The sequence below is a fragment of the Polaromonas sp. P1_E12 genome (assembly GCF_056405975.1).
This window is the reverse complement of record NZ_JBFUBB010000002.1, coordinates 792,205-849,875: the sequence shown is the minus strand read 5'-3', so window position 1 is coordinate 849,875 and position 57,671 is coordinate 792,205. Positions and strand designations below refer to the sequence as shown.

34 protein-coding genes and 1 pseudogene (1 of these 35 running past the window's edge) are annotated in these 57,671 nt (G+C 64.4%); 8 read left to right on the top strand and 27 right to left on the bottom strand.

The window, feature by feature from the left end:
* Positions 1-16 precede the first annotated feature (16 nt).
* Together AC1D13_RS09695 and AC1D13_RS09690 are read left to right on the top strand one after the other, a co-directional pair.
* Entirely contained in the window at positions 17-808 is a 792-nt protein-coding gene (locus AC1D13_RS09695) for a molybdopterin-dependent oxidoreductase (protein WP_477669224.1), read from the top strand.
* A gap of 92 nt (positions 809-900) precedes the next feature.
* The gene (locus tag AC1D13_RS09690) at positions 901-1,209 is read left to right on the top strand and encodes a pentapeptide MXKDX repeat protein (RefSeq protein ID WP_457280520.1); all 309 of its coding nucleotides are present in this window, start codon (positions 901-903) and stop codon (positions 1,207-1,209) included.
* A gap of 35 nt (positions 1,210-1,244) precedes the next feature.
* Here AC1D13_RS09690 and AC1D13_RS09685 read toward each other — a convergent pair whose 3' ends face one another.
* The 4 genes from AC1D13_RS09685 to AC1D13_RS09670 all read right to left on the bottom strand — a co-directional run bounded on the left by AC1D13_RS09685 (position 1,245) and on the right by AC1D13_RS09670 (position 9,700).
* Positions 1,245-1,442, bottom strand: a complete 198-nt coding sequence (locus AC1D13_RS09685; protein WP_457280519.1) for a hypothetical protein — start codon at positions 1,440-1,442, stop codon at positions 1,245-1,247.
* Between the two features lie 494 nt (positions 1,443-1,936).
* Positions 1,937-3,622, bottom strand: a complete 1,686-nt coding sequence (locus tag AC1D13_RS09680) for a ShlB/FhaC/HecB family hemolysin secretion/activation protein (protein ID WP_477689428.1) — start codon at positions 3,620-3,622, stop codon at positions 1,937-1,939.
* 531 nt (positions 3,623-4,153) lie between these two features.
* Entirely contained in the window at positions 4,154-4,435 is a 282-nt protein-coding gene (locus AC1D13_RS09675) for a hypothetical protein (protein ID WP_477689427.1), read from the bottom strand.
* Positions 4,436-4,549: 114 nt separating this feature from the next.
* The gene (locus AC1D13_RS09670) at positions 4,550-9,700 is read right to left on the bottom strand and encodes a two-partner secretion domain-containing protein (RefSeq protein ID WP_477689426.1); all 5,151 of its coding nucleotides are present in this window, start codon (positions 9,698-9,700) and stop codon (positions 4,550-4,552) included.
* A gap of 395 nt (positions 9,701-10,095) precedes the next feature.
* Between AC1D13_RS09670 and AC1D13_RS09665 the strand changes: the two genes are divergently transcribed.
* Both AC1D13_RS09665 and AC1D13_RS09660 read left to right on the top strand, forming a co-directional pair.
* The gene (locus tag AC1D13_RS09665; protein ID WP_457280515.1) at positions 10,096-10,791 is read left to right on the top strand and encodes a response regulator; all 696 of its coding nucleotides are present in this window, start codon (positions 10,096-10,098) and stop codon (positions 10,789-10,791) included.
* A 12-nt stretch (positions 10,792-10,803) separates the two neighbouring features.
* Positions 10,804-12,795 (top strand): sensor histidine kinase, encoded by a 1,992-nt coding sequence (locus AC1D13_RS09660; RefSeq protein WP_457280514.1) that lies wholly within the window; start codon positions 10,804-10,806, stop codon positions 12,793-12,795.
* Between the two features lie 175 nt (positions 12,796-12,970).
* Here AC1D13_RS09660 and AC1D13_RS09655 read toward each other — a convergent pair whose 3' ends face one another.
* The 3 genes from AC1D13_RS09655 to AC1D13_RS09645 all read right to left on the bottom strand — a co-directional run bounded on the left by AC1D13_RS09655 (position 12,971) and on the right by AC1D13_RS09645 (position 32,416).
* Positions 12,971-20,212, bottom strand: a complete 7,242-nt coding sequence (locus AC1D13_RS09655) for a two-partner secretion domain-containing protein (RefSeq protein WP_477689425.1) — start codon at positions 20,210-20,212, stop codon at positions 12,971-12,973.
* A gap of 503 nt (positions 20,213-20,715) precedes the next feature.
* Complete coding sequence (locus AC1D13_RS09650; RefSeq protein WP_477689424.1) at positions 20,716-23,265, bottom strand: two-partner secretion domain-containing protein; 2,550 nt, start codon at positions 23,263-23,265, stop codon at positions 20,716-20,718.
* Positions 23,266-23,686: 421 nt separating this feature from the next.
* The gene (locus AC1D13_RS09645; protein ID WP_477689423.1) at positions 23,687-32,416 is read right to left on the bottom strand and encodes a YDG domain-containing protein; all 8,730 of its coding nucleotides are present in this window, start codon (positions 32,414-32,416) and stop codon (positions 23,687-23,689) included.
* Between the two features lie 542 nt (positions 32,417-32,958).
* On the opposite strand from AC1D13_RS09645, the gene AC1D13_RS09640 reads away from it, so the two are divergent.
* The 4 genes from AC1D13_RS09640 (at position 32,959) to AC1D13_RS09625 (ending at position 36,566) form a co-directional block, all read left to right on the top strand.
* Positions 32,959-33,093, top strand: coding sequence for a hypothetical protein (locus AC1D13_RS09640; protein WP_477665820.1), 135 nt, complete (start codon positions 32,959-32,961; stop codon positions 33,091-33,093).
* Positions 33,094-33,325: 232 nt separating this feature from the next.
* The gene (locus tag AC1D13_RS09635) at positions 33,326-34,021 is read left to right on the top strand and encodes a response regulator (protein ID WP_477665819.1); all 696 of its coding nucleotides are present in this window, start codon (positions 33,326-33,328) and stop codon (positions 34,019-34,021) included.
* Positions 33,987-35,915: a sensor histidine kinase gene (locus tag AC1D13_RS09630; RefSeq protein WP_477689422.1), complete on the top strand. Its 1,929-nt coding sequence runs from the start codon at positions 33,987-33,989 to the stop codon at positions 35,913-35,915. Before AC1D13_RS09635 ends, AC1D13_RS09630 begins: the two co-directional genes overlap by 35 nt.
* A 156-nt stretch (positions 35,916-36,071) precedes the next feature.
* The gene (locus AC1D13_RS09625; RefSeq protein ID WP_477689421.1) at positions 36,072-36,566 is read left to right on the top strand and encodes a hypothetical protein; all 495 of its coding nucleotides are present in this window, start codon (positions 36,072-36,074) and stop codon (positions 36,564-36,566) included.
* Positions 36,567-36,581: 15 nt separating this feature from the next.
* On the opposite strand, the gene AC1D13_RS09620 is transcribed toward AC1D13_RS09625, so the two are convergent.
* From AC1D13_RS09620 to AC1D13_RS09525, 20 genes and pseudogenes are all read right to left on the bottom strand, one after another.
* The gene (locus tag AC1D13_RS09620; protein ID WP_477689420.1) at positions 36,582-38,036 is read right to left on the bottom strand and encodes a cobyric acid synthase; all 1,455 of its coding nucleotides are present in this window, start codon (positions 38,034-38,036) and stop codon (positions 36,582-36,584) included.
* Positions 38,033-39,064 (bottom strand): aminotransferase class I/II-fold pyridoxal phosphate-dependent enzyme, encoded by a 1,032-nt coding sequence (locus AC1D13_RS09615; protein WP_477689419.1) that lies wholly within the window; start codon positions 39,062-39,064, stop codon positions 38,033-38,035. The genes AC1D13_RS09620 and AC1D13_RS09615 overlap by 4 nt, the downstream gene beginning before the upstream one ends.
* Positions 39,061-40,050, bottom strand: coding sequence for an adenosylcobinamide-phosphate synthase CbiB (cbiB, locus tag AC1D13_RS09610; RefSeq protein ID WP_477689444.1), 990 nt, complete (start codon positions 40,048-40,050; stop codon positions 39,061-39,063). Before cbiB ends, AC1D13_RS09615 begins: the two co-directional genes overlap by 4 nt.
* Before the next feature lie 49 nt (positions 40,051-40,099).
* Complete coding sequence (gene bluB, locus AC1D13_RS09605; protein WP_457280509.1) at positions 40,100-40,804, bottom strand: 5,6-dimethylbenzimidazole synthase; 705 nt, start codon at positions 40,802-40,804, stop codon at positions 40,100-40,102.
* A gap of 5 nt (positions 40,805-40,809) precedes the next feature.
* The gene (locus AC1D13_RS09600; protein WP_477689418.1) at positions 40,810-41,649 is read right to left on the bottom strand and encodes a CbtA family protein; all 840 of its coding nucleotides are present in this window, start codon (positions 41,647-41,649) and stop codon (positions 40,810-40,812) included.
* A gap of 25 nt (positions 41,650-41,674) precedes the next feature.
* Positions 41,675-41,866 (bottom strand): CbtB domain-containing protein, encoded by a 192-nt coding sequence (locus AC1D13_RS09595; RefSeq protein WP_457280507.1) that lies wholly within the window; start codon positions 41,864-41,866, stop codon positions 41,675-41,677.
* Positions 41,867-41,934: 68 nt separating this feature from the next.
* On the bottom strand, positions 41,935-42,339 hold the full coding sequence (locus AC1D13_RS09590) for a DUF1636 family protein (RefSeq protein WP_477689417.1): 405 nt from the start codon (positions 42,337-42,339) through the stop codon (positions 41,935-41,937).
* 9 nt (positions 42,340-42,348) lie between these two features.
* Positions 42,349-42,900 (bottom strand): vWA domain-containing protein, encoded by a 552-nt coding sequence (locus tag AC1D13_RS09585; protein ID WP_477689416.1) that lies wholly within the window; start codon positions 42,898-42,900, stop codon positions 42,349-42,351.
* 131 nt (positions 42,901-43,031) lie between these two features.
* Positions 43,032-44,120, bottom strand: coding sequence for a magnesium chelatase ATPase subunit I (locus AC1D13_RS09580; protein WP_477689415.1), 1,089 nt, complete (start codon positions 44,118-44,120; stop codon positions 43,032-43,034).
* A complete protein-coding gene (cobN, locus tag AC1D13_RS09575) occupies positions 44,117-47,935 on the bottom strand; it encodes a cobaltochelatase subunit CobN (protein WP_477689414.1) in 3,819 nt (1,272 codons plus the stop codon). Before cobN ends, AC1D13_RS09580 begins: the two co-directional genes overlap by 4 nt.
* A gap of 168 nt (positions 47,936-48,103) precedes the next feature.
* On the bottom strand, positions 48,104-49,165 hold the full coding sequence (gene cobW, locus AC1D13_RS09570) for a cobalamin biosynthesis protein CobW (RefSeq protein ID WP_457280502.1): 1,062 nt from the start codon (positions 49,163-49,165) through the stop codon (positions 48,104-48,106).
* Between the two features lie 23 nt (positions 49,166-49,188).
* The gene (locus AC1D13_RS09565) at positions 49,189-50,019 is read right to left on the bottom strand and encodes an ABC transporter substrate-binding protein (protein WP_477689413.1); all 831 of its coding nucleotides are present in this window, start codon (positions 50,017-50,019) and stop codon (positions 49,189-49,191) included.
* Positions 50,020-50,176: 157 nt separating this feature from the next.
* A complete protein-coding gene (gene cobO, locus AC1D13_RS09560) occupies positions 50,177-50,746 on the bottom strand; it encodes a cob(I)yrinic acid a,c-diamide adenosyltransferase (protein WP_477689443.1) in 570 nt (189 codons plus the stop codon).
* A gap of 294 nt (positions 50,747-51,040) precedes the next feature.
* Positions 51,041-51,463: pseudogene (locus AC1D13_RS09555) on the bottom strand (ABC transporter ATP-binding protein); the annotation flags it as partial.
* Positions 51,464-51,555: 92 nt separating this feature from the next.
* Positions 51,556-52,635: a FecCD family ABC transporter permease gene (locus tag AC1D13_RS09550; RefSeq protein WP_477689412.1), complete on the bottom strand. Its 1,080-nt coding sequence runs from the start codon at positions 52,633-52,635 to the stop codon at positions 51,556-51,558.
* Positions 52,632-53,501 (bottom strand): ABC transporter substrate-binding protein, encoded by an 870-nt coding sequence (locus tag AC1D13_RS09545; protein WP_477689411.1) that lies wholly within the window; start codon positions 53,499-53,501, stop codon positions 52,632-52,634. Before AC1D13_RS09545 ends, AC1D13_RS09550 begins: the two co-directional genes overlap by 4 nt.
* Positions 53,502-53,641: 140 nt before the next feature.
* Entirely contained in the window at positions 53,642-54,226 is a 585-nt protein-coding gene (gene cobU, locus AC1D13_RS09540) for a bifunctional adenosylcobinamide kinase/adenosylcobinamide-phosphate guanylyltransferase (RefSeq protein ID WP_477689410.1), read from the bottom strand.
* A complete protein-coding gene (locus tag AC1D13_RS09535; protein ID WP_457280498.1) occupies positions 54,223-55,071 on the bottom strand; it encodes an ABC transporter substrate-binding protein in 849 nt (282 codons plus the stop codon). Before AC1D13_RS09535 ends, cobU begins: the two co-directional genes overlap by 4 nt.
* A complete protein-coding gene (locus AC1D13_RS09530; protein ID WP_477689409.1) occupies positions 55,068-56,408 on the bottom strand; it encodes a cobyrinate a,c-diamide synthase in 1,341 nt (446 codons plus the stop codon). The genes AC1D13_RS09535 and AC1D13_RS09530 overlap by 4 nt, the downstream gene beginning before the upstream one ends.
* Positions 56,409-56,426: 18 nt before the next feature.
* Positions 56,427-57,671, bottom strand: the 3' portion of a protein-coding gene (locus AC1D13_RS09525; RefSeq protein WP_477689408.1) for a TonB-dependent receptor domain-containing protein. It continues 666 nt past the right edge of the window; only the last 1,245 of its 1,911 coding nucleotides appear in the window; its start codon lies off the right edge, out of view; the stop codon is at positions 56,427-56,429.

Sequence of the window (57,671 nt, the reverse complement as noted above, 5' to 3'; positions counted from 1 at the left end):
GCCGCAAGGATTACCCATGATCATCAAGCCCCCTCCCCGTATGGACATCGACAGCGCCGCCGTGCTGGATGAAGCCGTTGCGCGCATTGCCCACACCCGCAAGCTCGGTACGGCACGCCGCAATTTTTTACGCACCTCGCTCACGCTGGGCGGTCTTTCCATGCTGACCGGCTGCATGCTGGACGACAGCGAAAGCGTCAACACCGCTCTCGGCAAGATCTCGCGCATCAACGACGAAGTGCAGGGCTTGCTGTTTGACCCCAATCGACTGGCGCCGACCTACCCCGAATCAATGATCACCCGGCCTTTCCCCTTTAACGCCTACTACGGCGAGGACGAAATCCGGGAAATCGAGGAAAGCAGCTACCGGCTGGAAGTCACGGGCATGGTGTCCGACAGGCGCAAATGGGCGTTGCCCGAGTTGCGCGCCATGGCACAAGTGGACCAGGTCACCCGCCACATCTGCGTGGAAGGCTGGAGCGCGATCGGCAAATGGGGCGGCGTGCACTTCGGCAGTTTCCTGCGTCATGTGGGCGCCGACCTGAGCGCGAAGTACGTCGGCTTCAAATGCGCCGACGACTACTTCACCAGCATCGATATGCCCACCGCGCTGCACCCGCAAACCCTGCTGGCGCTGACTTACGACGGGCAGCCGCTGCCACCCAAATACGGCTTCCCGATGAAGCTGCGCATGCCCACCAAGCTGGGCTACAAGAACCCCAAACACATCCAGGCGATTTTTGTCACCAACACCTACCCTGGAGGCTACTGGGAAGACCAGGGCTACAACTGGTTCGGAGGTAGCTGAGCGCGGCTCAGAGACCCTGCAACGCGGGCAATCATTTAACGATTGCCTTTTTCATTCAATCCATTCATTCACTACCACTCAAGGACAACACCATGAACAAATTGACTGCAACCCTCCTGTCTGCCTGCATGCTCTTCGCCGGCGGCAGTGCCATGGCGCAAGACGCGATGAAAAAGGACGCCATGGGCAAAGACGCCATGGCCAAAGACGGCATGAAGAAGGATGCGATGAAAAAAGATGCCATGGCCAAGGACCCGATGGCGAAAGATGCCATGGGTAAAGACGCCATGGCGAAGGACGGCATGAAGAAGGACGACAAGATGGCCATGGCCAAAAAAGACAAGATGAAAAAAGACCCCATGGCCAAGGACGCCATGGGCAAGGACGAAATGAAAAAGTAAGGCCGCTGCGCGCTGCGCCGCTTGCGGCCGGCCCGCTATGCCCCGTCTGGGGCTGGCACAACCGGCTTGAGCCATAGCGCCGCGGCGTCAGCGGGCGCCATGCGCCGCAGGTTCACGTCCTGCCAGATGACTGCGGCGACCTCTTCAAGCTGGTCAGGCCCGACGGTGTGCCATCGCTGGTGCAGCCTTTCAGCGCAGCGGGCAATCCATTCGGGTGGGGTGTTTGTGTCCATGGGTAAATCATAGTTGAAGACTGTATGTATGTACAGTACCATTGTTCTTCAAAAGTGATTTCCATAGAACAACCAACCCAGAGACTGACATGCAGCTTCTACATGACCCTCCCACCAGGCCACCCTTCACCCCTGTCACCCTGGCCACGCCAGTCATTCCGTTCACCCGGCCACAACAGGGCCGCACCTCTGCCAACTGGCCGTTTTACGTGCAAGCCCCTAAGCAGCTCTCAAGCGATGTCAGGGCAAACGCTTTGCGCGTCCTGGAAACCTCGGCGCGCTATTTTTTCAGCGCGCCTAGCGCGCGATAGTGCCGCCCCTTTATCGCCCTGCTCCAAATCACCAGGCCGAAAAAACTTTTACACGGCAACCCGCAAGGCAGTGCTCGAAGTCGCTATGTTTTTGATAGCTGCTTGCGCCCGTCCTTATTAGCCAAACACCCGATTTACTTCGGGAATTTGAGAGCCGCCGGCAAGCCTCAGATACCAGGCCCTTCAGAAGGCCATGGACGCCTGCAGCCACAGCGTGGGCCGTTTGGCCGATGAGGCCGGGATGGAAGTCGGCAGGCCGCCGTCGGTGCGCCAGGCCAGCGAAGAACGCAGCTGCACACCCGCCAGGCTGGCATTCAGGCCAAAGCCCGCGCCGGCCAGCTGGCGGCTGTTGGAAGCCGCCGCGCCGAAAGGGTTGCGGTTGATGGTGACCTTGCCCCAGTCATAGAACACGGTAGCCTGCACATTGGCCATCACGTTGTGGCGCAACTCAACCGTGCCGCGGTAGCCTTCGTCGCCGCCAGCCTCACCCTGCGGATAGGCGCGCACGCCGTTGACACCGCCCAATGAGAACTTCTCGGACGAATCCAGGTTTTTGCTGGCCAGCTGGCCCGTCACTGACACGGCCAGGAAGGTGCTGTCGGTAAAGCGCTGCAGACGGTTGGCGCCATAAGAAACACGGGTGTAGCTGCCGTTGGACTGGGCCGAGGCCGCATCAATCGCCAAGGCGGTGGGCGAGTTGATGCGCAGGTTGCCCATTGCCACCGACAAATCCAGGCCGGTGATGCCCCCGCCGCCCAGGGCGTCCTGCAGGTTGCCTGAAAGGCCGAAGGTGGTGACCAGGATTTTCTTGGGTGTGAAGGTAGAGGTCGCGTCTACATAGTCTTTGAGCTGCTTGTCTTCCACCGACACCGTGCCGTTCAGGTTTTTAAGCTGGCTGCGGATGAAGGGGTAAGCGGCAAACAGGCTGGCAGAGGTGGCCGTGCCGTGGGCCTGCAAGGTTTCAAACTCCTGGCCCAGCTTGTAGCGCGTATCGAAGTAGGCGGCGCCTACCTTGAGGCCGTCGCTGCCCACAGGCAACTGGTAGGCCAGCCGCGTGAAGTTCAGGTTGCGGCCGCTGGTCAGCGCGTTGACGGTGAGCTGGTCGCCGATCTTCAGCGGACTGACGAGGTTGAACGTACCGGCCACGCGGTATTCGCCGGTGTAGCGGCTGCCGTAGTTGTCGACCACGACATTGCCGCTGTAGGGCTTGGCCGGGCTGACCTCAATCAGCAGCTCGGACGTGCCCACGCTGGCGCCGGGCTGCAGCGTGGCGCGCGAGGTGCTGACGCCGGGGGTGTCCTGCAGCAGCAGCAGGCCGCGGTCAATCTGGTCGGACTTGATGACGTCGCCGTCCTTGACCTGGCCCAGGTAGGCCTGCGCGCGTTCGTCACTCAGCAGCGACTGGTTGTTGATCTTGTGGCTGGAAATGCGCCCTTCAATCACGCTGATGGTGACAGCGCCGTCGGTGATGTCCTGCGCGGGCAAATAAGCGCGGGCCACGGCAAACCCCTTGCTGCGGTAGTAGGCCGTGATGCGGCGCGCGGCGGCACTGAGCTGGCTCAGCGAGCGCTCCGCGCCTATGAGGCCGGCCACCAGGGGCTGAAGTTCGCTGGACGGGATTTCCTGGTTGCCGCTGATGGTGATGGATTTGACGAGCACCCTCGCCTCGCCCTTCTGGCTGGGGTCGGCTGACTCTTCGATGCGCTGCAGCGGAACGCTCTGTGGCGGCGGCAAGGCGGGCGCCTGCTGCAGGTCGCGCAGCACCTGGCCGGCGTCGGGGGCTGGGGCAGTCTGCGCCCAGGCGCCGGTATGCAAGGCCAGCATCAGGGCTGAAGCCAGCGCGGAAAGGGGTAACGAATTCTGTTTCATTGTTTCGCTCTACTTTTCTTAATGCTCATCCAACACAAGCCACTGCTCCTTCATGGCAGCTGACCATCCATACACCCCATCGCCCCCCCAGGGCCATGGCTTCGATGCCCCGGGCGACATCCTGCAATTGTGTGTACCCGACTCTCATGCAGCCATACTGCGGATGCAGTACGTCCAGCGTGACCGCTCCGGCAATGTCGCAGAGACAGCTCATCCTGTATGTCCCCATTTTTAGGGACATGAAACCAATCGTAACTATATCTGCCGGTTTTGCCTGTAGCACAAATGCGCTATGAGGCCCACCCTAATCCGTCGCCCAACGTCGCCCAACGGCGCCCCAATTGATGTAAGCGCTCAGCCCAACCAGGGATTCCCTGCAGGCTCCGAAATGGCCAGGCCGCGCGTCCAGCTTGCCATCGTTGGGGGACGACTTGGCTTTCGCGGAGTCATTGCTACATTTTTAATAGCTGCTTGCGCCCGCCCATAAATGGCTACAGCCCGACTGAGCTAATGAAGAGCCATGAAAATGGTTTATTCACAAGTGGCGTGGCTAACGCTTTTGGGCATCAATAAACCGCAGCTGACGATACTGACCAGCGAGTTCAACAGCCTGGCGTTGCCGCTGTCACCGCTGTTGCCGTTACTGCCGTTGCCATTCCCGCCCGCCTCATCGTCGCGGTTGTCGGGCTCAATGAAGCTGGCGGGGCCGCTGTTGACCGTCTCGCGGCTGGTTTGGTAGACGGTTTGCAGCGCGATCCTGTACTGCACTGTGTCTGGCGTGCCGGGCGTAGTACTGCCTGTACTGGCAGTCACCAAAGGCAAGCCAGTGGCCAGCAAGGTCACCACACCCGTGCAGGCTGCCTGCGCAGAGTCTCACCGCAGGCCCACCAGGGCCTCGCCTACCCCGCCTCCTCCCCAAGCTGCCGCCTATTCGCCTCTGTCCTGGCGGGCTGCCTCTGCGGCGGCATTCAACGCCTTCATGCGCGCGCCATCATCCAGTATGTTGAACGGATCGTCGTCCACCGCGCTCGATATGCTGCCTGTGCCATCTCCATTGGCGCTATCGGCGCCACCCGTGACGCCACCCATGGCATTGCCCGTGCCGGCAATGGTGTTGAGCGCGGTCACATAAGGCCCATCCAGCGCTGCCGTCACGCCGAAAAGGGATGCAGGCAAAGGCGGCGTACCGGTCATCGTCAGCGTGCCGTTGGTATAGACGACGTTGTAACCCAGGGCCGATGCCAGCGTGCCCTGCGTGATGGCATGTGTGGGGCTGGTCGTGGCGGCGCCTGTGGGCGCCGACAGCGCACCGTTCAGCGCGCTGGCCGCGGTGTCGCCCGCCACCAGGCCGCTGTTGACGGCGTAGGTGAGAGCCGGGTCGGCGCCGCCGTAAGCCTTGCTCTGGTTGTCGCCGCTGACGTTGAGCGTCGGCACAACGCTGTAGACAAAGCGGTTGCCGGTGATCGAGGTCATCGACGCATCGCTGGGCGCATTGGCGGCGTAACTGCGGCCAAAGGCATTGCCGGTGGAAGCCATGCCGCCCAGGGTGCTGGCAGCCGGATCGGTCGAATACACGAGGAAACGGCCGCCCGCGCCTGGGTTGAGCGCGCCAGCCCCGGCGTTGTTCACAAAGTTGCGCCCAGCGGCCAGCACCAGCGAATCGTTGGCTGCGCTGCCGGACGTGACGCTGTTGGCCAGCGTGAGGTCGCTGGCCGCGCCCGTGGTCCGCACCAGCACCTTTCCGGTGCCCGTCAGGCCTGCCGTGTTGACGGTGCCCACCGTCAACGCACCGGCCTGCGCGTAGGCCACATCGCCTGTGTTGCCGGCCAGCGTCGTGACCGCATTGCCTGCATTGTTGAGGATGTGCGTGCCCGTGCCCAGCAGCTCCAGGCCGGTGGCCGTGATGCCCGCGGTTTGTGTGCTGGTACCGGCGGTGCTCAGCGTGAGTTCGCTGGCCGTCAGCGCGCCGTTGATGGCGATGTTGCCACCGGTCGTGATCAGCTTGAACTTGTCCTGCGCATTGCCGAAGGCGTTGTCGACCGTGATGCCGGCCGCGGATGACACGCTGACTGTCTGCGCAGACCCGGCGTTAGTGCTGATGGCGAGATTGCTGGTACTCAGCGCATTGGCGGCAGTGAGGCTGATGTCGCCCGCAGCGCCAGGTTCTGTGGTCGCCAGCGTTTGCAGGCCGGTCACATTGGTGCCCAGCGTGATGCTTTCCCGTGCGGTCGCGTTAAGCGTGGTGCTGGTGATGTTGTTGGCCGCGCCATTGGCGTCAAGGATGGCTCCGAGCGAGGAGCTGAGAGTGACCGAGCTGCCGGACACCGTCTTGACCGCCAGGGCGAAGGCAGCGGTGACGTTCACCGCGCCCGTTGCACTGACGTTTTCCAGGGTGCCGCCGTTGGCCAGGTCCAGGTTGACCTGTGAACCGGCGCCGCTCGCCACCGCAACGACCGGGCCGGTCGTGTAAATGGTGATGGGGCGGGCGGTGCTGGCGCCTATGCTGCCGTTGCCCGCCTCCAGGTAGACCGAGCCACCCGAGAGGGGATTGATGTTGGTCTGGACAGTTTGCGTACTGATGCCGCCCGTGGCCACCATGCTGAAGCCGGCGGTGCCCGCAGTCGTACCCGTGGCGTTGCTCAAAAAAGGCATGTAGGAGCCCACCATCAAGATATTGCCCGTGTTGGCGATATCGACGCGGCCGGCGCTGTTGAAGCTGCCCTGGAAGCTGGCGGTGGCGGCGGTGTTGCGAAGGGTGATGTCGCCCGATGTACTGTTGTTAAGTCTGCCGAAATTCTGGATCTGGTTGCCTGCGTTGGCCAGCGTCATGCCCCCGAAACTGGTGGCCTGCAAGGTGTTCGCGACGATGGCCTGGGTTTGCGACAGCGCGCCGCGGCTTAGCAGCGCAACAAGACCGGTGCCGGACTGGGTGATGCCGGCCGTTCCGTCCACCGTCCCCACCGACAATGCAGAGTAGGAGCTAACCTCGAAATTGTTCGTTCCGTAGGCGCGACCGCTGACCTGGCTGATCTGGTTGAGTGAGTTGGCCAGGATGACGGTTTGTGCATCGGCCTTCAGGTTGGCAACCGTGAATGCCGCTGTTTGCGAGATGCCCGAACCTGCAGCGTTGCTGTTTATCAGGCTCAAGCTGGGTGCGCTGGCCAGGTTGATCGCGCCGCCGGTGTTGCCGATGACTATGCCGCCTGTATTGGAAGTGCTGCCGATCGCGATCACCGACGCGGTGATCCGGTTAAGCTCGGCGTTGCTCAGGTTCATGGCGGCGGTTTCTGATGCGCCGCCGAGTGTGATCGGCTGGTTGGCGCTGAAGATGTCCGTGTTGACCAGCACCTTGCCCGCGCCCGCGTTGACGGCGGAGCCGATGTTGATGCGGTCGCCCAGCAGCGTGATCGCACCGCCTCCGCTGGTGATGCTGGTGCCGTCGATGTTCAGGGCGTAGCTGCCGGCCGGCGCAATTGCACCCGCTGGAAAATTCATTCCGCGCAGCGTCATGGCCGCCGTGTTGGAGTTGATGCTGCCGCCGGTCAGGCTCACGGCATGCCCCCCGCCCATAGAACTTGTCCCACCGAGGTTGCCGATCATGGTGATCTCGCCGGTCGAGTTGATGCTGCCGCCCACCATGGAGATGCCGGTAATATTCGCCGTTCCCCCGTTTGAACTACTGAACAAACCCGTACTGTTAAAACCAAGCCTGCCCGCGATGATGTCTGCGCCTGCATCGATGAGGACGCCGGAGCCGCTGATCCCGGCAGCATTTAACGAGGACGAACCGTCGAGCGTGATGCTGCGCAAGGTGCCGGACTGCACTTTTCCTCTTGCTATAAGGCCCTTGACCTCGGTGGCGGCACTACTGACACCGGCCCGGCCGGTAGCGGTGATATAGCCGCCGGTGCTGGATACCTCCGAGCCGGTGCCGAGTTCCACGCCGGCAGTGCCTGCCAGGGAAAACAACCCTGTACGCCCGGTGATGTCGATGTTGCCCGCACCCGTGATCTTGGCCAGAGAATCCAGCCGTACCCCGCGGGCCACCTGAGCAATGACCCCGGTCGTGCCTACGTCACCGGCGATGGTGACGGCGCCGGTGCGGCCGGTCACGCTGGAATTGGTGACAACCACACCGCCCGAAGAGCCGCCCGTGGCGCTGCCGCCGCCGTTCACCAGTCTGCCGGTGATGTTTATCGTTCCGCCCCCGCTGACGCCGACGTTGGTTTGCGTGACGCCTTCATTGACGAGCTCGAGCGCGTGGTGGCTCGTCCTGGCACCCGACGCTTCGACGGTAATGTTTCCGGTGCTTGCCACGCTGGTGCCCGCCAGCTTCACGGCGCTATCGGCGCTGTTGATGTTGGCATTGCCGCTGGTAAGCGTGGAGCGGTCCAGCAGCACGCCATACTGCGACTGGTCTGTCGTGGTGCCGTTGATGGTGAGGGCGCCGGTGCCGGCGTTCACGGTGCTCTGGGACACCAGAACGCCCGAGCTCCCGGCCTGGCCCGCCCCGGACAGCGTGATCGCGCCTCCGCTGGTCTGCAGGACCGTGTTGCTGATATCCAGCGCGCCGGCGGAGTTGATATTGATCGTTCCGGCGCCGCCGGTCACGGAAATTGCGGAGGTCTTGATGGCCTGGCTGGCCGCGGCTGTGGTCACGCTCGCCGAGCCCCCGCCGGAAACCTTGAACGTCAGGCCGGCGCCATGCGTGCTGCCCGTGAGGTCGATGCCGGTACCGGTGGGGCCTGTGGTTCTGATGGTGAGATTGCGGCCACTGAGGAGCTCCACATCGCCATTGCCGAAAGTGCCCGTGACGTTGATCGAATCCGTGGCCTCAATAACCACGTCGGAACCCATCGCTTCAATCGTGTCCTCGTAAATGGTGTCGGCGGCCCCGCCTGTGCCGCCCGCGATGGTCATCGTGGCCGGGTCCAGCAGCCAGGTGCCGGTCTTGCCTCGCGGCGCCAGCGTGTTCACCCTGAAGCCCGGCAGGATTTTGAAGTGCGCGGCGCTTGTCTCGATAAAGCCGCCGTCACCGCCATCCGGGGCGCTGGCATCCAGCGTACCGCCCATGTTGACCATGCCGTGCTCCATGTCGCCGATCAGCATGATGCGGCCGGCCTTGTTGGCAATCGTCTTCGCTTCAATGACGCCGGTGTTGTTGACGGTTCCCATGGTGAGGCTGTCCAGCGCTTTGGCGCCGAGCAGCACCTGGCCGCCGTCGGCCTTGATGAGCTGTTTGTTCTCGGCCAGTGCGTTGATCGCGCCCTGATCGATGCTGTAACCGAGCAGGCTCCCGTTGTCCAGATTCAGGGTGATCTTGTTGCCGGCTGCCAGAAGCGCCGTGCCAAGGCTCGCGGTCATGACGCCTTCGTTGCGCACCTCGGGCGCCAGCAGTGCCAGATAGCCGCCCTGCCCTGCGTTCAGCGTGCCCTGATTCACCACCGAGCCACCGGAACCCGTGAACACGTTGTTGCCGGCCATGAAGTCGGCATTGCTCATGGAAAGGGTAGAAGCCACCAGGCCGCCAACGTTGACCTGAGAACCCGCACCAAACAACACACCGTTGGGATTGAGAATGAAGACCTGGCCGTTGGCCGTGAGGCTACCCAGCAGCTCGCTCGGGCTGCTGCCGGTGATGCGGTTCAGCGCAATCGCCTGCGCATTGGGCTGGTTGAATCTCAGCGCTTCGTTCGCTGCGGTAGACAGGGATGTCCAGTCGATGGCTACCCGCTGGGAGCTTTGGTTGATCGTGGTGGTGTTGCCGACCGTGGTGATGCCAGCCGCACCCGCGGTCACGCTGGCATTGGCCGCATCGGCAGCACGCGCCTGGTGCGTGACCACGGCAAGAGAAGTGAGCAATACCAGCGCTGCGCGGCAGGCGGTATTGAGCCTGAAGCCCGCGCCTTCGCCACCCCCTTCAGCCGATTCGGCCGGTGCCGAGCCGAACAGCACGCTGCTACGCGCAGAGCCGCCCTTGCTTTTGCCTCTGGCGTTCTCAGCCACAGCCACCCACAACCCTAAAGCCGCGTTCCAGACGAGGCGGTAAATACGGTTCATGCTGGCGTGGCTTTTCATGGAAGACTTTCGTTGAAGGGCGGAGCTTGCAGCGGACCAGGCGGTTCGCCAATCAGCCGGGCCCGCGCCCCGGCTGTTATGGAACGCTCTGGCCGACTGGCCGTCATCGTACGAATCACGAAAGCCGCTGTCTGTAGCGCATATGCGCTACGCCAGATACCTTCAGGTGCCCCGTTCTAGAGACGAGATCGGGCTGCAGACCAACAGCAATGGGCGCAGACAGCTATCAAAAATATAGCGATCCGGTCGGCCGGATGGCATGATGATCGGCACCGACGGGGCAGTGAACAGGCCCTGCCGGTGACAAGACACCCGTTACCGGCTTGCACGTAGAACAAACGATCTACACAAATAGCGAGTCGTGTACCCGAAAACCGTCGCAAAATGTCTGCCTGATGAATGCACCTCCCGCTGAACAAGACCTGCCCATGATCCATGTCGCCATCGTCGAGGACGATCCGGGCTTTCGCGGAGCGCTGAGCCGCGTGGTGCAAGGCGCTTCTGACATGCGCCTGGTGGGCGCGGCAGGTACCCGTGCCGAAGGCTTGCAGATGCTGATGCAGCCGCCGGCCGATGTGCTGCTGGTTGATTTAGGCCTGCCCGATGGCTCTGGCATCGACGTGATCCGCGCGGCTTCCCGACAGTGGCCGGCATGCAGCATCATGGTGAGCACCAATTTTGGCGACGAGACGCATGTGATGCAGTCGATTGAGTCCGGCGCTGCCGGCTACCTGCTGAAAGACAGCTCACCGCTGAAGATGGCGGCAGAGATCCGCAGCCTGGCCAGCGGCGGCAGCCCGATCAGCCCCATCATCGCCCGGCAGGTGCTGGCGCGCTTTCGCCGCAGCACCGCAGCCGGCGCCGGCACGACGCCCGCCGATATCGACGCGTCATCGCTGCTGTCGGCACGTGAAAAAGAAGTGCTGGACTACATCACCAAAGGCTTCACTGCGGTGGAAATCGCCAGGTTGATGGAGTTGTCGCACTTCACGGTGCGCACTTTTGTGCGGCGCATCTACAGCAAACTCAAGGTGACCTCCAAGGCTGAAGCAATCTACGAAGCCAGGAACCAGGGCATTTTGGCGCAGTAGTTGCCCGCGCGAATGCCCTTTCATCACCACCGCCTCTCGCGCCTCTTGCGCCCCTTGCGCTTTTCGCCCCGTGCGGCCGTAGCGCTGCTGGCAGCAGCTGCGGTGCTGACGGGTCTTGTCGCCTGTGACTCTGCAGGCACCCGCGAGGGTGGTTCCCCCAACGCAGCGGCCCTGCATCTCACCCAGGCTGACTGGCAGGTGCAAACCGATGCGGGCTTCACCTCGCCACCGCTCACCCTCGACGGCCAAATCCTGCTGGACCGCTGGCAACCCGTTACGCTGCCGCATGCCCTGCCCATAGCGTTGCTGGGACAGGCCCGGGCTGCAGCATCCGCCGGCGTGGCCCCCGTCACACGCACCAGCTGGTTTCGACTGACCGTGCCGCAGGCCCCGGCATCGTCCACGCCGCTGGCGCTGTATGCGGCCCGCGTGCGCACCGACGGCACCCTCGCGGTGTATGCCGACGGTCACCTGGTACACACCGCACAGCAGCAAGGCCCGTTATGGAACAGCCCGCACACGCCGCTGTGGGTGCTGCTGGAGAAATCACCCGATGGCCGGCCGCCGCACGAGATCACGCTGCGCATCGAGCACACGGCTGCGACGCAGGTGGCGCTGTCATCACTGTGGCTGGGCCCGGTGGATGCCATCAGCTGGCGCTACCGCGGCCGCCAATGGCTGCAGCAGGAATTGCCGGGCATGTTCAGCTCGGCTTTCCTCGCGGTCGGCATCTTCGCCTTGCTGGTGTGGTTGCGGCGCCGGCATGAGCCGGGCTATCTGCTGTTTTTTGTGCTGGCGGTCATGTCCTTCGTGCGGGGCCTGCATTTTTATGTGAGCTTCCCGATTGCCAACGACTGGTTTGCCTGGTTCACCGTCAACTCGCTGTTCTGGCTGGTCACGGTGGTGCACTTTTCAATCGGCCTGCTGCACCGGCGCCAGCAACTGTGGCTGACGCGGGCACTGATCACCGCGTCCGTGCTGATGGCCCTGCTGACCCTGCCCCTGTGGTCGGCCCTGCCCAACACGCCGAGGACCACACCAGTGCTGTATGTGGTGGCCGCACTGATGGGCGTGAGCGTCAGCGTGGCGGGCGTCATCAACGCCTGGGGGCGCTCTCGCAGCGCCATGGTGGTGGCCATCGGGACGGTGCTGGCCACGCTCTTTAGCGCGACCGACTGGCTGGTACAGAACAATTTCATCAGCCCCGAAAGCTGGTATATGGGCCCGCATACCAACGCGATCACCTTCAGCGTCTTCGGTTATGTGATGTACCGCCGTTACACCGGCGCCATTGCGGAAGTCGAGCAGGTCAACGCCAGCCTGGCCGAGCGCCTGCGGGCGCGTGAAGCCGAACTTGAAGCCAGCCACCGCAGCCTGCGCGAGATCGCCCAGCAGCAGATGCTGAGCGATGAACGCCAGCGCATGATGCAGGACATGCACGACGGCCTGGGCTCGACGCTGATCAGCGCCATCCGCTCCATCGAAGTCGGCGGCATGAGTGACGAACGCGTGACGCAGACCCTCAAGGACTGCATGGACGACCTGAAGCTCGCCATCGACTCGATGGAGCCGGTGGAGGCCGACCTGTTGCTGCTGCTGGCCACACTGCGTTTCCGGCTCGAACCCCGGCTGGAAGGCACCGGCGTCACGCTGCTGTGGGAAGTGCAGGTACTCCCCACGCTGGACTGGCTGAACCCTTCCAGCGCGCTGCACATCCTGCGCATCATCCAGGAAAGCGTGGCCAACATCCTGCGCCATACGCATGCGACCGAGATCCGCTTTAGCACTGCCATCGAAGGCGCCGGGGTGCAGGTCATCATCGAAGACAACGGCCAGGGCTTTGATGTCGACCAAGCCTTTGGCGACGCCGCGGGGAAAGGCCTGCAAAACCAGCGGCGCCGCGCGCAAACCATTGACGGCACGGTCAACTGGCAATCGGGGCCGGCGGGCACGCGCTTTACCTTGTGGCTTCCATTGGCCCCCACAGTCACTCACTCCGTGTAGTTCCTTGCCCCCCGAGGGGGCCGCCCGCCTGTGGCCCGGCAAAGCCGGTTCCACGGCTCATGCTGGTTGAAGAGTTCTGGGCGCATAAACGGGGGTCGCGGGACTGGCTTTGCCAGACCGCAGGCGCCGCCCCCTGAGAACAGGCTACACGAAGTGAGGCTGGACGGGGGTGGGCTTATTCCTCGTTCGTATTTCCGGCTTCGGCAGCGGCGGCTTTCAGGGCGTCACTGGGGTCCGCACCACCACCCTGCGCGCCGCCACCGTCACCTGAAGCGCCAAGGCTCGCGATGTTCCGCAGCGCGCTCAGATAAGCGTCGCTTGCCGGGCTGCCGCCTGGCACTACCGGCACCGGCGCAGGCGCTGCTACCGGGTTGATGGTCAGCACGCCGTCGACATAGGCCAGCGCGTAGTTGCCGGCACTGTAGCCCCCGGGCGTAATGGCGTAGCTGCCCATAGCGCTCGCGCCTTGCGAACTGCCGCCGTAGGTCAGCGCGCCGCCCAGCACGACCGCCGTTTCGCCGCCCACAAAGCCGCTGAAACTCACGCCGTTTCCGCCGGTATAGGCTGCGGCGCCCACGGTCCGGTTGTCATTGTTGGCCGTGATGCTCAGGTTGGCCTTGTTGATGTCGGCCGTCGCCGTGACGGGAGCCGCCGCCAGCTGGTAGTTGCTGGCCAGGCCGCCCGCGCCGTTGGCCAGGCCGTAGGTGGCGGTCACGGTCTTGCCGTTGGCAGCATTCGCGTCGGAGAAGCTGGCACCCGTGGAATTCAGGGTCAATAGCTCGCCGTAGGCCAGGCCCGTCAGGGTGCCGACGTTGCCCAGGGTCGCTGTTGCGGTGCCATCGTAGGTTTTGTTGTTGGCCGCCATGCCCGTCACGCTCACCGTGGCTTTGCCCACCGTCAGGGTGCCGTTGGTGTACGCAATGCCGTAGCCCAGGGCTGAAGCCAGCGTGCCCTGGGTGATGGCGTGCGTGCCTGCGGAGGCCGCAGAACCCGTCGGCGCCGCCAGCAGGCCGGCCAGCGCGGTTGCGGCCGTGTCGCCGGCCACCAGCCCGGAATTCAGCGTGTAAGTCAGGCCCGGGTCGGCCGCGCCATAGACCTTGGCCTGGTTGTCACCCGTGATGGTGAGCACCGGCGTCACGCTGTAGACCATGCGGTTGCCGCTGAGCGAAGTCATGGAAGCATCGGTGGGCGCATTGGCCGCATAAGTGCGGCTAAAGGCGTTGCCGGTAGAGGCCAAGCCGCCCATGGTGTTGGCCGTCGGGTCGGTCGAATACACCAGGAAGCGGCCCGCGCCCGGGTTCAGCGGTGTGGCGCCAGCGTTGTTGATGAAGTTGCGACCGGCGGCCAGCACCAGCGAGTCGTTCGCCGCGCTGCCTGAGGTGACCGCATTGTTCAGCGTGATGTCGCCCGCCGCGCCGGTGGCGCGCACCAGCACCTTGCCGCTGGCGGTCAACCCTGCCGTGTTGACGGTACCGATGGCCAGCGCGCCGGCCTGCGAATAACTGACGTTGCCGGTGTTGCCGGCCAGCGTGGTCACCGCGTTGCCTGCATTGTTCAGCGTATGGCTGCCGGTGCCCAGCAGTTCCAGGCCCGTGGCAGTGATGGCCGCGCTCTGGGTGCTGGTACCGGCGGTGTTCAGTGTGAGTTCGCTGGCCGTCAGCGCGCCGTTGACGGCAATATTGCCGCCGGTCGTGATCAGCTTGAGCTTGTCCTGGCTGTTGCCGAACGCGCCGCCCACCGTAATGCCGGCATTCGAAGCCAGGCTGACGGTCTGGGCGGAACCCGCGTTGGTGCTCACGCTGAAGTTGCTGGTGTCGATGGCATTGGCGGCGGTGATGGTGATGTCGCCGGCTGCGCCCGTGGTGCTCAGCGTCTGTGCGCCGCTCACATTGGTACCCAGCGCGATGCCGTTTTGTGAGGAAGCAGTCAGAGACGTCCCTGAGATGTTGTTCGCCGCGCCGTTGGCGTCGGTGATGGCGCCGGCCGCGGCGCTGAGGCTGACCGAGCTGCTCGACACCGTCTTGACCGCCAGGTTACCGGTCGTGGCCGTGACATTGACGCTGCCCGCCGCGAAGATGTTTTCCAGCGTGCCGCCGTTGGCCAGGCTCAGGTTGACCTGCGAGGCCCCTCCTGCCGCCACCGCTGTGACGGAAGCAGCGGAAATACCCACCGCGCCGGCGGGGCTGGTGCCCACACTGCCTGCGCCGCCGTCGAGGTAGACCGAGCCGCCCGCCGAATTGCTGATGTGCGGAGCCGCGCCGCTGGCCACAATGCCCTGCGAGCCCTTGATGCGCACCGCCGCTGTGCCGGCGGCGGTACCCGTGGCCGTGCCGCTGCTGGTGATGCCGCTTGACGCCAGCGTGACCGTGCCGATGTTGTCGACGTCAATGCGGCCCGTACCGGTATTGGTGAGGGACGTGAGTGTGGTGTTGATGCCGTTGCGCAGCACGATATCGCCCGCGCCGCTATTGGTTGCCGTAAAAGCGCCGATCTGGTTGGCAGCCAGGTTGAGATTGATGCCACCCACACCGCTGCCGGTGAAGCTGCTGGCAACAATGGCCTGGGTCTGCGCGATGGCGCCGTTCAGGTTGGTGAGTGTGGTGACATTGCTGCCCGAGTTGATGCCTGTGTACCCGTCAACCGTGCCCACCGTGAGCGGCGCGGCCTTGCTGCTGGTGACGGCGAATGCGCCGGTGGTAGAGCGCCCGCTGATTTCGTCGATCTGGTTGCCGGCATTGGTCAGGGTGACGGAGGAGCCCACCGCGTTGAGCTTGCCCACACTGATGGCCCCCGTCTGGCTGATGGTGCTGGCATTGAGCAAACTGATGACCGGCAAGGGTCCCGGTGCGGCAGTTATGGCACCACCAATCTCAATGCCGCCCGTGCCCGTCAGGGTACCGATCTGCAACACACCGGCCGTGATGTTGCTCAACTCAAAGGCACTCAAATTCAGTGTTACGGCTTCAATACCCCCCGCCGATGACGCGAGTGTGATCTGTCGGTTGGCGGTAAAGGGCGCAATCACCACCCGGCCGGCCCCTGCATTGACCGTACTGAGAATCTCGACGCGGTCGCCAATAATCTGGATTTCGCCGCCACTGCTGGCGACCGTCGTACCGGCGAGATAGACATCACGGGCAGACACAGGCGCAGGCGCAGGCACGCCGGAGCCACGCAAGACAATGTTCGCGCCATTGGAGTTGATCGTGCCGCCCTCCATGCGTAAAGCGCCGTTGCCTGAAGCGGAAGTGGCACTCATGGTGCCAGTAATATCTATTGCGCCTGTAGAGCTGATGATGGGGCTGGCAGCGGGACTGGAGGCGGTGATGGATGTGCCAATGACGTTGGTGGCAGTCGTCGAAGAGTTGACGGTACCCACAATGGTCAAACCACCCGTGCCGGCGAGCAGCTCTGCTGCCCCATCGATTAGCACACCGGTGCCCGAGGAACCGCCCACCGTAGCCGTGCCGGTGAGCGTGATCTTTTTGCTGGCGCCGGACTGCACCTTGCCGCTGACATGCAGGCCCGTACCATCAAGGATGGAATGATTGGTTAGCGTGCCAGTGAGCGCAACGTCTCCACCGGTGCTGGAAACTTCCGCCCCGCCGGCCAACTGCAGGCCTTTGCTGGTGGCCAGCGAGCTGCTGCCAACCTGGCCCGTGATGCTGATGTTGCCGGCGCCGGTAACTTTCGCGCCCGAATCCAGGCGCACGCCGCGTGACACCCGCGGCAAACCGGACGGCACGCCCGCGTCGCCCGAAATGGTGATGACTCCGCTGCCTGCGGTGATGTTGGAATTGGTGACGACCACACCGCCCGCCGAGCCGCCGGTGGCGCTGGCGCCGCCGCTCGTCAGGTTGCCGTTGATGGTGATGTTGCCTGTGCCGGTGGTAGCAACGTTCGATTGGGTAGCGCCGTTGTTCACGATCTCCACCGAATGCGTCGCGCTGACGCCAGCCGCGCTAAGCACAACGTTGCCGCCGGCCGCGCTGACCGTGCTGCCCAGCACCTGGATGCTGCCGTTGGTCGCTGCCAGGCTGACGTTGCCGCCCACGACGCTGTTCTGTATGCCATCGCCCTGCCCCAGGTCTGTTACCACCAGCGTGCCCGTGCCGGTGTGCGACAGTGCAATATGGCCGCCGACTGAATTGATGGCGCTCAGGCGCGCCGCATCAATAGCCGCTGCACCGCCGATGCCATTGCCTATGCCGCCTGCCGCCGTCATCATCAAGTCGCCCGCGCGCAGCGTGGCGCCGGTCTGCACGTTGATGGCGCCGCCCGAATTGACGCTCAAGCTGGTCAGCGCCGTGGTGGCGCCCACCGACGCATTGAAGTTGGTGGGCCCGGCACTCGTGGTGCTCAGTGCGTTTGCGCCGTCGACCGTGTTGGCGAATGTGATGCCACCGGCGGTGCTGACCAGGCTGACGGTTCCGCCAACCGTTACCGCGCTGTTGAAGGTCTGCGCGCCGCCCGTCTGCAGCGTACCGCCGAACAGGTTGATGCCCCCGCCCGCCGTCAGCGCGAGGCCGCCACTGAAGGTTTGCGTGCCCAGGTTGATGGCTCCGACGTCCCTGATCAGTGTCAGGATGCCGGAGTAGGTGGGCGTGGTGGGAAAGGCAAAACCGCTGCCATAACGGAAGGCCATGTCTCTGACGCTGCCGCTGCCATTGACCGTCACGCCACCGCCGAAGGTATTGGCCGAAGTGCCCAGCAACACGTCCTTGCTGGTGCCGTTGAGCGTGAACGTGGAGGCGCCCGTCACGTTCAATGCACCGGCTTGCGAAATGGAGCCGGTGTTGGAAGTCGCCGTCAGGCTGCCGCCCACGGTGGATGGGCCCAGCACCAGATCGTTCACATTCCGGATGGTCACGGCGTTGTTGCCGGAATTATTGAGCCCGACCGCGCCCGTGAAATTGTTGCCCGCGTTGCTCAGGTTTATCACGCCGGCGCCGCCGTTGATGGTCACCGCGCCCGCGCCGGCGGCCTGCGTGATCGCGCCCGTCTGCGCGATGTTGTTGCCGCTCAGGCTCAGCGTGCCGCTGCCGACAGACACAGTGCCCAGGGTCAGCGCGCCGCCCGCGTTGTTGATCGCGACGTTGTTCACGCCCAGGTTGCTGACGCTGACTGCGCCGTTGAAATTGTTGAGGCCGCTCAAGTTGACGCTACCCGCGCCGGCATTGACGGTCGTCGTGCCGCCCGCGACCAGGACACCGGCAGTTTGCTGGATGGCCGCATTGCTCGCGGTGAGCGCCAGGTTGCCCGTCGCCGTGAGGTTCCTGTTGATGTTCAGGCCGCTTGTTGCGGTCAGGCTGAGGTCTTTGGCGCCCAGGTCGCCGCCCAGGGAAATAGAGCCGCCCGACAAGGTCAGGTTGCCTGCGCCGGTGTTCAGGGCCCCCAGCGTCGTTAGCGTGCCACCGCCGGCCGCCAGGCTGACGTTCTGGTTGGCGCCCGTCAGGGTCAGGGCATTGAGGTTGAGGCTGCCAGTCGCGCTGACGTTCACGTCCTGGGCTGCCGTGATGGAAGCGTTGGCGATGGCTGAGGCACTCAAAAAGTCGACCTGGCCACCTCCGCCTGTCCCCAGGGCGGTCAGGTTGAGCGTGCCTATGGCATTGGAGAAGCTGTTGATGCGTATTCGGCCATTACCCGTGTTGCCCGCAGATGCGGTGAAACTGCCGCCGGGGGCACTCATGGTGGCGTTGACGGCGCCGGCATTTCCCCGGATGTTGGTACCCGCGTACAGGTCGAAGGAAGAACCCTGCCAGTCCACGCCGCTATTCATGACCACTTCACCCGTGGTGGCTTTCAGCTTCAAACTGCCGGCAAAGATCTGCCCCAGGCCGTCGGTGCCGCCGATGCTGCCGCCGGCCGTCATGTCCAGCGCACCGCCGTTCAGGTTCAGGGTTCCCGTGCCGGTAATATCGCCGGCAGCGTTGGCCGTCACAGAAAGAGTTGTGGAAGGCCCGCCCACACCGATATTGCCGTTGAGGAGGATGTTGCGCCCGGCGGTCATGGTCATACCGGCCGCGCCTGCATTGGTTTTGGTGATGTTCGCGCCGGTATTGATGTTGATGTCGCGCTCGGCAGTCAGCGTGAAGGTGTTGTTGTCCGTCCGGTTGATGGCCTGGTTGACGTGGATGTCGCCGTTGCCGCCGGCCGTGCCCATGGTGGCGGTCTGGATTTCAAAGTTGCCGCCAGTCAAAGCGGCCGCGACGGCTGCGGCCGTCATGTCGCCCGTGGCGGAGATGGTGAAGTCATTGGGGTCTATCAGCCATTTACCGGTGTTGCCGGCGGAAGCCAGTGTGCTGATCCTGGCGCTGTCGGCCACCTTCACATGCGCGGCGCTGGTTTCGACAAAGCCGCCATTGCCGCCATCGGGGGCGCTGGCATCGAGCGTGCCGCCGACATTGACCGTACCGGTCTCCATGTCACCCATCAGCAGGATGCGGCCGGCCTTGTTGGCAATCGTCTTCGCTTCAATGACACCGGTGTTGTTCACCGTCGCCGTGGTCAGCTGGTCCATCGCCTTGGCAGACAGCAGAACCTGGCCGCCATTGGCCTGGATCAGCAGCTTGTTTTCAGCCAAGGCATTGATAGCGCCCTGGTCAATGCTGTAGCCCAGCAGATTGCCGTTGTCCAGGTTCAGGGTGATCTTGTTACCCGCTGCCAGCAAAGCGGTTCCCAGGCTGGCGGTGATCACGCCTTCATTGCGTACCTCAGGCGCCAGCAAGGCCATATAGCCGCCCGTGGCGGCCGTCAGCGTGCCCTTGTTGATAACCTTGCCCGCGCTGCTGCCGGTGCCAGCTTGGCCGGGGTCTGTGCCAAACGTGGTGCTGCCGGCCATGAAGTCAGCATTGCTCATGGAAAGCGTCGAAGCCACCAGTCCGCCGACGTTGACCTGGCTGCCGGCGCCAAACAGCACACCGTTCGGGTTCAGGATAAACACCTGGCCATTAGCCGTAAGGCTGCCCAGGAATTCGCTCGGGCTGCTGCCGGTGATGCGGTTCAGCGCGATGGCCTGCGCATTGGGCTGGTTGAACACCAGCGCCTCATTGGCTGCGGTGGAAAGATGCGTCCAGTCGATCGCCAGGCGCTGGCTGGCCTGGTTGATCGTGGTGGTGGCGCCGCTGGTGCTGACATTGCCGCTGCCCACCACCACGGTGGAATTCAGCGCATCGGCAGCATGCACCTGCAAGTTAAAGACGGACATCGCCAGCAGCATGACCACGGCAGCGCGGCACCGTTCATGCAGGACAAAAACGAGGCCCCCACGAGGGCCGGCGGAAGCAACTTCAACACCGCTGCGCGCGGAGCCGCCCCTGCTTCGGCCTTTGGCGGTTTCAGCCACGGCCACCCACAGGCCAAGCGCGGCGTTCCAGACCAGGCGATAGATGCGATTGATGCTGGCATGACTTTTCATGAGAGTCTTTTCGGAAGGTCAGAAAATCCGGCTACTGCCTGGACGAGCGGGGTAACAAGGGCCCCGTGAAGGTAACCATAAGTATCCTTGAATTACCCCCGAAATGCATGGGGAAACGACTGCATGTGGCGTTTCAACACCGGCGTACCCACGCGGATGCGGGAACCAACGATGCCCGCGCGTATTGGGGGGATTTTGACGCTATGTTTTTAATAGCTGCTGGCGCACGTCCATATTGCGCTGGAGGCACTTTTTGCATTAAAAAAACAGGCCGGAATTGGCTGAAAAAGCCGTTTAGCGCTGTTTTCCAACCCTGTCGGGGTGCGTAGATCCCAAAAATCCCATTTTGTTGGCAATTTTTGACCAGGAAATCACGCCTATAGGCAATACAGACGTGCGCCAGCAGCTATAAAAAACATAGCACCCCTCCAGTCACTTCCTGACTTCCTGGGTGGTACCGCATGACGAGAAGCGTTTCCTGTCCTCCACCGCCAGCTTGACACTTACTCGTCTTCACCCGTGTTGCCGGCTTCGGCGGCGGCCGTCCTCAGGGCATCGACCTGGGCGTCGGGGCTGAGGCCGATGCGGGGGTTCGCGGAGCGGTTCACGCCGGCCAGGTAGATCATCGCGCTGCGGTAGGCCTCGTCGATCAGGAAATTGCCACCCGAAATCGTCAGCGTGCCACCCGTGATGTCGTAGCCCTCCTGGTCCGACCAGGCGAAGTAGCTGCCAGGGTTGGTGCCGCTGGCGGCCGTGACGCCCGGCGCACCGGCGCCCGACTGCTGCGCACCGTTGTAGGCCACGCTGGTGTCGGGCAGCGCGAGCGGCTGCAGAAAGCTGCGCAGCAGCGGACCGGTCTGGCCTTCATAAATGCGCCACGTGGCCGTGGAGCCGCCTTGGGTGGCGATGTCCCAGCCGCTGAAAGTGCTGGCCTGCGTCAGCTGCGCACTGGTCTTGCCGGTGCCGCCCGCGCTGGTGGCCTGCCCAGAAGTGCCAATGTCCCAATAGCTGTTGTTTGTCGCTGCCGTTCCAACCTGTTCGGCCACGAGCCCGCCTGCCATGCCGGTGGCAGTGACGCGGCCGGTGCTGTAGGCGCGCGTGATGATGCCGTCCAGCGAGCTGCCGACCAGTCCGCCCACCTTGTCGGCGCCGCTCACGGCGCCGCTGGCGTACGCGTCGGTGATGCCGCCCTGGCTGAGTTCGCCCACCAGGCCTCCAACCTCGTCGTTGCCCTGAACCGATGCTGTGCTGTAGACATTGCTGAAGGTGGTGCAGCAGCCCTGCCCCGCGATGGCGCCCACAAAGTCGGCGCCGGTGATGCTGCCGCCCACCAGCCCGAGGTTCTGGATGCTGGTGCTCTGTGTAAGGCCGAACAGGCCCACAAAGTTGTCGCCCGGGCGGTTGATGAAGAGGTTGCGGATCTTGTGGTTGAGCCCGTCGAAGCGGCCCTCAAAAATACCCGGCGCGCCGACGCCACCCAGGGTATCGAAGCCGGCACCGGCGTTCCAGTTCACCGTGTCGCTCGCGTCGATGTCGGCGCCCAGCACGTAGTTGCCGGTGGGGTTGCCGTTGATGCCCTGCAGGTCGGTGCCGGTGGTGCTGCCTGCCACGCCCAGGCTGGTGATGACTTTGTATGGGTCCGTGACGCCGTCGCTGCCCAGCCGGGTGCTGAAGTTGTCGCCGGCCCGCAGGTTGACCGGCGCGCGCACGTTGTAGGTCGCCGTGTTCCCCGCATTGATGGCGCCCAGCCCGTATTCCAGTGCCAGCTTGCCATTGGCGTGCTGCGAGGTGATGGACGCGTTGATGTTGATATTGCGCCAGGCGCTCAAGGTCAGCGTGGTGCCCGCGTTCCAGGTGAAGGCAGCGTTGACGTGGATGTCGCCGTTATCCGTACCGCCGGCATTGTTGGTCGCCAGCGCCACATTGCCCAGGTTGAGGCTGGCGGCCAGGGTACCCGCGCCTATGCCGCTGCCGGTCAGCGCACCGCTGCCAGCGGCGACGGTGAAGTCGGTCGGGTCTATCAGCCAGGTGCCGTGGTGGCCCCCACCGCCTGCAGCGGCCAGTGTGGTGATGACGGCACCGTCAGCCACCTTGACGTGTGCCGCCGACGTTTCGACAAAGCCGCCATCACCGCCCATGGGTGCCGATGCATCCAGCGTGCCACCTGCGTTCACCGTGCCGGTGTCCATGTCGCCCATCAGCAGGATACGGCCGGCCTTGTTCTGGATCGTTTTGGCTTCGATGACACCGGTGTTGTTCACCGTGGCGGTGGTCAAGCTGTCCATGGCTTTCGCGGAAAGCAGTACTTGCCCGCCGTTCGCCTGGATCAAATGTTTGTTCTCGGCCAGCGCGTTAATGGCGCCCTGGTCGATGCTGTAGCCCAGCAGGCTGCCGTTATCAATGTTCAGCGTGACCTTGTTGCCTGCGGCCAGAAGTGCAGTGCCCAGCGATGCCGTCATCACGCCTTCATTGCGTACTTCGGGCGCCAGCAAGGCGAGGTAGCCACCCTGCCCCGCGTTCAGCGTGCCCTGGTTGACAACCGGGCCGCCCGAACCCGTGAACACATGGTTGCCGGACATGAAGTCGGCATTGCTCATGCTGAGCGTCGAGGCGACCAGGCCGCCGACATTGACCTGGCTTCCGGCGCCAAACAGCACGCCGTTCGGGTTCAGGATAAACACCTGGCCGTTGGCCGTGAGGCTGCCAAGCAGTTCGCTCGGGCTGCTACCGGTGACGCGGTTCAGCGCAATCGCCGACGCATTGGGTTGATTAAAGATCAGCGCCTCATTGGCCACCGTAGACAGGCTGGTCCAGTCAATCGCCACGCGCTGGCTGGTCTGGTTGACGGTGGTGGTGTTGCCCACCGTGGCCAGGCTGGCGGCGCCCGCAGACACGCTGGCGCTGGCGGCGTCTGCGGCCCGGGCCTGCTGGGCACCTCCGGCAAGCAGGAGCAATGCAGCGCTGCAGGCAGCGTTGAGTGTGAACCCGCCCGTTGCACTGGCGCGGCGCCGGGCCAGGCGGTAAATGCGGTTGATGCCGGCATGGCTTTTCATGTGTAGCCTTTCGGGACAGGACGGGCGGCGAAGCCCCCAAGATCTCTCTTTTCCTGCCGGCGATGGTATGCCAGTTGGGGCCACAGGCCCATGCGCCGCGCATGACAAATGCCATATTACGACGCCCCGGACCGACGCGATAGCCTGGGTTTCACGCACGGCGCAGCCTTGCGCCCCTTGTTTGCTACAGTTTTGATAGCTGCTTGCGCCCATCTTTATTGCGCTGCAGCCTGATTTCGCTATCAATCCTGGTGCAGGCGCCCAAACGACTGCTACGAGCGCATCAGCCGCGGCGTTGCCGCCGAAACCACCACCGCCCGACGAGCCAAGCAGGGGCCGAGGGTCCGGCTTCGCCGGCCCCAGGCGCCGCCCCCTCGAGGGGGGAGCAGACTACACGCAGTGAGTCTGAACGGGGGTGAGTCTAGTTCTCGTCGGTATTGCCCGCTTCCGCCGCGGCGGCCGCCAGCGTGCCGGCCATGGCGTCAGCGCTGCCGCCAAATCCACCACCACCTGCGCCACCGCCGGACGCGCCGCCCATGCCGGCCACAGCCTGCATCGCGCTGTCATAGGCGCCGACCAGTGTTTCACTGCCAAGCGCCACGGTGCCGGCGTCGGAAGTCTTGATGCTGAGCGCGCCATTCGCAAAGCCCAGCGCGTAGTTGCCGGAGATCGAGTTCAGCCCGCCCGGCGTGATCACATAGCTGCCAGCGGCCACGGCCCCCTGAGAAGATCCGCCATAGCCCACGGTTCCGCCGATATCAGCCGACGTATCGCCCGCCACAAAACCGCTGTAGCTCACGCCGTTGCCACCGCTGTAGGCCGTGCCGTCGTAGTTCTTGCTGTCGTTGTTGGCTGTCACCGTCAGTGCCTTGGGCGTGATGCTGGCCGTGGTCGTTGTAGTGGTGTTCAGCAGGTTGTAGTTGCCGGCGTCGGTGCCTGAAGTGCTGATGCCGTTCACGCCGACGGTCTTGCCCACACCGGCGTTCTTGTCGGCGAAGGAGGCAGTGCCCGTGACGCCCAGCACATCACCGGCCACACGGTTGTCGCCGTAGCCCACGGTGGCTGCCGTCGTACCGTCATACACCTTGTTCACGCCAGCGGCTGTCACCGTCAGGTCCCTGGCGGTGATGTTGGCTGCAGCAGTGCCGCCTGCCGCGATGCTGTAGTTGCTGGCCAGTCCGCCGTTGCTGCCGTCTGCCAGCGTCGCGCTGTTGACGGTGACCAAATTGGCCGTGGCCACGTCCTTGCTGTTGAAAGTTGCCGTTCCGTTGGCGTTGACGGTCTCCGTACCGGCCAGACCTGTCAACCCGCTCAGGGTTGCGGTGGCCGTGGTGTTGCCGTCATAGGTCTTGTTGGCGGCGGCCGTGCTGTAGGTCAGGGCCTTGGCGGTGATATTGGCAGCAGCGGTACCACCTGCTGCGACGCTGTAGTTGCTGGCCAGCCCGCCGTTGCTGCCGTCCGCCAGCGTCGCACTATTGACGGTGACCAGGTTTGCCACCAGCACATCTTTGCTGTTGAAGGTGGCGGCATTGCCCGCCACACTGACAGTTTCCGTCCCGACCAGGCCGGTCAGGCCGCTGATCGTGGCCGTTGCACCCATGCTGCCGTCGTACTCCTTGTTGGCCGCTGCCGTGCTGTAAGTCAGGGCTTTGGCCGTGATGTTGGCGACAGCAGTGCCACCTGACACGATGCTGTAGTTGCTGGACAGGCCTCCGTTGGCGCCGTCTGCCAGCGTCGCACTGTTCACGGTGACTGTGTTGGCGGCCAGCACATCTTTGCTGTTGAACGTTGCCGTTCCGTTGGCAGTTACGGTCTCCGTCCCCACCAGGCCAGTCAGCCCGCTCAGGGTTGCAGCGGCTGTGGCATTGCCGTCGTAGGTCTTGTTGGCAGCAGTCGTGCTGTAGGTCAGCGCTTTCGCAGTGATGTTGGCCGCAGCGGTACCGCCAGCGGCGATGGAATAGTTGCCGGCCAGCCCGCCGTTGCTGCCGTCTGCCAGCGTGGCGCTGTTGACGGTCACGAGGTTGGCGGTCAGCACATCTTTGGTATTGAACGTTGCACCGGCACTGGCCGTCACTGTCTCGATACCCACCAGTCCCGTCAGGCCACTCAAGGTTGCGGTGGCTGTGGTGTCGCCATCGTAGGTCTTGTTGGCAGCGGTGGTGCTGTAGGTCAGTGCCTTGGCGGTGATGTTGGCCACAGCAGTGCCACCTGCCGCAATGCTGTAGTTGCTGGCCAGCCCGCCATTGCTTCCGTCGGCCAATGTGGCGCTGTTGACGGTGACCAGGTTGGCCGTGGCAACGTCTTTGGTGTTGAACGTTGCACCGGCACTGGCCGTCACCGTCTCGGTACCCACCAGGCCCGTCAGCCCACTCAAGGTTGCGGTGGCCGTGTTGTCACCGTCGTAAGTCTTGTTGGCAGCTGCCGTGCTGTAGGTCAGCGCCTTGGCGGTGATGTTGGCCACAGCAGTGCCGCCTGCCGCGATGCTGTAGTTGCTGGCCAGCCCGCCGTTTGTTCCATTGGCCAGCGTGGCCGAGTTCACTGTCACGAGATTGGCGGTCAGCACATCTTTGGTGTTGAACGTTGCACCGGCACTGGCCGTCACCGTCTCGGTCCCTACCAAGCCAGTCAGTCCGCTCAGGGTGGCAGTGGCCGTGCTGTCACCGTCGTAGGTTTTGTTACTTGCAGTAGTACTGTAGGTCAGCGCTTTTGCGGTGATGTTGGCTGCCGCAGTTCCGCCGGCGGCAACGGAATAGTTGCTGGCCAGTCCGCCGTTGCTTCCGTCGGCCAGCGTGGCTGAATTGACGGTCACAAGGTTGGCCGTGGCGACATCTTTGGTGTTGAACGTCGCATCGGCACTGGCCGTCACCGTCTCGGTCCCTACCAAGCCAGTCAGTCCGCTCAGGGTGGCAGTGGCCGTGCTGTCGCCGTCGTAGGTCTTGTTCGCCGCTGCCGTGCTGTACGTCAGCGCCTTGGCCGTGATGCTGGCCGCAGCAGTGCCGCCTGCTGCGATGCTGTAGTTGCTGGCCAGTCCGCCGTTTGTTCCATTGGCCAGCGTGGCGCTGTTGACGGTGACCAGGTTGGCCGTGGCAACGTCTTTGGTGTTGAACGTCGCACCGGCACTGGCCGTCACTGTCTCCGTACCAACCAGGCCTGTCAATCCACTCAATGTCGCAGCGGCTGTGGCGTTTCCGTCATAGGTCTTGTTGGCAGCTGCCGTGCTGTAGGTCAGGGCTTTGGCTGTGATGGTGGCTGCCGCAGTTCCGCCCGCGGCGATGGAATAGTTGCTGGCCAGGCCGCCGTTGCTGCCATCTGCCAAGGTGGCACTGTTAACGGTGACCAGGTTGGCGGTCAGCACGTCCTTGCTGTTGAACGTTGCCGTTCCGTTGGCAGTTACGATCTCCGTGCCCGCAAGCCCGGTCAGCCCGCTCAATGTCGCAACGGCTGCGGCGTCACCGTCGTAGGTCTTGTTGGCGGCTGCCGTGCTGTAGGTCAGGGCTTTGGCGGTGATGCTGGCTGCAGCGGTGCCACCAGCCGCGACGCTGTAGTTGCTGGCCAGCCCGCCGTTTGTTCCATCGGCCAGCGTAGCCGAGTTCACAGTCACGAGATTGGCGGTCAGCACATCTTTGGTATTGAACGTTGCACCGGCACTGGCCGTCACCGTCTCGGTACCCACCAGGCCGGTCAGCCCGCTCAGGGTTGCGGTGGCCGTGTTGTCACCGTCGTAAGTCTTGTTGGCGGCGGCCGTGCTGTAGGTCAGGGCTTTGGCCGTGATGTTGGCTGCCGCAGTTCCGCCAGCAGCGATGCTGTAGTTGCTGGCCAGCCCACCGTTGTTTCCGTCGGCCAGCGTGGCTGAATTCACGGTGACCAGGTTGGCCGTGGCAACATTCCTGGTGTTGAATGTTGCACTGGTGCTGCTGGCCGTCACCGTCTCCGTACCCACCAGACCCGTCAGGCCGCTCAGGGTTGCGGTGGCGGTGTTGTCGCCGTCGTAGGTCTTGTTCGCCGCTGCCGTGCTGTAGGTCAGGGCTTTGGCCGTGACGTTGGCTGCAGCGGTACCGCCAGCGGCGATGCTGTAGTTGCTGGCCAAGCCGCCGTTTGTTCCGTTGGCCAGCGTCGCGCTATTGACAGTGACCAGGTCGGCCGTAGCAACGTCTTTGGTGTTGAACGTCGCACCGGCACTGGCCGTCACCGTCTCGGTACCCACCAGACCCGTCAGGCCGCTCAGGGTTGCGGTGGCCGTGTTATCGCCGTCGTAGGTTTTGTTGCTTGCAGTGGTGCTGTAGGTCAGCGCTTTCGCGGTGATGTTGGCTGCAGCGGCACCGCCGGCGGCGATGGAGTAGTTGCTGGCCAGCCCGCCATTGGTGCCATCGGCCAGCGTAGCCGAGTTAACGGTCACGAGGTTGGCAGTCAGCACGTCTTTGGTATTGAACGTTGCACCAGCACTTGCGGTAACCGTCTCGGTACCGACCAAGCCCGTCAGGCCGCTCAGGGTTGCGGTGGCCGTAGTGTCACCGTCGTAGGTCTTGTTGGCAGCTGTGGTGCTGTAGGCCAGTGCCTTGGCCGTGATGTTGGCCGCAGTGGTGCCGCCAGCGGCGATGCTGTAGTTGCTAGCCAGCCCGCCGTTTGTTCCATTGGCCAGCGTGGCACTGTTAACGGTAACCAGGTTGGCCGTGGCAACGTCTTTGGTATTGAAGGTAGCGCCAGCAGTACTTCCCAGGGTTTCCGTATTGACCAGCCCTATCAGGTTCAAGCTGGCCGAAGCCGTAGTGTCGCCGTCGTAGGTCTTGTTGGCAGCGGTGGTGCTGTAGGTCAATGCCTTGGCGGTGATGTTGGCCACAGCAGTGCCACCTGCCGCAATGCTGTAGTTGCTGGCCAGCCCGCCGTTTGTTCCATTGGCCAGCGTGGCACTGTTAACGGTAACCAGGTTGGCCGTGGCAACGTCTTTGGTGTTGAACGTTGCACCGGCACTGGCCGTCACCGTCTCGGTACCCACCAGACCCGTCAGCCCGCTCAAGGTTGCGGTGGCCGTGTTGTCACCGTCGTAAGTCTTGTTGGCGGCGGCCGTGCTGTAGGTCAGGGCTTTGGCCGTGATGTTGGCTGCAGCAGTGCCGCCTGCCGCGATGCTGTAGTTGCTGGCCAGGCCGCCGTTGCTGCCGTCCGCCAGCGCCGCGCTGTTCACGGTGACCAGATTGGCCGTGGCTACGTCCTTGCTGTTGAAAGTTGCCGTTCCGTTGGCGTTGACGGTCTCCGTACCGACCAGACCTGTCAACCCGCTCAGGGTTGCTGTGGCCGTGGCGTCACCGTCGTAGGTCTTGTTCGCCGCAGTGGTGCTGTAGGTCAGTGCCTTGGCCGTGATGTTGGCTGCCGCCGTACCACCTGCCGCAATGCTGTAGTTGCCGGCCAGGCCGCCATTGCTTCCGTCGGCCAATGTGGCGCTGTTGACGGTGACCAGGTTGGCCGTGACAACGTCTTTGGTGTTGAAGGTGGCACCGGTGCTGGTAGCCGTCACCGTTTCCGTCCCAATCAGGCCGGTCAATCCACTCAATGTCGCCGCGGCTGTGGTGTCGCCGTCGTAGGTCTTGTTGGCAGCAGCGGTGCTGTAAGTCAGGGCTTTAGGCGTGATCGTGCTGCTGGTGTTGTCCGCATAGCTGAGCACATAGTTGCCGCCGCTGTTGCCGTCGTTGAGCGTGGCGCCGCCCACGGTCACCGTCTTGCCGGTGCCCGCATTTTTGTCGAGGAAGGCAAAGCTGCCGCCGGTAGCGGTGTCGGTGTCAAACAGTTGGGTGCTGCCGGTCGCGGTGAACGTGCCTGCAGCGTCGAGCTGGCCGTTGTAGGTTTTGCTGACGTCGGTGGTGGTCAGCACCAGGTTGGCCTGGGTGATGGTGAGGTTCCCGCCGCTGATGTCGTAGCCCTGCTGGGTGGAGTAGTAGCCGTTGTACAAGCCCGCATTGCGGCCGCTGGCTGCCGCTCCCAGCAGGTTGGCATCGACCAGGGTGGTCGCTGCGGCGGTTTGCGTGGTGCCGTTGTAGGTCTGCGTGGCGTTGAGGGCATCGGCCAGGTTCAGTGGCGTGAGGAAGCTTCTCAGCAGCGGCATGCTGTGGCCCTCATAGATACGCCACACTGCGTTGCTGCCGCCTGCAGTGGCAATGTCCCAGCCGGCGAAGGTGCTGGCCCGCTTCAACTCGTCATCGGTCTTGCCAGTGCCGAAAGCGTCTGGCAGCCCCGGGTTGGCGGTGGCGCTGTGGTAGCTGTTGCTGATCGTTCCGTTGTTGTAGCCGATCAGCCCGCCGACATCGCTGCCGCCGGTGACCGTACCCGTCGTGGCGTAGCTGTCGCTGATCGTGCCGCCGTTGTAGCCGATCAGCCCGCCGACATAGTCGCCGCCGCTAACGTCGCCTATAGCGTAGCTGTTGCTGATCGTGCCGCTGTCGTTTGACCCCACCAGCCCGCCGACATTGGCGGCCCCGCTGACGTCGCCCGTGGCGTAGCTGTTGCTGATCGTGCCGCCGTCGTTTGACCCCACCAGCCCGCCAACATTGGCGCCCCCGCTGCCGCTGACGTCGCCCGTGGCGTAGCTGTTGCTGATCGTGCCGCCGCTGCTGCTCCACCCCACCAGCCCGCCGACATAGTAGCCGCCGCCGCTGACGACGTTGCCAATGGCGTAGCTGTTGCTGATCGTGCCGCCGTCATTTGACCCCGCCAGCCCGCCGACATAGTAGAGGCTGCCGCTGACGTCGCCCGTGGCGTAGCTGTTGCTGATCGTGGCGTTAGTGTTCTGCCCCACCAGTCCGCCGACTTCCTCGCCACTGCTGACGCTGACGTCACCCATAGCGTAGCTGTTGCTGATCGTGGCGTTAGTATTCTGTCCCACCAGTCCGCCGGCAAGACGGCAATAACCGCTGCAGCTGACGTCACCCATAGCGTAGCTGTTGCTGATCGCGCCGCCGCTGCTGTTCGACCCCACCAGCCCGCCGACATAGCCGCCGCCGCTGACGACGTTGCCAACGGCGTAGCTGTTGCTGATCGTGCCGCCGTCGTTTGACCCCACCAGCCCGCCGACAAGGCCGCCGCCGCTGACGTTGCCAATGGCGTAGCTGTTGCTGATCGTGCCGCCGTCGTTTGACCCCGCCAGCCCGCCGACATAGTCGCCGCCGCTGACGTCGCCCGTGGCGTAGCTGTTGCTGATCGTGGCGTTAGTGTTCTGCCCCACCAGCCCGCCGATATTGTCGCCGCCGCTGACGTCACCCGTGGCGTAGCTGTTGCTGATCGTGCTTCCGTTGTAGCTATATCCCACCAGACCGCCGACATAATTGACACCGCGAACGCTGCCACCCACCAGCCCTACGTTGCTGATTTGCGCTCCGCTGGCCCTACCAAACAGGCCAACGAACTGCGCGCTCCGGTCGATGGTGAGGCTGGACACCGTATGACCGAGGCCGTTGAAACGGCCGTTGAACGTATTGCCAATTGGATCGAATCCTGCGTTGCCGTTCCAGGCGGAAGTGACGCTGGCGTCGATGTTAGCGCCCAGGGCGTAGTAGCCGTTCAAATCGCCGTTCATACCCTGCAGGTCGGTGCCGGTCGTGCTGCCTTCGCCCCCCAGGCTGTTGATGACGGTGTAGCCATTTCCGTTGATGGTGAGGAAGCCGGTGCCGTTGCGGGCGAAGTCCACCCGGCCGGTAAAGCCGGTTGAGGTCAGGCCAACCTTGACGGTGCCGCCTGCCACACCCGCATCGGCGCCGTTGGTCGCGCCAGTGTTCAGGGTCAGCGCGGAGTTGCCGCTGGCGGTCATCACCGCATTGATATTGATGTCGCGCGCTGCCGTGAGGGTCAGGGTGTTGGCGCTCCAGGAAACGTCGTCGTTGACGTGGATGTCGCCATTGCCGGCCGTGCCGCCGCCGCTGCTTTGCAGTTCCACGTCGGTGGTACCAAGGTTCGCGCTCAGGGTTGCACCGGTCATGTCGCCACCCGATGCGGCGATGGTGTAGTCCTGCGGGTCAATCAACCATTTGCCGGTGCGGCCTTGCGGCGCCTGGGTGGTGACACGTGTGCCCGCTGCCACTTTGACGTGCGCGGCAGATGTTTCAATAAAGCCACCATCACCACCATTCGGGGCGGATGCATCGAGCGTGCCCGTCACATTGACCGTGCCGGTCTCCATGTCGCCCATCAGCATGATGCGGCCGGCCTTGTTCTGAATCGTTCTGGCTTCTATCACACCCGTGTTGTTGACGGTTGCAGTGGTTAACGCATCCATGGCCTTGGCCGATAGCAGCACCTGCCCGCCATCGGCCTGAATCAGTTGTTTGTTTTCAGCCAGCGCGTTAATCGCACCCTGGTCGATGCTGTAGCCCAGCAAGGAGCCGTTGTCCAAATTCACGGTGACCTTGTTGCCGGCTGCCAGCAGGGCGGTACCCAACGAGGCGGTCATCACGCCTTCGTTGCGAACTTCTGGAGCCAGCAGGGCGAGATAGCCGCCGTTCGCCGCCGTCATCGTCCCTTGGTTGACCACCGAACCGTTGCCGCCCGAGTTCGTGAAAACGTTATTGCCGGCCATGAAGTCGGCATTGCTCATATTGAGCGTCGAGGCGACAAGACCACCGACGTTCACTTGCGACCCGGCGCCAAACAGCACGCCGTTCGGGTTCAGGATAAACACCTGGCCATTCGCCGTCAGGCTGCCCAGGAACTCGCTGGGGCTGCTGCCGATAATGCGGTTCAGGGCTATCGCTGAAGCATTGGGCTGGCTGAACACCAGCGCTTCGTTGGCGCGGGTGGACAGGCTGGTCCAGTCGATCGCCAGGCGCTGGCTGGCCTGGTTGATGGTGGTGGTGTTGCCGAGTGTGGAGACATTGCCCGCACCGGCAGTTACGCTGGCGTTGGCCGCATCGGCCGCGCGGGCCTCGTGCGTAACCACGGCCAGGGAAGTGAGCAGCACCAGCGCAGCACGGCAGGCCGTATTGAGCGTAAAGCCTGAGCCTTCACTTCCGCTTTCTGCCCCTCCGCCAGGGGTCGAGCTGAACAGCACGCTGCCGCGCGACGAGCCGCCTTTGCCTCGCCCCTTGGCGTTTTCCGCCACGGCCACCCACAGGTTCAAGGCGGCGTTCCAGACAAGACGGTAAATGCGGTTCATGCTGGCGTGGCTTTTCATGGCAGTGACTTTCTGGAAAAAAAAGGGCGGTTTGGGAGCGCCTGCGCGCACCCCAAAGGTGGCGCGCGCAATGGTTACAAAACGTGCAAATCGTAGGGTCGGTGCGGGCACCTGTATGTCCCCAGTTCTAGGGACAGGGCTGCAACGCCGGGGGGAATAATCCCCTCTGAAGCGCACTTTCGGTCACCGCACAAGCGCTGCCATACAACGTCCCAGGACGTGAAGAGATGCATGTACGAGGAAGCAAGGCCGCGTCGCGGCTCGTTGCATGGCAACACGCCCAATGCAGAGCGGCGAAACAGGCGGCTGTCTGTCCCCAGTTTTGGGGACACGCCTGCAAGACCACTCACCGCAAAATCGGCAATAGACGTCAGCAGGTTGACGTGGCCCAACCTTTCGCTACGTTTTTGATAGCTGCTTGCGCCCGTTGATACCGGGCTGGAGACCGATTTGCCCATTATTTCATTCCGCGGAAGGGTTCGTTACCGATGGCGGGTGGGATTGTTGACGGGGTGTCTGGCGGCTGAAGCACTGGCTGCGCTGTGACCGCAGCAGCACAGGCCAGCGAGATGCGCGTGACTACCGGTGCGACTGGCGGCTGGGTCAGTGTCAGCACTGCCGACAACGGCAGGGGCTTTGCGGTGAAACGGGCGCTGGACAGCAGCGGCAAGGGCTGATCGAACCAGCAGCGCTGCGCACAGGCGGTAGGCGGCGACGTGGAGTTTGAATCTTCGCTGGCAGGCACGCGGCTGACCTTGCACCTGCCGCAACGCCGCCCATTGCGGCCCCGATCGCCTGAGCCAGGGCGGCCGCAACAGCAACGTGTCGCTAAATATGGGGACACGCGCAGGCCGTGCATTGACGCACAATGCATGTTTGCGGATGCGGCACCCCGCAGGAAGCGACGACATGCAATCCAGTTCGACCCCATCCCTGATCCACGTGGCGCTCGTCGAGGACGACGTTCACTTCCAGAACGCCATCGTGACTGCTATCGCGGCCTCGCCCGACATACGCCTGATGAGCCTGGCCAGCACGCGCGCGCAAGGCCTGCAGTCGCTGCAAAGCGCACCGGCCGACGTGCTGCTGGTCGACTTGGGCCTGCCCGACGGCTCGGGCATTGACGTGATCCGCGCGGCACATACGCTGTGGCCGACCTGCGCCGTGATGGTGTGCACGGCTTTCGGCGACGAGGCGCATGTGCTGCAGTCCATAGAGGCCGGCGCCTCGGGCTACCTGCTGAAAGACAGCGAGCCGGACAACATGCTGCACGAGATCCGCAGCCTGCACGGCGGCGGCAGCCCCATTAGCCCGCTGATCGCGCGGCAGATCCTGATGCGCTTTCGTGCCGCACCGGCGCCGGCTGCCGCGCCCGCAGTGGCACCGGTTGCGTCTGCCAATGAGCAAGCCGCGCTGTCCAGCCGCGAAAAAGAAGTGCTGGAGCTCATCACCAAAGGCTTTACCGCCGAGGAGATTGCCCGGCTGATGCAGGTGTCGCAGCACACGGTGCAGACTTACGTGCGGCGCATTTACAGCAAGCTCAATGTGAATTCGCGGGCCGAAGCGATTTATGAAGCCAGGCACCAGGGCATTCTGGCGGCCTGAGGTGCACAAGGGCCTGGCGCGCCGGCTGCTGCTGGGCGCCTGGCTACTGGCCTGCGGTGCCCCCATTTGGGCCGCGGGACCGGTGGTGCATTACACCGAAGCCGAGATGATCCGTGAAGAGGCGGCCAGCTTCAAGCCGCTGGCCGCTGCGGTGGACGAAGCCGCCTTGCCGGGGCCCTGGACGAAGGTGAAGTTGCCTTCTGTCATTCAAAAACCGGTGGTATCAAGCGGCGGCAAGCTCCCCGTCGTCACGACCTGGCTGCGCATACGGCTCGATGAACTGCAGGGCATGAAAACCCCCACGCACTTCTACCTGACCCGCTGGCTGGCAGCCGGCCAGATCGCGGTGTATGCCGACGGCCAGCTACGCTTTCGCTCCACGGGCAGCCCGGTCTGGAACCTCTTCAGCCACCCCGCGCTATTGCTGCCGCTGAACCTGGCCGCAGACAGCCCGCCGCCGCAAACCCTGTTGATACGCCTGGACAGCCTGCCCTCGCCCGAGGCCGGGATTTCCTCGTTCTATGCCGGCGACTCCGACAGCCTGGTCGAGATGGCCGCCAAACGCGACTGGCTGGCCAACCAGTTGCCCTTTATGTGCAGTGCGGCTTTCCTGGCGGTCGGGCTGTTCTCGCTGGCCGTGTGGGTGGTGCGACGTCACCCCGCCAGCCTCTACCTGTTTGCGATTGCCGTGCTGAGCGCGACACGGCGCTGGCATTTCCAGCTGGGGCCGGAAAAGCTGATCGTCAGCGACGCCTGGTTTATCTGGCTTACCCTCAACGCGCTGATGTGGCAATCATTGATTACGCATTATTTCCTGCAGTTTCTGCACGGCCGGCTCATGCGCTGGCTCAGCCGCGTGATGCTGGGAATGGCTGTGGTGTTTTCCGTCGTCACGCTGCCCTTTGCCTCCGTCTTTCCCAGCCTGCTGACACTGCGGCCCCACGCTTACCTGCTGCTGATCGGCATGGCCACGGTGATCCTGGTGGTCGGGCTGTGGCATTCATGGCGCAGCCGGTCGCTGGACGCCAAAATGCTGTCGATCGCCTTTTTGCTCAACTATGTGTTCGGCGTCTACGACTGGGCCCGGCTCAAGTACGTGCTGGACCTGGAAAGCTACTACCTCACACCCTACGCGGCCATGGCGCTGTTCGGCGTGTTCGTCGTGATCATGTTCCGGCAGTATGTGGGCGCGCTGGGTGGGGTGGAGCAGCTGAACGCCAGCCTGGAAGAGCGGCTGCAAAGCCGTGAAGCAGAATTGGCGGTGAGCTACGACAAGCTGCGTGAAATCGAGCAACGCGAAACGCTGAGCCAGGAACGCCAGCGCCTGACACAGGACATGCACGACGGGCTGGGCTCCTCGCTGGTCAGCGCACTGCGCGTGGTGGAAGGAGGCCAGCTCAGCGAGGCCGATGTGGCGGAAGTTCTCAAGGGCTGCATCGACGACCTCAAGCTGACCATCGATTCGATGGAACCGGTGGAGGCTGACCTGCTGTTGCTGCTGGCTACCCTGCGCTTTCGCCTGGGCCCGCGGCTGGCGGGCGCTGGTATCTCGCTGCGCTGGGAGGTTTCCGATGTACCACCGCTGGATTGGCTGAACCCGCGCAACGCGCTGCACATACTGCGCATCCTGCAAGAAGCCTTCACCAACACCCTCAAGCACACCCAGGCCAGCGAAATCCGCGTCGGCACCGGGGTTGAAAACGGTGGGGTCAGTGTCGTCATCAGCGACAACGGGCAGGGATTTTCGCTGGAAAACGCCTTGCAAAAAGGCGGCAAGGGCCTGCAAAACCAGCAGCGCCGGGCACAGTCAATCGGCGGCGAGATCCACTGGCACTCTGATGACCGCGGCACCCGTGTCACCTTGTGGCTGCCGGAGAAACGCCCGCCGGGTTGACGGCAGAGAGCAAGCCCTTATTAGCTATTATTTTTATAGCAGTCCGCGCTTATCCCTATTGGTCTATGGGCTTGTTTTCCTAAAGAATAACACTTGGCGACAAAGGGATGGCTCTGCACGCAGAAAGCTGCGCTGCGGCCTCTTCATAATCACCCCATGAAGTTTTCACACCGCTATCCCCATTCCATGGCCAGGAGCCACCCCTTGCGCAAGCTGACGGGTTTGGCCCTTGCCACCTTGTTCTGTGGCCTTGCCGCTGCGCAGACGGCCAAGCCCACACCACCCGCCCCAGCGTCAGTACCCTCGCCCCACCCTCTCGTGGGCACCTGGAGCTGGACGCTGGCAGGAAAAGCCTGCACCGAAACCTGGCAATACAGCGTCAAGGGCACCCGGCTTAACACCAGCGGCGAAGAAGTCACGCGAGGCGACTACGAAATATCCGCAGCGCCGAGCGCGCAAGGGTTTTACCGGCTCACCGACACCGTGACCGACAGCAATGGCAAGCGGGACTGCTCAGGCGACCTGCATGAAGCGTCGGACCCGCCGGTCGTGCGGTTCATCCAGTTCAGCCCCAAACAGGACCAGCTCATTGTGTGCAAGGCCGAGTCGTTGCAGGCCTGCTTCGGGCCTTTGAAGCGGATGCCGGGCTAGCGCCCTTGCGAGCGCTCAGCGGCCGCTGATCAGCGACTGCAAAACACCGGGCGTGAAATGCTCGCCGATGTAGTCGGCCAGGCCGTCGAACACAGAGTCGAGCGTAGGCACCGTGGCGCCGAACAGCGCCTGCAATACCGCCGGGTCTTCAAACATGCCGTGCAGGTACAGGCCCAACACGTTGCCGCGAATGTTCTGCCAGGCCAGGCCTTCTGCCATCACCGCGCTGGCCTTGTCGCCCGCTGCGGCCAGCGCCGGGTGCTGCGCGGTCTGGCCGTGGTGAATTTCATAGCCCTGCAGGGCCACGCCTGACAGTGCCGCCCAGGCGCCGTCCACCGAACCAAAGCGGGCCTGCCGCTGCCGCACCGTTTTGCCCTCTTCGAACACGGTGACCACCGGCAGCAGTCCCAGTCCCGGCGCATTGCCGTCTATGCCATGCGGGTCAATCAGCGCTTCGCCCAGCATTTGCAGGCCGCCGCAAATGCCCAGCACCGCGCCGCCCTGCCCTGCGTGGGCGGCAATGGCCTGGTCCAGCCCCTGCGCGCGCAGCCAGGCCAGGTCACCGCTGGTGTGTTTGGAGCCGGGCAGGATGATCCAGTCGGCGCCGGCCAGATCGACCGGGCTGCGCACCCATTTCAAACGCACCCCAGGCACGTTTTTCAGGGGCTGGAATTCATCGAGGTTGCTGATGCGCGGGTAGGCAATCACGGCAACGGTGGTGGAGACTTCCCCTGCTGCGGTACTGCGGTCGTCAAAGACACCATCTTCTTCGGGCAGGCCGTGTTGCCACCACATGGGCAGCGTCGCCACCGTGGGGATGCCGGTCATGTCCTGCAGCATTTGCGGGCCGGGCGCCAGCAGTTTGGCATCGCCCCTGAATTTGTTGAGCACAAAGCCCTTGATGAGTTTGCGCTCGGCTTCGTCCAGCATGGCCCAGGTGCCATACAGGTGGGCAAAGGCGCCGCCGCGGTCGATGTCAGTCACCAGCAGGCAGGCCGCATTGGCGTGCTGCGCAGCGCGCATATTGACGATGTCGCTGGACTTGAGGTTGATCTCGGCCGGCGAGCCTGCACCCTCCATCACGACCACGTCGTTGTCCGCAATCAACTCATCGAGCGCCCGCGACACCACCGGCCAGACCGAGGCGCTGCGGCCGCGCCATTCCATGCGCGCGAGTTCGGCGTTGACCTGGCCCATCAACACGACCTGGCTTTGTGTGTCTTTTTCGGGCTTGAGCAGCAGCGGGTTCATGCGCACGTCGGGTACAGCTCTCGCCGCCAAGGCCTGGAAGTATTGCGCGCTACCGATCTCACCTTGCGCGACCACCCTTGCGTTGTTGCTCATGTTCTGCGCCTTGAAGGGCGCAACCTTGAGCCCCTGCCGCGCGTAGTAGCGGCACAGCGCTGTCGTCAGCCAGCTTTTACCAGCGCCGCTGGTGGTGCCCAGCACCATGACACTTTTTGCACTCATGAACTTGTCCTGGAGAGTTGTTGCCATGCGTTGTGCAGGGCATCCTGCGCGGCTGGCGGCTGCACGCCCAGGCGCACATGGCCGGGTAAGCCGAATGATGTCGTGTCGCGCAGCTTGGTGCCTTGGGCGCGCAGTGTGGACAGCGCCTGCTGCAAGCTCAGGCCTTCGGGCAAGGCCGGCTGGGCGCAGAAAAAATTGGCATCGCTGGGCAGGCAGCGCCAGCCCAATGATTCGCACAAGCTGATCTGCCGGGCTTTCCATTCGCGCAAAGTATGAAGGCTGCCGGCGAGCCAGGCTTGTGCCTCGTCGCTCACCCAGGCTTGCAGCATGGCCTCACCATGCGCGCCCACCGGCCATGAGGGGCAGAGCTGCTCCAGCGCTGCAGCGTTGTCCGTTTGTTCCATCGGTGCAATCACATAGGCTGCACGCACGCCGGTCAGGCCCAGCGCCTTGTTGGGCGTCCAGAGCTGCCAGGTGGTTTGCAGCTGCTGCGGCGTGAGCGTGGGCACAGCGCTGAGCCGCAAGGGCTCGTAAGCGCGGTCCAGCACGACAAGGGCTGACACTTCCACCACTTTCCGGCCGTCAACCAGCTCACCCAGGCCGCGATGCGCAGCACCCAATGGGCTGGAAGGCTCACAGGCCCAGAGCAGCTGCACATCCTCGGGTTTGCCGGCCACCTCCAGGCCATGCGCCCCCGCTGCCTGTGCGTAATCGCCGTAGCTGTGCGGCGGCAGCCACACCGCGCGTGCGCCCTGCCGCGCAGCCAGCGTGGTGATGCGAAAGATGAATTCGCTGGCGCTGGCGGCCAGCAGTACACGCGCCTCATCGACACGGTGAAAGACCGCCAGTTGCCTGCGCAACTGCGTGTAGCCGGCGTCGGGGTAACGGGTGGCGTCGGCCTGGCCGACGGCAGCCAGCGCTGCAGGGCAAGGCCCGCAGGCATTGCTGTTGGTTGAAAAGTCGTGCAGCGGCACACCGAGCGCGTCGGGTCCGCCGTGAATGCGCGTGGTGACGAGGCTGGTGCTCATGCCGATACCGCCAGCGCCATCAACAGCATCGCCAGGCCGGCAACCAGGGTCTGGGAGAACACCGCCTTCGAGGCCAAGGTTTGGGCCAGGGCCGTGTCCGATGCTTCAGGTGGCCGCCCTTGGGGGTTCAAGATATATACGCCCGGCTTGCCGAGCGAGATACCCAGCGCCAACGCCATGGCCGCCATGGGCCAGCCGCTGTTGGGCGACGGGGTCTTGCGGGCTTCTTCGTGCAATGCCTTGAGCTTCAGCCCTCTTGCCGCCAACGCCAACAACAGTGCCGTCAGGCGCGCCGGCAGCCAGGAGAGCACGTCGTCCGCGCGTGCCGCCCACTTGCCGGCCCATTCCCAATTTTTGCCGCGATAGATGCCGCGGTAACCCCACATGGCGTCCGCCGTATTGGCGAAGCGGTAAATGGCCGCCCCCGGCAAACCCAGCAACGCAAACCAGAAAACCGGGGCCACCACAGAGTCATTGAGGTTTTCGGCCAGCGATTCAATCGCGCTTTCCCGCACCTGGCTTTCAGTGAGCTGGGCGGTGTCGCGGCTGACCAGCCAGGAGAGGCGCTCCCGCCCTGCTTCCAGCGACTGGCCCAACGCCAGTTCGACCGCACCGACTTCTTCGCGCAGCATGCGCCATGACAGCATGCATTTGAGTAACCAGGCCATCGGCGCGGCCAGCAGCGCAGTGTCGATGGCGGCGCCCCAGGCCGGCGCCTTGATGTAGCCGGCGAGCTGCCAGAACACCAGTGCCTGCACTCCCCAGGCTGCTGCGCCCACCAATGCCACACCCACCCACCAGGCCAGCGTGCCGAGGAAAAAAGCCGGCCCGGGCGGGCAGCGCACGGTAATGCTTCCGCAGGCCCGAAGGTAGTTGCCCATCCAGACCACCGGATGCACACCTGTGGGTGGTTCACCGAAAGATTTGTCTACCCATAAAGCCAGCAACAGCACTACACCGAGCACGCACGCCGTGTGCCCTGCCATGGAAGCAGGAACGGACAAGGCATGAAGGCTGGCCCAGTGCGTGAACATCTCAGCCGGCTTCCGGCTCACGCGGGGTGGTCTGGCCCCAGCTGTCTTCAAACACCATGTCGGCCAGCGGGGCACGGCGCGCCCACTTTTCAGCCTGCAGCATGGGCTGGTCGTAAAAAGCGTGGACAGGGCCCAGGCACAACACCGCAATCGGCTTGCTGCCTTCGGGCATCTGCAACAACCCGCCCAGCTGCTGCGGATCAAAAATCGAAACCCAGCCCATGCCAAGGCCCTCGGCACGGGCCGCCAGCCAGAGGTTCTGGATGGCGCAGGCCGCCGAGGCCAGGTCCATTTCGGGCAAGGTACGGCGGCCAAACACATGCTGTTCGCGCCCCGGTGGCAAGGCCACGACCAGCACCTCGGCCGCATCGAGCACGCCTTGCACCTTGAGTTTCATGAACTCGTCTTCGCGCTCGCCCAAGGCCCGGGCCGTGAGCACACGTTCCTGCTCAATCAGCGCGTGAATACCTTCGCGCAAAGGCCGGCTGCGCACGCGAATAAAACGCCAGGGCTGCATGAAGCCGACGCTGGGTGCGTGGTGCGCGGCCGACAGCAAGCGCTGCAGTATGTCGTCAGTGACCGTGCCGCCGCTGAAGTGACGCATGTCGCGCCGCTCGAAGATGGCCCGGTACACCGCCTGCTGCTCAGCGGTGCTGAAGGCGTGGCCGGGTCGGGCCGCATCGGCGGCGGAGACAAAGCCCGTCACACCATTCACTGAGGAGCTTGCACCGCGCCAACAGCAGGCACGTCAGCGCGCTGCAGTACCGCCAGCAAAGCCGGGCGCACCCAGCGCTGGAAGGCCAAACCACTGACCAGGCCCAGGCTCACCCAGAACGACAGAGACACCCAGGTCGTGGCCCAGATGAACTGCGTGCCGAGCTGTTCCAGCGCGGCATGGGCTTCGGGACCAAAACCGGCCAGGGCATCACCTTGAAGCTTGGGTGCACCCACCACAAATGGCAGCGCCAGCAAGGCTGCGGACACCAGCCAGCGCCAGGATGCGCGCGCAAAACCGGCTACGGCGCAGGCACCCGCCGCACTGCTCACTGCCAGCACCCACCAGACCTGGCGGGCCTGCAGCGGCGCGGCTTCCATGCCGGGTACTTCCGCATGCAAACCCAGCGAAGGCCAGAGGTGAAAGCTCAACCAGCCAGCTGCAGCCACCACACCGGCCAGGCGCAGTGAAGCCACCGCGCCACCGCGTTGTGCGTCACGTTTGTAAAGCCACACGCCCATCACCGCAAACACCAGCAGCGCCATGCTGAAGGCGTGCAGCATGTTGGCCACCCAGGTCCAGCCAATGCGCTCGGCGCCGTTCGCGGGTTCCCATTCCTTGGCAGCACCGTGCTCGTGCGCATGAGGGGCTGTGCCTTCAGCATGCACGTGGGCAGCGGGAGCGGCGGCGGGCGCCGGAGCCTCCACCTTTTGCTCCTCGTACACCTCGGCCGCCAGAATCAGCGGGGCGGCTTGCCAGCGCTGCACGCCGGTTTGCACGCTACCCACCACCACGGCAGTGGCCAGCGCCGCCCAGATCAATCGTTGAAAAATCATAGCTGTCTCCCGGTGAAAGTGCTGCTCAATGGCAGGGTTTGACGGTGATATGGCGCACATCGTGCGCGGCGTTGTGGGCCAATGGGCTCTCGGCAAAGGCCACGCCGTACAGCACCACCAGGCCCAATGCGGCGGCGCCCAGCAGGGGACGCAGCACGGCCAGGCCGGGATTCAGGGTGTGAGAAGGGTTGTGGGTCAGCGTCGTCGGTTCAGTCATGGCGTTCTCCTTGAGGTAAGTGGGAGGGTGGGTGGGGTGAAAAAAACAAACTTAGTGCATTTGGCCGCTCATGTCGAGCCCAGGCCGTTCAAACCAACAGGAGGCAATCGGGCAAGGATACCGCTGCGCAGGCGATCGGGCCGTGCATTGCGGGCCAGGTTGCCGTCGGCACTCTGCGCGTGCAGTTGCGCGCAGGCAATCACCTGGGCCGCGGTCTCGGCATCGGGGGCCAGGTCGCCAAAGTAGTAGCTGAATTTGCCCTGGGCTTGCAGTGTCACGGTGCAGGCGCGGGTGCAGCCGCTCATGCACGCCTGGCCGCGCACCTGAAGGCCCTTGTGCAGCCCGGTGTCCAGTTCGCACACCAGCAGCGCTTCCTGAACCGCTTCGAACAAGGCCAGGCCATGGGCGGGCAGCTCACGCGAGGCGCCCGACGAGCGGCAGGTGGTGCAGACAATGATTTCGGTGTCGGACATGACGATCTTTTACGGTTGGTAACTCGGGGCCATGGCCAGGCGGTGCTCCGCGCCCCATCGCATGGCCCAGGCGGCACAGCGGCCCAGGTTCTTTTTCGGATCGTCAAAATCGACAATCACCAGGTGCTGCGGGGTCAACGGCGCCTGCGGTTGCTCCAGCGTGCGGCCGTCGGTCAGCAGCCACAGCCAGCACTCCGTGGGGCCACTTTTGCGCAGCGTGCGTTGCAGCAAGCGGTCAGCCTGAAACAGCGCCTCGGCCAGCGGCGTGCCACCGCCACCGCCCAGCGGGCGCAGGCGCTGGCTGCCGGCGGCACGCGCGCGGCCAGGGGACAGCAGCAGTTCCACACCCTGCCCGCCAAAGCGCAACAGCGCCACATCGTCGCCCTGCCGCGCGGCCTGCTCGATCATGAAGGCCGCATGGCCCTTGGCCAGCGCCAGACGGCCGCGCTGACGCATGGAGCCCGAGGTGTCGAGCACGATGCAATGCAAGCGCCCGGCGCGCAGCGCGACCGGCTGGTGGCGCAGGTGCGCGCGCTGCAACGGCGCAGGGCCTTTGGCCACGACGGTGGGCAGCCAGGCAATCGCACTGCTGCGCTGCCGTGCGTTGGGCGCGGCTGAACTTCCAGAGGGAGATTGGGGCGGAGGCCACCGCCAGCTGCCAGTCCCGTTGCGCGGGCGGCGGCTGGGGTGGCCTAGGCTTTTTTTGGCGGCCACCCGGCAATTTTTTGAACCTTGGTCGTTCCCTCGGGCTGGGCAGGCAAGGCGCCCCAATCGCCCTGGGGCGCGGACGCAGCAGCTTGCGGGTCTTGCAGGCGCTGCGGGTTGTGTTGCGGTTGCTGCTGCGGTGCGCTGTGGGTGCCGGGCGCTGGTGTCGCACTGCCTTCGGGTCGGCGGTGGGCCAGTGCCAGTTCAGCCACAGCGTCTACATCGGCCACAGACACTTCGCTGCGCCCTTCCAGCGCGGCAAGCGCGCGTGCGGCGCGCAGCATCACCAGATCGGCGCGCATGCCATCCACACCGGCGGCAATCGCGCAGGCAGCGGCATGGTGCAGCACCGCGTCCGACCAGATCAGGCGTGGCAAGGCAGCGCGGGCGGCCACCAATGCGGCGCTCAGCGCACCTTGTTCTTCGGCATGCTGCGCGCCCAAGGCCCCGGGGTTTTCATCAAAACCCAGGCGCGCGCGCAGGATGGCGGTGCGCTCTGCGGCATCCACCGGATTGGCCAGCACCAGCGAGAGGCCAAAGCGGTCCAGCAGCTGCGGGCGCAGCTCGCCCTCCTCCGGGTTCATGGTGCCCACCAGCACAAAGCGCGCGGCGTGCTGTTTTGAGATGCCATCGCGCTCCACCGTGTTCACGCCGCTGGCTGCCACGTCCAACAGCGCATCCACCAGCGCATCGGGCAACAGGTTGACCTCGTCCACATAGAGCACACCGTTGTGGGCCCGCGCCACCAGCCCAGGCGCCAGGCGCACCTGGCCGTCGCGCAGCACGTCTTCCACATTCAGCGTACCCACCAGTTGCTCCAGGCTGGCGGCCAGCGGCAAGGTGACAAAGGGTGCACCGGGCAGCAGCGCGGCCAGCGCACGGGCCGCAGTGGACTTGGCCGTGCCGCGTGGGCCGCTGATCAGCACACCGCCAATGCCGGGGTCAATGGCGGCGAGCTGCAACGCACGCTGCAACTGCGGCTGGCCGACCAGCGCGGTGAATGGAAAGGCCGCGCGGGTGGCGGGCTCAACAGCAATGTTCAGTTCAGGAATGTTCATGGTCGTGGTCGTGCTCATGGCAAGGGTCCTTCTCCGTGTTCTTCAAGCCGGCGCTCCAGCACCAGCAAATGGTCTTCGATGCGTTCGCGCTGGTCGCCCGGCGCCTCCCACAGGCCGCGCTGCATGGCCTCCAGCAGGCGCTCGCCAATGCTGCGCAGTGCCCCGGGGTTGTGCTGCTGCAAAAACGCGCGGTTGATGTCGTCGTGCAAATAGGCCTCGGCCACCAAGGCGTACTGATGGTCGCCCACCACACCGGTGGTGGCGTCAAACGCAAACAGGTAGTCCACCGTGGCTGCCATTTCAAACGCGCCCTTGTAGCCATGGCGGCGCACGCCCTCCAGCCACTTGGGATTGACGGCGCGCGCGCGCACCACGCGGGCCACTTCTTCACCCAGCGTGCGGATGCGCGGCGCACCGGGCACGCTGAAGTCGCCGTGATACAGCGATGCGGGCGCACCCGCCAGATGTTCGACTGCCACCGCCATGCCACCCTGGAACTGGTAGTAGTCATCCGAATCGAGCACATCGTGCTCGCGGTTGTCCTGGTTGTGCAGCACGGCGTCCAGGCCGGCCAGGCGCTGCTCAAAACTGCCACGCGCTGGTGCGCCGTGCTCGCCCTGCCCGTAGGCAAAGGCGCCGGCGCGCAGATAGGCCTGAGCCAGATCGGCGCCGTCGTTCCAGCGGCCGCTGGCCATGACCTCTTGCAGACCAGCGCCATAACCGCCGGGGCGCGGGCCAAACACGCGCCAGGTGGCTTCGCGCTGGGCGTCCTCTGCACTCAAGCCCTTGGCCTGTGCCTCGGCCGCTTCGCGCTGCACACGGGCGCGGATGGGATTCACGTCGTCGGGCTCGTCCTCTTCACTGATCGCGGCCACGGCGCGCACGGCGGTATCAAACAGGTCAATCACATTGGGGAAGGCATCGCGGAAGAAACCCGAAACGCGCAAGGTCACGTCCACCCTGGGCCGATTTCTGATGGCCATGGGCAGCACTTCAATGTCCACCACCCGGCTGCTGCCGTCGGCCCACTTGGGCCGCACACCCAGCAATGCAAAGGCCTGGGCAATGTCCTCGCCGCCGGTGCGCATGGTGCTGGTGCCCCAGACCGACAGGCCCAGGCAGCGCAACATCTCGCCATGGTCTTGCAGGTGGCGCTCAATCACGCGCTCAGCCGCCGCGGCGCCCATGGCGTAGGCGGTCTGTGTGGGCACGGCACGCGTGTCCACCGAATAGAAGTTGCGGCCTGTGGGCAGCACGTCAGGCCGGCCACGCGAGGGTGCACCGCTGGGACCGGCGGGCACAAACTTGCCAGACAGGCCGCGCAGGCACTGCGCAATCTCCTGCGGACCACAAGCGTCTAGGCGGGGGCGCAACACAATGCGCATGCGCTGCAGCACCGGGGCGGTGTGCGGCCAGGCAGTGGCGTCCCATGGCGCATCGGCCACCACATGGCTAGCTACCAATTGCCGGGCCAGCAGTTCCAGCCGCTCGCGTGTATGGCCGGCGTGACGCCAGGCTTCGGTACTCATGTCTTGCAACACCGGAGGGAATGGGCCGCCCCAAGGTGCGGCCCATTCGGGGCTCAACACGCTGAAGCCGTCCACACCATCCAGCTCCAAATCCTGAGTCAATGCCACCAGCAGGCTGCGCTGGCCGGCGGCCGTACCACCTGGAAAACGCGCCAGCGCCACCAGCGTGTCGATTTGCTGGCGGCCCTGTGGTGATGTGCCCAGGATGTGCAGCCCATCGCGGATCTGTGACTCCTTGATCTCGCACAGGTAGGCGTCCAGCCGCAGCAGCAGCGCTTCACGGCCCGCGTCATCGGCGGGTTTGGCAAAGCCCAGGTCAGTGTGCAGGTTCTCAGTCAGCACACGCTCCAGAATGTCGCCGCGCAGGCGTTGGGCGCGGCGTGGGTCCAGTGACAGGGCCTCGTAGTACTCGTCCATCTGGCGCTCGAGTTTTTGCAACGGGCCGTAGGTTTCGGCGCGGGTCAGGGCCGGCATCAGGTGGTCGATGATGACGGCCTGCGTGCGGCGCTTGGCCTGGCTGCCCTCGCCGGGGTCGTTGACGATGAAGGGATACAGGTGCGGCAAGGGGCCCAGGATGGCGTCGGGCCAGCAGGCTGCGCCCAGCGCCACGCTTTTGCCAGGCAGCCATTCGAGGTTGCCATGCTTGCCCACGTGCACCACCGCGTCCACCGCAAAACTGCGGCGCAGCCAGAAGTAAAACGCCAGGTAGTTGTGCGTGGGCACCAGGTCGGCATCGTGATACGTGGCCACCAGGTCCAGGTCGCGCCCTCGCGCGGGCTGGATGCCGACAAACACGTTGCCCAGGCGCAGGCCGGAGACCATGAAGCGGCCGCTGCGCACCATGGGGTCCTGTTCGGGGGAGCCCCACAGCGCGTTCACTGCGTCGCGGCTGGCAAGGTCCAGTTGGTTGAAGTCCTGCAGGTAATCGGCCATGGCAAGACTCTGGCCTGCCGGCCGGATGCCGTTCGCGTCCAGGTTGTTGGTCACGCCTGCCACCAGCGCGGCGATCAGTGCGTCACCGCCTTCGGGCAAGGCACCTGTGACATAACCTGCGTCCTGCATGGCGCGCAGCAGGCCCACCGTGGAGGCCGGGGTGTCCAGGCCCACACCATTCGCCAGACGGGCATCGTCGTTGGGGTAGTTGGCCAGGATCAGTGCGATGCGTTTATCGGCATTCGGCCTGTCACGCAGCACACACCAGCGGCGCGCCAGCTCGGCCACAAAGGCCATGCGTTCGGGTTCGGGCTGGTAACGCACCACGTCCACCTGGGTGCGCTCGTGACGCCACGCCAGGCCCTTGAAGCTGATGGCGCGGGTGCCAATGCGGCCGTCCACCTCGGGCAGCACCACCTGCATCGCCAAGTCGCGCGGGGCCAGGCCATGCGGGTCTTCTTGCCACTGCTCTTGGGAACAGCCCGCGGTGATGAGCTGTAGTACCGGTGCATCACCAGCCAATGGGGCCATCTGCGCGCCGTCCACACTGTCCACATCGTCGCCATCGAGTGCGGTGATGGCAAAGCTGGTCGCGTTGAGCACCACGCCCACGCCGTGTTGCGCGGCCAGCGACTGCAACAGCTCCAGGCTAGCGGGGTTCTTGAGCGAATCCACGGCCACGGCCACAGTGTTCAGCCCTTGATCATGCAATGCGGCCAGCATCGCGTCAAACACCGCAGTGTTGCCGGCCTGCACATGGGCACGGTAGAACACCAGCAATGCCACCGGCGCGCCGTCTTGCCACGCTTGGGCACCCAGCGATTCGTAAATTATGGCCGGTGGCAACACCGTAGGCGGTGTGGGCCGAGTCCCCAGGCCAAACGCGGAATAGCCTATCAATTCAAAAAAGTTATGGGCGTTGTCGCGGCCGCCTTCGCGCAGGCAGCGCCAGAGCTGGCGGCAGTCCTCATGCGGGGCGGTACTGCGCAGCAGCAGTTGCAAGTCTTCACTCGCGTCACCCGAGAAGAGCGCCAGCCACTGGCCGCGTTCGCGTGCGAGTTCGCGCACGCGCTCCACCACATAGGCCCAGTCGCTGGCAGCGCCCAGGTGGTCAATCACCACCACGCGCGCATGTTGCAGCACCTCGTCCACATACATGTCGGCCGAAGCGGGCTGGCGCAGCCACATCAGATTCGCCAGGCGGACCGTGGGAAAGCCTTCAGGCAATGCACCCGCCGCATCGGCCAGCAGCGACAGCGTGGTATCCGCCGCGCTGAGCACCACGATGTCGCCCGGCGTTTGCTCCACACGCACCACGCCCTGACCACCGTCTTCAACGTGGCCGCCAGGGCGGGTGGAGAGCAAATGCATGTTTTATTTCACAAGGTAAGGTTGAACAGCCCATCCTGGCGCAGGTCGATGGGGCGCTCTGCGCAGCGGCATAAAGGAGGAGCCCGCAGGGCGGAGGACAGCCGCGGAGCGGAGTGCCCCGTCGGCCTGTGCCCGCCACAAAACTAAAGCTTCAGCGTGCATTTGGATTCAAGCCGCGACGGGTGCCGCCAGCGCCGCACTCAACTCAGCCTGCAACACAGCCGCATTGAGCTCGGAACCAATCAGCACCAGGCGCGACTGGCGCACTTCATCCGCACGCCAGGGGCGATCGAAGTAGCTGTCAAAGCGCGTACCCACGCCCTGCACCACCAGGCGCATGGCCACGCCGGGCAAGGCCACAAAACCCTTGACGCGGTAAATCTCGTGGCGCCCCACCACATCGCGCAACGCAGCCAGCAATGCTTCGCGGCCGGTCACGTCCAGCGCCACCTGCACCGAGTCAAAGGCGTCGTGGTCGTGGTCTTCTTCCTCGTCGTGGTGGGTCTTGCGCTGGTCGATCTGGTCTTCCACTGCGCGCTCCAGGCCCAGCAGCACGCCGATATCGATGCGGCCATGTTGGGCATGCACCAGCTTCACGCCGGGCAAGGTCTCGGCGCGGATGGCGGCTTCCACACCCACCAATTCTTCGGCCGTCAGACCATCCGTCTTGTGCACGATCACCAGGTCGGCCGTTGCCAGTTGGTCTTCAAACAGCTCGTGCAAGGGCGAGTCATGGTCCAGGTTGTCGTCGGCGCGGCGCTGGGCGTCCACGGCCACCGGGTCGTCGGCAAAGTCTCCCGCGGCAACCGCAGGCGCGTCCACCACGGTCACTACGGCATCCACGGTGAAGGTATTGCGCAGCGCGGGCCACTGGAAGGCCTGCACCAGCGGCTTGGGCAGCGCCAGGCCCGAAGTTTCGATGATCAGATGGTCGATCTGGTCGCGGCGCTTGGCCAACTGCTCCATCACGGGCGCGAACTCTTCCTGCACCGTGCAGCACAGGCAGCCGTTGGCCAGCTCATACAGCTGGCCATTTTCTTCACCGTTCTCGTCGCAGCCAATGCCGCAGCCGCGCAGCAATTCGCCATCGATACCGAGTTCGCCAAACTCATTAACGATGACCGCGATGCGGCGGCCCTGCGCGTTGGCCAGCAGGTGGCGCAAGAGCGTGGTCTTGCCGCTGCCCAGGAAACCGGTGACGATGGTGGCGGGAATTTTTCGGGTTTGCATAAGAGTCTCTCGGGTAAAGAAAATTAACGGGGCGCGTCACGGGGAGGCAGGGCCTTGAGGCACTCCACCAGCATCTGGGCGGCCTCGCCCAGGCGGGGGCCAGGGCGTGACAGCAGGTCCATGCGTTCAGTATCCAGCAGGCACAGCTGCTGCTGGCGCACTGCCGGCAGTGCACTCCAGCCGGGGCGGTCTGACACGTTGGCCAGCGTGGCGCGCGGGCCAATGATGAGATCGGGCGGACGACGCAGCAGCAGCTCGGGGTTGATCCTGGGGAACAGGCCCAGGTCGCCGCTCACCACATTGACCAGGCCCAACCTGGCCACCGTCTCGCCAATAAAGCTTTTTTCGCTGGCTGCGGATGAACCTGCCCCCACTTCCACATACACGCTGCGCCCGCGCAATGCGGCGGGCATGCGGCCCGCGGCGATGTCGAGTTCGGTGTCGATACGGGCTATCAGTTCGGTGGCGCGGGCCGGTTCACCCAAGGTGTCGCCCAACTTCACCAGCATGCGTTTCAGATCCGAATGGGTGCGGGCATCCAGCATCATCACCGGCACGCCCAGCGCCTGCAGGCGTTCCCCCGCGCGGCTGCGCGGACCCAGCAAGACCAGATTGGGACGCAAGGTCACAATGCGCTCGACCTGCGCGTCTTCCAGCCCTCCCACCTTGGGCAGCGCCAGTACCGAAACGGGCCAGGTGGAGTGGCGATCAGTGCCCACCAGCTGCGCGCAGCGGCCCAACGCACACACCGCCTCGGTCAGCGAAGGCGCGAGCGTGACGATGCGCGAGACCGGCTGCGTGCCCTGCGCCATCGCGAAGCTCGAGAGCAGCCCCAGCACCACCAACGACGCCACAGCGGGAACTCGCCTACGCAAGCTCCGAGTCCGCGCCCCGCCTTCACCAGCCGGGGCCGCGGAACCGGCTTTGCCGGGCCGCAGGCGCAGCGCCCACCCGGGGGGCAGCGCATTACACGGAGCCGAAGGCGAAGTGAAAAGCGTGGGGGCCATATCTCTAGTCCTCAATGCCGCGTTGGGCGGGAACGCCGGCTTTAAAGTGGTGCTTGATCAAAGTCATCTCCGTCACCGTATCCGCCAGGTCCACCAGCTCGCCCGGCGCATTGCGGCCCGTCAACACCACGTGCACATGCGGTGGGCGCTCGCGCAGGCAGGTGAGGATGGTCTCCAGCGGAATCCAGCCGTAGCGCAGCGGGTACATGATTTCGTCCAGCACCACCATGAAGTGCTCGCCGGCGCGGATGGTGGCTTCTGCCTTGGCCCAGCCGTCGAGTGCCAACTGGGCCGAGTGGTCCAGGTCGCGGCTCTTCCAGCTGAAGCCGTCGCCCAGGCCTTCGATGGGAATGCCCAGTTGCTCAAACAAGCGGTGCTCACCAAAGCGGGCGCTGGGCACTTTCATGAACTGGTAGACCTTGACGGCCTTGCCCCGGCCATGGGCACGCAAGGCCAGGCCAAAGGCGGCCGTGCTCTTGCCTTTGCCGTGGCCGGTATTGATCATGATCAGGCCGCGGCGCTCGGCCGTGGGAACGACACGTTCGTAATCGACGGGTGGGGTTTCAATTTGCATAGGGGCTCTCTTTGCAGGATGGTTGACTTTGGGCAGCGCAATCCACTGCCCTTGCAAGGGATGAACAGCAAGGCGTCCGTCAAATACGTCTTCCAGTGCGCGGTGTGTGGCCAGATCGGCGCAGGCGCCTTGGTGGGTGATGCGGCCTTCAGCCATCACGACCATGGTGTCGGCTTGCAATGCCATGGTGATCTCATGCAGAACGCTGACCACGGTTTTTCCTTCGGCCACCAGCGCACGCACCACGTCCAGCCAGTCGGCCTGGTGCGGCGGGTCGAGGTTGGCCAGCGGCTCGTCCATCAGCAGCACCTGGGCCTGCACCGCCAGGGCGCGCGCCAGCAGCACGCGCTGGCGCTCGCCGCCCGACAGTTGCCCCAAGGCGCGCTCGCGCCAGTCCCAGGCACGGGTGGCGCGCAGGGCCTGCTCCACCGCTGCACGGTCGGCGACGCTGGGCGGGGCCAGCCAGGCCTGGTGCGGCAAGCGGCCCAGCATGGCCACGTCCCACACCGTCAGGTCATCGGCCGAGGTTTCGTTCTGGCCCAGCCAGGCCAGCTGGCGGGCGCGTTCGCGGTGCGGCAGGTTTTGCATGGGCCGACCCAACAACGAGACGCTACCACTGTGTGGCAGCACACCGGCCAGCGCCCTGAGCAAGGTGGACTTGCCTGCGCCGTTGGGGCCGACGATGCTGGTCCACCGACCCGCAGCAATGTCCAGGCTGATGCCGTGCAGTACGTGTTGCTTTTGCAAGCCATTTCCGAGGCTGGCCCTTATAGAGTCTGCGCCGATAGCTATTGAATTCATAGCATTTCTCATGCTGCACGGCCTCCGCCCAGGCTGCTGCTGCGGTGCATCAGCCACAACAAATAGCCGCCGCCCAGCACCGCGGTGAGCATGCCCACGGGCAGCTCCTGCGGCGCGATCAGCCAGCGTGCCAACGTGTCGGCCGCCATCAGCAACACGCCGCCCATAAGGCTGGAGAGCAGCATCAGGTGCGCGTGCGTGGTCTTGACCACCGAGCGCACCAGGTGCGGTGCGGCCAGGCCTACAAAAGCGATCAACCCGGTTTGAGCCACCGCGGTGCCCGTAGCCAGCGCCAGTACCGCCACCAGCGCCGCGCGCATAGGCGCCACCGGCAGGCCCAGGCTGATCGCCGTAGCGTCACCCAAACTCAAACCATCAAGGACGCGCGCCAGCAGCCATGCCGCCAGCACGCACACGCCCCAGACACTGGCCATGAGCACGCACGACGTCCAGCCCACAAAGGCCGTGGAGCCCAGCATGAAGGCCTGCATGGCCTGCAACGATTCGGGCGAGAACAGCAGCACCAGGTGCGTCATGGCACCCAGCACAACGCCCACCACCACACCGGCCAGCAGCAGGCGCAGCGTGTGGCCCACACCGCGCGACAGCACCAGCGTGAGCATCACCGCAAACACGGCGCCCAGAAACGCCGCACCGGTCAACCCCAGACGCACCCACAAGCTGCTGGAGAACACACTGACGGCCATACCGCCGCTCATCATGCTGCCGCCCAACATGCCGGCGCCCCCACCCAAAGCGGCCAATGCCAGCGCCACGCCCAGCGAGGCACCCGAGGCGCTGCCCAGCAAATACGGGTCAGCCAGGGGGTTGCGAAACAGGCCCTGGGCTACGGCACCGGCCAGGCCCAGCAAGGCGCCGGCGGCCCAGGCACCCAAGGTGCGCGGCAGGCGGATCTGCCAGATGATTTGCTGTGCCATGGCGGTTTGCTGCGGGTCCTGTGCGGGGTTGAGCAGCGGACGAATCAGGTTCTCCAGTCCGGCGCTGCCGACACAGATACCCAACGCCACCAAAGCCAATGCTCCCAGCACACCGGCCCAGACCAGCCAGAAAACGCGAGCTTGCATCATGGTTTGGCTCCCGGGGCGGGCGCATTTTTCAGCAGGCATTGGGCCATCAGGCGCGCACCTTCAGCCATGCGCGGACCGGGACGCACCAGCATGTCGGCCTCGTCGGGTGGGAAAATGCAGACCCGCTGATCGCGCAGTGCGCGGATGCTTTGCCAGCCGGGTCGGGTTGTCAAACCACCGGCGCTGCGCTGGCCGATCATGATCAGATCAGGGTTGGCGCGAACGACGTATTCGGGGTTGAGCTTGGGGAACGGCCCGAGCTTGGCCGGCACGATGTTTTGGGCACCCAAGCGTGTGAGCGTTTCGCCAATAAAGGACGACTCGCCCGCTGCATACGGCCCCTGGTTCACTTCGAAGTAGATCTTCACATTGTGCACGCTGGTCGGCAACGACTGGGCTGCAGCCGAGACACCGGCATCAATCGCGCGCCAGATGCGTGCGGCATCACGCACCTCCAGCAACTGGCCGAGCTTGAGCATCACGCGCTGCACGTCGGCATGGCTTCGCGGCTCCAGCGCCACCACCTTGATGCCCAACGCCTGCAGCCGCTCGCCCGCGCGCGACGAGGTGGCCATCAGCACCACATCGGGCTTGAGAGAGACGATCATCTCGATGTTGGGGTCCAGCCCGCCGCCAACTTGGGGCAGTTTTTGCACGCTGGCCGGGAAGTTGGAATAGCGGTCTACCCCCACCAGGCGCTGGCATTGGCCCAGCTCGCACACGGTTTCGGTCAACGACGGCAACAGGCTCACAATGCGCTGCGGCGCGGCGGGGAAGGTGACGGTGACCCCTCGGTCATCGGTGACCTGCAAGGCACGAGCGACACCCGCCAGACCAAAGGTAAAGGCAAACGCAAAAACGAGCATCACCGAGACGCGGGGTGGCAGAGCGTTTTGCGCAGGTAAAGGAGGAGCCCGCAACGCGGGCGGGGGACACGGAGCAAAACGCTCTGCCACCCCGCGTCTCTGCAACAGAAAGGGGCAAAGAAAGCGGCGGATGTCCATCTTCATCCCGCATCCTTCAAAGTCAGTGGCAAGCCTGCCGCCATCAGCGTCACGCGCTGGCACGCAGCGGCCACATCCTGGTTCAGTTTGCCCAAGGCATCCACAAAGGCGCGAACCTCGCGCCCCATGGGAATTACGCCCAACCCAATCTCGTTGCCCACCAGCACCACCGGGCCAGGGGCCTGGGTAATTGCTATCAAAAGAGAAGCGGCTGGCGCACTGTCCATGGGGGCTAGAGGCTTATTTTGTTCAAAATCCACGGGCATCAACCAGTTGGTGAGCCACAGCGTCAGACAGTCCACCACTACCAAGGTGTCGGGCTGGCTGTGTTTTTGAATCGCCTCCGCCAGTGCCAACGGCTCTTCCACCGTGGTCATGCCGGGCACGCGCTCGGCGCGATCCGCCTGGTGGCGGGCGATGCGCTGGCGCATCTCCTCGTCCCAAGGCTGTGCGGTGGCAATCAGCACGGCGCGGTGGCCCAGTCGCTGGTCCAGCCACTGGCGCGCCAGCAGTTCGGCACGGCGTGACTTGCCACTTTTCTGGCCGCCCAGAATCAGTTCGCTTTTGGCAATCGTCATAGCGCTCATGATCGGAACGCTCCGGCTTGTTCAGCGTCCATCCACTGCAGGATGATCTGGTGCATCCTGGCCACGCCGTCGGTCAGCGCAGCGGGGCCGGGCTGCAGTATGTCGGGCGACTTGATTTCAAACAGCTGGTTGTGACGCACCGCATTCACCGCACCCCAACCCTCGCGTGCCACCACGTTCTCCGGCCGGAATTTCTTGCCGCACCAGGAGCCCAGTATGAGATCCGGGTTACGGCGGACGATCTCGGCCCCGTCGGCAATGATGCGGTTCTTGCCCAGCGATTCGGCGGCGAGCTCAGGAAAGCAATCGTCACCTCCCGCGATGCCGATGAGCTCCGACACCCAGCGGATCGCGCTGATGTGCGGGCTGTCCCATTCTTCAAAATACACCTTGGGGCGGCGCGCACCCTTGGCGACCCTGGCCGCGACGGCCGCCTGCATGGCACGCAAATCGGCCTGCATCTGTGCAATGCGCTGCGCACCCTGCTCTGCCTCGCCCACCATGGCGGCCAGCTGGAACAGCATGGAGAAAATTTCGGCCACGCTGCGCTGGTTGAAGATGGTGACCTGCACACCGCGCTTGACCAGGTCCGAAGCAATGTCGGCCTGCAGATCCGAAAAGCCCAGCACGCAGTCGGGCTGCAGTTCCATGATCTTCTCGATCTTCGCGCTCAGAAAGGCGCTGACGCGCGGCTTCTCGTCGCGCGCGCGTTTGGGCCGCACGGTGTAGCCCGAGATGCCCACAATGCGCTGCTGCTGGTCCAGCAGGTAGAGCCATTCGGTGGTTTCCTCGGTCAGGCAGACGATGCGCTGCGGGCCGGGCTGGTAGTGCAGCAAGTCCGTCATGCAGTCACCTCTACAGATGTGGTGAATAGCGCTGCCACCGCTTCGGGGCAGGATGGAAACCAGGCATGAAAGTAACTGGCGCGCACCGCACCATGCTGCCACACGGCCTCGCCCACGTCCGGCGCGGGCGCGGTGCCCGGCCGCGAGGTGCGTGCCGCGGCCTGTAACGGCGTGGCCGTGGTCGAGTAATGGAAAGTGTGGCCGCGCAAGGTGCCGCTTTCCAGGGCCAGCTGCTGCGGGCCCAGGCCGGCCAGCAGCTTTTGCATGGTCACTTCGCCAGGTAGCACACCCCATTGCACATGGCGTTTGCCATCCAGTGTGACCAGCGTCTCAAACAGGGCCATCATGCCGCCGCACTCGGCCCATACAGGTTTGCCTGCGGAAATGTGTGCGGCCAGGCTGGTGCGTAGCGCGGTGTTTGCCGCAATTGTCTCTGCGTGCAGTTCGGGGTAACCACCAGGAATCCACATCGCGTCGCAGGCCGGTACAGCCGCGTCAGCCAATGGCGAAAAGAACACCAGCTCAGCACCCAGCGCGCGCAGGGTATCGAGGTTGGCGGCGTAGATAAAACAGAAAGCGGCGTCGCGCGCAACAGCGATGGTTTTGCCTTTCAACATGGGAGCAATGGGCGCAGAGGCTTCCGGCGCCGCGAAGTCCACCGCCCATCGCTGCAAGTCGTCCAGGGTCATCTGACCCAGCGGCGTGGTGGCCAGCGTATCGGCTGCGGCGTCCAGCCTTTCCATGGCATCTGCCACTTCGGTCGCGACGGTCAGCCCCAGGTGGCGCTTGGGCAGGCTCATGGCGGGATTGCGCAGCACTGCCCCCAACCATTGGTCCGGTGCCACACTGGCCTGCAGCATGCCCGCATGCCGCGCATTGGCCACGCGGTTGGCCAGCACGCCGGCCCATGGCATGTCGGGGCGATAGTGCTGCAAGCCAAAGGCCAGCGCGCCGAAGGTTGCCACCATGCCCGATGCATCCACCACCGCCAGCACCGGCAAGCCAAAGCGTTGTGCCAGGTCGGCCGCGCTGGGCTCGCCGTCAAACAGGCCCATCACGCCTTCCACAATGATAAGGTCGGCCTCCAGCGCCGCCGCATGCAGGCGCGCGCGGCAATCGTCCTCGCCCGTCATCCACAGATCCATCTGGTACACCGGCGTGCCGCTGGCCAGGGCGTGCCAGCACGGGTCCAGAAAATCCGGCCCGCACTTGAAAACCCGAACCCGGCGGCCCTGCCGCGCATGCAGGCGCGCCAGCGCGCAGGTCACCGTCGTCTTGCCCTGGCCGGAAGCCGGAGCGGCGATGAGGATGGCAGGGCAACGGACGGAGGTTTGCATGGCTGGTGTGGATGAGGCTTACTGGGGTGCCCAGGTCAGGCCGACGTACACAGAGCGCCGGCCATTGGCGTAAGTACCGGCAGTCTGGTAGGCCTTGTCGGTCACATTGTCCAGCTTGGCGACCAGTTTCCAGTCGCGCGACAGCGCCGTCGTGGCGCTCAGGTTCACGAGCGAGTAGCCTGGCAGCACCACGTTGCTGGTGTCGCTGTCGAGTGCGTGCGAGGCCATCACCAGGTCCGTCGCCAGTTGCCAGCCGCCCACCGGCATCTCGGCGCCCAGCGTGCCGTATTGGCGGGAGCGGCGCTGCAGGGTTCGGTTGGTAACCAGGTTCTTGGGATTTTGCAGATCCAGCGAGCCGCGGATGTGAACATTGCCCAGCGTCTCGGCAGCCGTGAATGTCAGCCCTGTGTACTGGGCCTGCGCCGTGTTGGCATAGCAGCCACGATTGCTCAGCACCGTCGGCGGGCCGCCATTGATGCAGGGACCGTTGCCCGTGACGAAGCTCAGCAGGTTGGTCATGCGGTTGCGATAAGCGGTGACACCGTACTGGGCAGTCCCCTGGCTATATTTGAGCGCCATTTCCACGCTGCGGCCGGATTCGGGCTTCAAGGTCGAGGTGCCGTAAATGCTGAAACGCTGGTACAGCGTGGGGACCCGAAAGGAGGTGCCGGCGGATGCGGACACTTTCCACTGTGGCGTGAGCGCAAAGGCATAGGCGGCGGAGCCGGTGGTCTTTCCGCCGAATTCGCTGTCCGTGTCATGGCGGGCGTTGAACTGCACCGTGTGCGCGCCGCCGCTCCAGCCGTAGCCCAGGCTCACGCCATCCAGCGAACGGTTCCCGTTGAGGGTGCTCATGCCAGCCGGCACGGCCGAAGAGCCGACCAGGCGGAACACATCGCGACGGCTTTCCAGTGTAGCGCTCAGGAGATGCGCGCCAATGCGGTATTCGTTCTGGAACAACAACGTGCTGATGGTGCTCTTGTCGTAAGAAACCTGCGGGGTCGAGCCATTCAGGCCTTCTTCACCGGAGTCGGTACCCTGCGTGACCGCCAGCTTGGTGCTGTATTGGCCAGACCATTTGGCTTCCCACTGCAGGCCCAGGGTCTGCAGGTCGCTGATACGGCGAAAGTCGCGTGTGAGGCCGCCGTCGTACTGCGCATCCATATGGCTCTGCAACACATTGGCTTCAATGCGGTGGTCAGGATTGATTTGAAAACCCAGCTTGGCATTGGCACTCTGGCTTTTGTAGCCGTCGGCATCGGG

Bases quoted from the DNA above. Each gene is read 5' to 3' on its own strand.
- AC1D13_RS09680 (WP_477689428.1), bottom strand. From the start codon at position 3,622: ATGAAACAGAATTCGTTACCCCTTTCCGCGCTGGCTTCAGCCCTGATG.
- AC1D13_RS09630 (WP_477689422.1), top strand. From the start codon at position 33,987: ATGAAGCCAGGCACCAGGGCATTCTGGCGGCCTGAGGTGCACAAGGGC.
- AC1D13_RS09590 (WP_477689417.1), bottom strand. From the start codon at position 42,339: ATGTCCGACACCGAAATCATTGTCTGCACCACCTGCCGCTCGTCGGGC.
- AC1D13_RS09620 (WP_477689420.1), bottom strand. From the start codon at position 38,036: ATGAGTGCAAAAAGTGTCATGGTGCTGGGCACCACCAGCGGCGCTGGT.
- AC1D13_RS09595 (WP_457280507.1), bottom strand. From the start codon at position 41,866: ATGACTGAACCGACGACGCTGACCCACAACCCTTCTCACACCCTGAAT.
- AC1D13_RS09665 (WP_457280515.1), top strand. From the start codon at position 10,096: ATGAATGCACCTCCCGCTGAACAAGACCTGCCCATGATCCATGTCGCC.
- AC1D13_RS09660 (WP_457280514.1), top strand. From the start codon at position 10,804: ATGCCCTTTCATCACCACCGCCTCTCGCGCCTCTTGCGCCCCTTGCGC.
- AC1D13_RS09535 (WP_457280498.1), bottom strand. From the start codon at position 55,071: ATGACGGACTTGCTGCACTACCAGCCCGGCCCGCAGCGCATCGTCTGC.
- AC1D13_RS09600 (WP_477689418.1), bottom strand. From the start codon at position 41,649: ATGATTTTTCAACGATTGATCTGGGCGGCGCTGGCCACTGCCGTGGTG.
- cobW (WP_457280502.1), bottom strand. From the start codon at position 49,165: ATGCAAACCCGAAAAATTCCCGCCACCATCGTCACCGGTTTCCTGGGC.
- AC1D13_RS09650 (WP_477689424.1), bottom strand. From the start codon at position 23,265: ATGAAAAGCCATGCCGGCATCAACCGCATTTACCGCCTGGCCCGGCGC.
- cbiB (WP_477689444.1), bottom strand. From the start codon at position 40,050: ATGGCAGGGCACACGGCGTGCGTGCTCGGTGTAGTGCTGTTGCTGGCT.
- AC1D13_RS09655 (WP_477689425.1), bottom strand. From the start codon at position 20,212: ATGAAAAGTCATGCCAGCATCAATCGCATCTATCGCCTGGTCTGGAAC.
- AC1D13_RS09580 (WP_477689415.1), bottom strand. From the start codon at position 44,120: ATGAGCACGACCACGACCATGAACATTCCTGAACTGAACATTGCTGTT.
- AC1D13_RS09635 (WP_477665819.1), top strand. From the start codon at position 33,326: ATGCAATCCAGTTCGACCCCATCCCTGATCCACGTGGCGCTCGTCGAG.
- AC1D13_RS09545 (WP_477689411.1), bottom strand. From the start codon at position 53,501: ATGCTCGTTTTTGCGTTTGCCTTTACCTTTGGTCTGGCGGGTGTCGCT.
- cobN (WP_477689414.1), bottom strand. From the start codon at position 47,935: ATGCATTTGCTCTCCACCCGCCCTGGCGGCCACGTTGAAGACGGTGGT.
- AC1D13_RS09685 (WP_457280519.1), bottom strand. From the start codon at position 1,442: ATGGACACAAACACCCCACCCGAATGGATTGCCCGCTGCGCTGAAAGG.
- AC1D13_RS09550 (WP_477689412.1), bottom strand. From the start codon at position 52,635: ATGATGCAAGCTCGCGTTTTCTGGCTGGTCTGGGCCGGTGTGCTGGGA.
- AC1D13_RS09670 (WP_477689426.1), bottom strand. From the start codon at position 9,700: ATGAAAAGCCACGCCAGCATGAACCGTATTTACCGCCTCGTCTGGAAC.
- AC1D13_RS09695 (WP_477669224.1), top strand. From the start codon at position 17: ATGATCATCAAGCCCCCTCCCCGTATGGACATCGACAGCGCCGCCGTG.
- AC1D13_RS09530 (WP_477689409.1), bottom strand. From the start codon at position 56,408: ATGCAAACCTCCGTCCGTTGCCCTGCCATCCTCATCGCCGCTCCGGCT.
- AC1D13_RS09690 (WP_457280520.1), top strand. From the start codon at position 901: ATGAACAAATTGACTGCAACCCTCCTGTCTGCCTGCATGCTCTTCGCC.
- AC1D13_RS09645 (WP_477689423.1), bottom strand. From the start codon at position 32,416: ATGAAAAGCCACGCCAGCATGAACCGCATTTACCGTCTTGTCTGGAAC.
- AC1D13_RS09615 (WP_477689419.1), bottom strand. From the start codon at position 39,064: ATGAGCACCAGCCTCGTCACCACGCGCATTCACGGCGGACCCGACGCG.
- AC1D13_RS09625 (WP_477689421.1), top strand. From the start codon at position 36,072: ATGAAGTTTTCACACCGCTATCCCCATTCCATGGCCAGGAGCCACCCC.
- cobO (WP_477689443.1), bottom strand. From the start codon at position 50,746: ATGCAAATTGAAACCCCACCCGTCGATTACGAACGTGTCGTTCCCACG.
- cobU (WP_477689410.1), bottom strand. From the start codon at position 54,226: ATGAGCGCTATGACGATTGCCAAAAGCGAACTGATTCTGGGCGGCCAG.